The sequence below is a fragment of the Stenotrophomonas thermophila genome (assembly GCF_001499715.1).
Lineage (GTDB): Bacteria > Pseudomonadota > Gammaproteobacteria > Xanthomonadales > Xanthomonadaceae > Stenotrophomonas > Stenotrophomonas hibiscicola.
The window spans coordinates 169,888-224,834 of the sequence record NZ_CVIW01000001.1 but is presented as its reverse complement, the minus strand read 5'-3'; the positions used below and the strand labels follow the sequence as shown (position 1 = coordinate 224,834).

The 54,947-nt window shown below is 66.4% G+C and carries 54 protein-coding genes, 2 tRNA genes and 1 pseudogene (2 of these 57 only partly in view); 31 read left to right on the top strand and 26 right to left on the bottom strand.

Going from position 1 to position 54,947, the window contains the following annotated elements:
- Positions 1 to 299: the 5' portion of a lipocalin family protein gene (locus tag BN1263_RS01030; protein ID WP_058978917.1), read on the bottom strand. It extends 196 nt beyond the left edge of the window; the window shows 299 of its 495 coding nt (coding positions 1-299); it begins with the start codon at positions 297 to 299; its stop codon lies beyond the left edge, outside the window.
- 182 nt (positions 300 to 481) lie between these two features.
- Here BN1263_RS01030 and BN1263_RS01025 point away from each other — a divergent pair, with 182 nt between their 5' ends.
- Positions 482 to 730, top strand: coding sequence for a hypothetical protein (locus tag BN1263_RS01025; RefSeq protein ID WP_021201923.1), 249 nt, complete (start codon positions 482 to 484; stop codon positions 728 to 730).
- Between the two features lie 87 nt (positions 731 to 817).
- Entirely contained in the window at positions 818 to 3,247 is a 2,430-nt protein-coding gene (locus BN1263_RS01020; RefSeq protein ID WP_058978915.1) for a DUF3772 domain-containing protein, read from the top strand.
- 530 nt (positions 3,248 to 3,777) lie between these two features.
- On the opposite strand, the gene BN1263_RS01015 is transcribed toward BN1263_RS01020, so the two are convergent.
- Positions 3,778 to 5,883: a phosphoglycerol transferase I gene (locus tag BN1263_RS01015; RefSeq protein WP_058979298.1), complete on the bottom strand. Its 2,106-nt coding sequence runs from the start codon at positions 5,881 to 5,883 to the stop codon at positions 3,778 to 3,780.
- A 244-nt stretch (positions 5,884 to 6,127) separates the two neighbouring features.
- Positions 6,128 to 7,774: pseudogene (locus BN1263_RS01010) on the bottom strand (ABC1 kinase family protein); the annotation flags it as partial.
- A 207-nt stretch (positions 7,775 to 7,981) separates the two neighbouring features.
- Between BN1263_RS01010 and BN1263_RS01005 the strand changes: the two are divergent.
- Positions 7,982 to 8,908: a DUF808 domain-containing protein gene (locus BN1263_RS01005; RefSeq protein ID WP_058978913.1), complete on the top strand. Its 927-nt coding sequence runs from the start codon at positions 7,982 to 7,984 to the stop codon at positions 8,906 to 8,908.
- Positions 8,909 to 9,003: 95 nt separating this feature from the next.
- On the opposite strand, the gene BN1263_RS01000 is transcribed toward BN1263_RS01005, so the two are convergent.
- On the bottom strand, positions 9,004 to 10,539 hold the full coding sequence (locus BN1263_RS01000; protein ID WP_058978911.1) for a GGDEF domain-containing protein: 1,536 nt from the start codon (positions 10,537 to 10,539) through the stop codon (positions 9,004 to 9,006).
- Between the two features lie 105 nt (positions 10,540 to 10,644).
- On the opposite strand from BN1263_RS01000, the gene BN1263_RS00995 reads away from it, so the two are divergent.
- Both BN1263_RS00995 and BN1263_RS00990 read left to right on the top strand, forming a co-directional pair.
- The gene (locus tag BN1263_RS00995) at positions 10,645 to 11,280 is read left to right on the top strand and encodes a Rossmann-fold NAD(P)-binding domain-containing protein (protein ID WP_186008940.1); all 636 of its coding nucleotides are present in this window, start codon (positions 10,645 to 10,647) and stop codon (positions 11,278 to 11,280) included.
- A complete protein-coding gene (locus BN1263_RS00990) occupies positions 11,280 to 11,987 on the top strand; it encodes a helix-turn-helix transcriptional regulator (RefSeq protein WP_058978908.1) in 708 nt (235 codons plus the stop codon). Before BN1263_RS00995 ends, BN1263_RS00990 begins: the two co-directional genes overlap by 1 nt.
- 270 nt (positions 11,988 to 12,257) lie before the next feature.
- Here the strand turns inward: BN1263_RS00990 and BN1263_RS00985 are convergent, their stop codons facing one another.
- Positions 12,258 to 13,514 carry a S1 family peptidase gene (locus tag BN1263_RS00985; protein ID WP_260832884.1) on the bottom strand — a complete coding sequence of 419 codons (1,257 nt, stop codon included), beginning with the start codon at positions 13,512 to 13,514 and terminating at the stop codon, positions 12,258 to 12,260.
- A 339-nt stretch (positions 13,515 to 13,853) separates the two neighbouring features.
- Between BN1263_RS00985 and BN1263_RS00980 the strand changes: the two genes are divergently transcribed.
- Positions 13,854 to 14,240: a VOC family protein gene (locus tag BN1263_RS00980; RefSeq protein WP_049415490.1), complete on the top strand. Its 387-nt coding sequence runs from the start codon at positions 13,854 to 13,856 to the stop codon at positions 14,238 to 14,240.
- Between the two features lie 237 nt (positions 14,241 to 14,477).
- Here BN1263_RS00980 and BN1263_RS00975 read toward each other — a convergent pair whose 3' ends face one another.
- The 4 genes from BN1263_RS00975 to pdhA are packed head-to-tail and all read right to left on the bottom strand — an operon-like array spanning position 14,478 to position 18,369.
- Positions 14,478 to 15,875, bottom strand: coding sequence for a dihydrolipoamide acetyltransferase family protein (locus tag BN1263_RS00975; RefSeq protein WP_058978907.1), 1,398 nt, complete (start codon positions 15,873 to 15,875; stop codon positions 14,478 to 14,480).
- On the bottom strand, positions 15,872 to 16,225 hold the full coding sequence (locus tag BN1263_RS00970; protein WP_005411349.1) for an SH3 domain-containing protein: 354 nt from the start codon (positions 16,223 to 16,225) through the stop codon (positions 15,872 to 15,874). Before BN1263_RS00970 ends, BN1263_RS00975 begins: the two co-directional genes overlap by 4 nt.
- Before the next feature lies 1 nt (position 16,226).
- Positions 16,227 to 17,294, bottom strand: a complete 1,068-nt coding sequence (locus tag BN1263_RS00965; RefSeq protein ID WP_005414714.1) for an alpha-ketoacid dehydrogenase subunit beta — start codon at positions 17,292 to 17,294, stop codon at positions 16,227 to 16,229.
- Complete coding sequence (pdhA, locus tag BN1263_RS00960) at positions 17,287 to 18,369, bottom strand: pyruvate dehydrogenase (acetyl-transferring) E1 component subunit alpha (RefSeq protein WP_058978906.1); 1,083 nt, start codon at positions 18,367 to 18,369, stop codon at positions 17,287 to 17,289. The genes BN1263_RS00965 and pdhA overlap by 8 nt, the downstream gene beginning before the upstream one ends.
- Positions 18,370 to 18,704: 335 nt before the next feature.
- On the opposite strand from pdhA, the gene BN1263_RS00955 reads away from it, so the two are divergent.
- The 4 genes from BN1263_RS00955 to BN1263_RS00940 all read left to right on the top strand — a co-directional run bounded on the left by BN1263_RS00955 (position 18,705) and on the right by BN1263_RS00940 (position 23,253).
- Positions 18,705 to 19,580 (top strand): tryptophan 2,3-dioxygenase, encoded by an 876-nt coding sequence (locus BN1263_RS00955; protein ID WP_010482684.1) that lies wholly within the window; start codon positions 18,705 to 18,707, stop codon positions 19,578 to 19,580.
- Between the two features lie 181 nt (positions 19,581 to 19,761).
- Positions 19,762 to 21,261, top strand: a complete 1,500-nt coding sequence (locus BN1263_RS00950) for a peptide MFS transporter (RefSeq protein ID WP_005419890.1) — start codon at positions 19,762 to 19,764, stop codon at positions 21,259 to 21,261.
- 19 nt (positions 21,262 to 21,280) lie between these two features.
- Complete coding sequence (locus BN1263_RS00945; RefSeq protein WP_058978904.1) at positions 21,281 to 21,886, top strand: thioredoxin family protein; 606 nt, start codon at positions 21,281 to 21,283, stop codon at positions 21,884 to 21,886.
- Between the two features lie 227 nt (positions 21,887 to 22,113).
- Entirely contained in the window at positions 22,114 to 23,253 is a 1,140-nt protein-coding gene (locus BN1263_RS00940) for a hypothetical protein (RefSeq protein ID WP_058978902.1), read from the top strand.
- 81 nt (positions 23,254 to 23,334) lie between these two features.
- Here the strand turns inward: BN1263_RS00940 and BN1263_RS00935 are convergent, their stop codons facing one another.
- Positions 23,335 to 23,826 carry a MarR family winged helix-turn-helix transcriptional regulator gene (locus tag BN1263_RS00935; protein WP_026347199.1) on the bottom strand — a complete coding sequence of 164 codons (492 nt, stop codon included), beginning with the start codon at positions 23,824 to 23,826 and terminating at the stop codon, positions 23,335 to 23,337.
- Between the two features lie 129 nt (positions 23,827 to 23,955).
- On the opposite strand from BN1263_RS00935, the gene hppD reads away from it, so the two are divergent.
- The gene (hppD, locus tag BN1263_RS00930; protein WP_186008939.1) at positions 23,956 to 25,068 is read left to right on the top strand and encodes a 4-hydroxyphenylpyruvate dioxygenase; all 1,113 of its coding nucleotides are present in this window, start codon (positions 23,956 to 23,958) and stop codon (positions 25,066 to 25,068) included.
- Positions 25,069 to 25,153: 85 nt separating this feature from the next.
- Positions 25,154 to 26,461, top strand: coding sequence for a homogentisate 1,2-dioxygenase (gene hmgA, locus BN1263_RS00925; protein WP_058978900.1), 1,308 nt, complete (start codon positions 25,154 to 25,156; stop codon positions 26,459 to 26,461).
- A gap of 48 nt (positions 26,462 to 26,509) precedes the next feature.
- On the opposite strand, the gene BN1263_RS00920 is transcribed toward hmgA, so the two are convergent.
- Positions 26,510 to 27,049, bottom strand: coding sequence for a hypothetical protein (locus tag BN1263_RS00920; protein ID WP_058978898.1), 540 nt, complete (start codon positions 27,047 to 27,049; stop codon positions 26,510 to 26,512).
- Between the two features lie 125 nt (positions 27,050 to 27,174).
- Between BN1263_RS00920 and BN1263_RS00915 the strand changes: the two genes are divergently transcribed.
- Together BN1263_RS00915 and BN1263_RS00910 are read left to right on the top strand one after the other, a co-directional pair.
- A complete protein-coding gene (locus BN1263_RS00915) occupies positions 27,175 to 27,831 on the top strand; it encodes a hypothetical protein (protein WP_058978896.1) in 657 nt (218 codons plus the stop codon).
- Positions 27,832 to 27,903: 72 nt separating this feature from the next.
- Positions 27,904 to 28,869 (top strand): sodium:calcium antiporter, encoded by a 966-nt coding sequence (locus BN1263_RS00910; RefSeq protein ID WP_058978894.1) that lies wholly within the window; start codon positions 27,904 to 27,906, stop codon positions 28,867 to 28,869.
- A gap of 83 nt (positions 28,870 to 28,952) precedes the next feature.
- Here the strand turns inward: BN1263_RS00910 and BN1263_RS00905 are convergent, their stop codons facing one another.
- From BN1263_RS00905 to BN1263_RS00870, 8 genes are all read right to left on the bottom strand, one after another.
- Positions 28,953 to 29,342 carry a Na+/H+ antiporter subunit G gene (locus tag BN1263_RS00905; protein WP_012481450.1) on the bottom strand — a complete coding sequence of 130 codons (390 nt, stop codon included), beginning with the start codon at positions 29,340 to 29,342 and terminating at the stop codon, positions 28,953 to 28,955.
- Entirely contained in the window at positions 29,339 to 29,623 is a 285-nt protein-coding gene (locus BN1263_RS00900) for a K+/H+ antiporter subunit F (RefSeq protein WP_005411334.1), read from the bottom strand. The genes BN1263_RS00905 and BN1263_RS00900 overlap by 4 nt, the downstream gene beginning before the upstream one ends.
- On the bottom strand, positions 29,620 to 30,126 hold the full coding sequence (locus BN1263_RS00895) for a Na+/H+ antiporter subunit E (RefSeq protein WP_058978892.1): 507 nt from the start codon (positions 30,124 to 30,126) through the stop codon (positions 29,620 to 29,622). The genes BN1263_RS00900 and BN1263_RS00895 overlap by 4 nt, the downstream gene beginning before the upstream one ends.
- Positions 30,123 to 31,658 carry a monovalent cation/H+ antiporter subunit D gene (locus tag BN1263_RS00890; RefSeq protein ID WP_058978890.1) on the bottom strand — a complete coding sequence of 512 codons (1,536 nt, stop codon included), beginning with the start codon at positions 31,656 to 31,658 and terminating at the stop codon, positions 30,123 to 30,125. The genes BN1263_RS00895 and BN1263_RS00890 overlap by 4 nt, the downstream gene beginning before the upstream one ends.
- Entirely contained in the window at positions 31,655 to 32,047 is a 393-nt protein-coding gene (locus BN1263_RS00885; RefSeq protein WP_019661517.1) for a Na+/H+ antiporter subunit C, read from the bottom strand. Before BN1263_RS00885 ends, BN1263_RS00890 begins: the two co-directional genes overlap by 4 nt.
- Positions 32,047 to 34,875: a monovalent cation/H+ antiporter subunit A gene (locus BN1263_RS00880; protein WP_058978889.1), complete on the bottom strand. Its 2,829-nt coding sequence runs from the start codon at positions 34,873 to 34,875 to the stop codon at positions 32,047 to 32,049. The genes BN1263_RS00885 and BN1263_RS00880 overlap by 1 nt, the downstream gene beginning before the upstream one ends.
- Before the next feature lie 333 nt (positions 34,876 to 35,208).
- Complete coding sequence (locus BN1263_RS00875; RefSeq protein ID WP_005411329.1) at positions 35,209 to 35,694, bottom strand: Mpo1 family 2-hydroxy fatty acid dioxygenase; 486 nt, start codon at positions 35,692 to 35,694, stop codon at positions 35,209 to 35,211.
- A gap of 201 nt (positions 35,695 to 35,895) precedes the next feature.
- Complete coding sequence (locus BN1263_RS00870; RefSeq protein ID WP_058978887.1) at positions 35,896 to 36,822, bottom strand: phosphoribosylaminoimidazolesuccinocarboxamide synthase; 927 nt, start codon at positions 36,820 to 36,822, stop codon at positions 35,896 to 35,898.
- Positions 36,823 to 36,963: 141 nt separating this feature from the next.
- On the opposite strand from BN1263_RS00870, the gene BN1263_RS00865 reads away from it, so the two are divergent.
- From BN1263_RS00865 to BN1263_RS00820, 10 genes are all read left to right on the top strand, one after another.
- Positions 36,964 to 37,293, top strand: coding sequence for a J domain-containing protein (locus BN1263_RS00865; RefSeq protein WP_008265098.1), 330 nt, complete (start codon positions 36,964 to 36,966; stop codon positions 37,291 to 37,293).
- A gap of 57 nt (positions 37,294 to 37,350) precedes the next feature.
- Positions 37,351 to 38,028, top strand: coding sequence for a ribulose-phosphate 3-epimerase (rpe, locus tag BN1263_RS00860; RefSeq protein WP_058978885.1), 678 nt, complete (start codon positions 37,351 to 37,353; stop codon positions 38,026 to 38,028).
- A 12-nt stretch (positions 38,029 to 38,040) separates the two neighbouring features.
- A complete protein-coding gene (locus BN1263_RS00855; RefSeq protein WP_026347198.1) occupies positions 38,041 to 38,523 on the top strand; it encodes a GNAT family N-acetyltransferase in 483 nt (160 codons plus the stop codon).
- A 218-nt stretch (positions 38,524 to 38,741) separates the two neighbouring features.
- A complete protein-coding gene (yegS, locus tag BN1263_RS00850) occupies positions 38,742 to 39,680 on the top strand; it encodes a lipid kinase YegS (RefSeq protein WP_058978883.1) in 939 nt (312 codons plus the stop codon).
- Between the two features lie 303 nt (positions 39,681 to 39,983).
- Entirely contained in the window at positions 39,984 to 41,459 is a 1,476-nt protein-coding gene (gene trpE, locus BN1263_RS00845; RefSeq protein WP_058978881.1) for an anthranilate synthase component I, read from the top strand.
- Positions 41,460 to 41,526: 67 nt separating this feature from the next.
- Positions 41,527 to 42,306, top strand: a complete 780-nt coding sequence (locus tag BN1263_RS00840; RefSeq protein ID WP_021202668.1) for an SIMPL domain-containing protein — start codon at positions 41,527 to 41,529, stop codon at positions 42,304 to 42,306.
- Positions 42,307 to 42,308: 2 nt separating this feature from the next.
- A complete protein-coding gene (locus BN1263_RS00835; protein WP_019661509.1) occupies positions 42,309 to 42,896 on the top strand; it encodes an anthranilate synthase component II in 588 nt (195 codons plus the stop codon).
- 16 nt (positions 42,897 to 42,912) lie between these two features.
- A complete protein-coding gene (trpD, locus tag BN1263_RS00830; protein ID WP_058978880.1) occupies positions 42,913 to 43,944 on the top strand; it encodes an anthranilate phosphoribosyltransferase in 1,032 nt (343 codons plus the stop codon).
- 75 nt (positions 43,945 to 44,019) lie between these two features.
- Positions 44,020 to 44,814, top strand: a complete 795-nt coding sequence (gene trpC, locus BN1263_RS00825; protein ID WP_019661507.1) for an indole-3-glycerol phosphate synthase TrpC — start codon at positions 44,020 to 44,022, stop codon at positions 44,812 to 44,814.
- Positions 44,811 to 45,527 carry a haloacid dehalogenase-like hydrolase gene (locus tag BN1263_RS00820; RefSeq protein ID WP_021202670.1) on the top strand — a complete coding sequence of 239 codons (717 nt, stop codon included), beginning with the start codon at positions 44,811 to 44,813 and terminating at the stop codon, positions 45,525 to 45,527. The genes trpC and BN1263_RS00820 overlap by 4 nt, the downstream gene beginning before the upstream one ends.
- Before the next feature lie 189 nt (positions 45,528 to 45,716).
- On the opposite strand, the gene BN1263_RS00815 is transcribed toward BN1263_RS00820, so the two are convergent.
- Positions 45,717 to 46,478: a sulfite exporter TauE/SafE family protein gene (locus tag BN1263_RS00815; protein WP_058978877.1), complete on the bottom strand. Its 762-nt coding sequence runs from the start codon at positions 46,476 to 46,478 to the stop codon at positions 45,717 to 45,719.
- Between the two features lie 62 nt (positions 46,479 to 46,540).
- Positions 46,541 to 47,230 carry a cAMP-activated global transcriptional regulator CRP gene (gene crp / locus BN1263_RS00810; RefSeq protein ID WP_010482649.1) on the bottom strand — a complete coding sequence of 230 codons (690 nt, stop codon included), beginning with the start codon at positions 47,228 to 47,230 and terminating at the stop codon, positions 46,541 to 46,543.
- Between the two features lie 149 nt (positions 47,231 to 47,379).
- Between crp and speD the strand changes: the two genes are divergently transcribed.
- Positions 47,380 to 48,174: an adenosylmethionine decarboxylase gene (speD, locus tag BN1263_RS00805; RefSeq protein WP_019661504.1), complete on the top strand. Its 795-nt coding sequence runs from the start codon at positions 47,380 to 47,382 to the stop codon at positions 48,172 to 48,174.
- 167 nt (positions 48,175 to 48,341) lie between these two features.
- Positions 48,342 to 48,662 (top strand): DMT family transporter, encoded by a 321-nt coding sequence (locus tag BN1263_RS00800; RefSeq protein WP_005419816.1) that lies wholly within the window; start codon positions 48,342 to 48,344, stop codon positions 48,660 to 48,662.
- 83 nt (positions 48,663 to 48,745) lie between these two features.
- Here the strand turns inward: BN1263_RS00800 and coq7 are convergent, their stop codons facing one another.
- Entirely contained in the window at positions 48,746 to 49,390 is a 645-nt protein-coding gene (gene coq7 / locus BN1263_RS00795) for a 2-polyprenyl-3-methyl-6-methoxy-1,4-benzoquinone monooxygenase (protein ID WP_058978875.1), read from the bottom strand.
- Between the two features lie 198 nt (positions 49,391 to 49,588).
- Between coq7 and rplM the strand changes: the two genes are divergently transcribed.
- Positions 49,589 to 50,017 carry a 50S ribosomal protein L13 gene (gene rplM / locus BN1263_RS00790; protein ID WP_005414692.1) on the top strand — a complete coding sequence of 143 codons (429 nt, stop codon included), beginning with the start codon at positions 49,589 to 49,591 and terminating at the stop codon, positions 50,015 to 50,017.
- A gap of 2 nt (positions 50,018 to 50,019) precedes the next feature.
- Positions 50,020 to 50,412 carry a 30S ribosomal protein S9 gene (gene rpsI, locus BN1263_RS00785; RefSeq protein WP_019661502.1) on the top strand — a complete coding sequence of 131 codons (393 nt, stop codon included), beginning with the start codon at positions 50,020 to 50,022 and terminating at the stop codon, positions 50,410 to 50,412.
- Between the two features lie 282 nt (positions 50,413 to 50,694).
- Here rpsI and BN1263_RS00780 read toward each other — a convergent pair.
- Together BN1263_RS00780 and BN1263_RS00775 are read right to left on the bottom strand one after the other, a co-directional pair.
- A tRNA-Gln gene (locus BN1263_RS00780) sits at positions 50,695 to 50,769 on the bottom strand.
- Positions 50,770 to 50,824: 55 nt separating this feature from the next.
- Positions 50,825 to 50,901 (bottom strand) — tRNA-Met (locus BN1263_RS00775).
- Positions 50,902 to 51,022: 121 nt separating this feature from the next.
- Here BN1263_RS00775 and BN1263_RS00770 point away from each other — a divergent pair.
- The 3 genes from BN1263_RS00770 (at position 51,023) to bfr (ending at position 52,573) form a co-directional block, all read left to right on the top strand.
- The gene (locus BN1263_RS00770; RefSeq protein ID WP_019661501.1) at positions 51,023 to 51,643 is read left to right on the top strand and encodes an RNA pyrophosphohydrolase; all 621 of its coding nucleotides are present in this window, start codon (positions 51,023 to 51,025) and stop codon (positions 51,641 to 51,643) included.
- A gap of 108 nt (positions 51,644 to 51,751) precedes the next feature.
- Positions 51,752 to 51,961: a (2Fe-2S)-binding protein gene (locus BN1263_RS00765; protein ID WP_019661500.1), complete on the top strand. Its 210-nt coding sequence runs from the start codon at positions 51,752 to 51,754 to the stop codon at positions 51,959 to 51,961.
- A gap of 141 nt (positions 51,962 to 52,102) precedes the next feature.
- Positions 52,103 to 52,573 carry a bacterioferritin gene (bfr, locus tag BN1263_RS00760; protein ID WP_005414691.1) on the top strand — a complete coding sequence of 157 codons (471 nt, stop codon included), beginning with the start codon at positions 52,103 to 52,105 and terminating at the stop codon, positions 52,571 to 52,573.
- Between the two features lies 1 nt (position 52,574).
- Here the strand turns inward: bfr and BN1263_RS00755 are convergent, their stop codons facing one another.
- On the bottom strand, positions 52,575 to 54,806 hold the full coding sequence (locus BN1263_RS00755; protein WP_058978873.1) for an ATP-binding protein: 2,232 nt from the start codon (positions 54,804 to 54,806) through the stop codon (positions 52,575 to 52,577).
- Between the two features lies 1 nt (position 54,807).
- Positions 54,808 to 54,947 carry the final stretch of an EAL domain-containing protein gene (locus BN1263_RS00750; RefSeq protein WP_058978871.1) on the bottom strand. It continues 1,747 nt past the right edge of the window, so 140 of the gene's 1,887 nt are visible here — the last part of the coding sequence; the start codon falls outside the window, past its right edge — the gene reads right to left on this strand; it ends in the stop codon at positions 54,808 to 54,810.

The following is a 54,947-nucleotide window of genomic DNA, read 5'->3' as shown; positions in this document are numbered from 1 at the left end:
TAGTCGCCCTTGGCAAACGGCAGCCAGCGCAGGCCCTTGGGCAGGAAGCTGACTTCCAGGCGCGCGCTGTCGTTTTCGACGGCGCAGGCCTCGCCGGTTGCCTCTTCGATCTCGCCGTCCATGCGGCAGCGGTTGGTGACGCCGACGTTGCCGTTCTCGAGCAGGGTGTAGTGCGCCGACACGTCGGTGCAGCCTTCCGGCTCGTGGCGCATCGGCAGACGGGCGATCTCGTACCAGGTGCCCAGGTAGCGGGGCAGCTTGAGGTCGGCGACGGTCTTCAGCGGCGGGTGGTCGGTCATCGGCAGTGGTGGCAGTGGTGGGTCTCCACGATGCCGATGGGCTCGCCATGGGCGGGTGAAGCCGGGGCGATGGCCGTGTCCAGAACGTTCCGTCGCCGCTGCGACGTGCCTGTTGCCACCGGCCTGGCGGTATCCTGCCGCCAGCGCCGTGTTTTCCTGATCCAACCGAGGTGGAGGTGCCGATGTACCAGGTGATCCTGTTGAAGAGTGAATCCGCGTTCGCGCGCGAACAGTGGCCGCAGGTCGATGACCTGGTCGACTACGAGGGCGTGAGCTACAGCCTGCGTGCCGGCCCGCGCCAGCCGCTGCCGACCGACCACGACTGGTACCCGGTGGCGGTGTATGCGCCCGATGAGATTACCGAGGAAGAGTTCCAGGACTGGTATGCCCTGCAACAGCCGACGGTGGAAGAGTTGCGCCTGAAGTACTGACGCGCGACGCTGACGGGGCCGCCCATCCGCTGTTGACCGCCTGTGCCGTATAGTCGCGCGCAGGCGCGGTGGTCCGCGCGAACTGGTATGTCTGGCGTGTCTTCTTTCCTGCGATCGATCCGTGCACGGGGGCCCTGGCTGGCCCTGCTGCTGTGCACTGCCTTCCTGCTGTCCGCACCGGTGCTGGCACAGGATGAGGACCCCACGCCGAAGCAGCAGCTGGCGGATATCGATGCAAAGCTGAAGGAAGTCGACCGCAAGCGTGGTGATGCCGCGGCCATCGAAACACTGGCCATGCTGTCCGAGGATGCTTCGAAGGCCCGGCGTGACGCCGAGGCGCTGGAGAAGTCGCTGCAGCCGCAGCTGGACCGCCTCGACGAACAGCTGGCGCAGTTGGGCACGCCTGCCGAGGGCGCCACCGAGCCGCCCGAACTGGCGGCGCAACGGCGCACCCTCAACAAGCAGCGCGATGGGCTGGCCGCATCGGTGGCGCAGGCCAAGGCCAGTGCCGTGCGTGCCCAGCAGCTGGCAGCCGACATCGACCAGCAGCGCACTGCGCAACGCGCCGAAGACATGGGGAAGAAGGTCGCCTCGCCGTTGTCTCCGGCGCTGTGGAGCAAGGTGGCCGAGCGCCTGCCGATCGATATCGCACGCGTCGCGCCGTTGGCCGAGCAGGGGCGCGATACGTTTGTTGCTGGTGTCCGGGCCAATGGCTGGGGCACGCCGTTGCTGGGCCTGCTGGCCGCGCTGGTGATGATGTTCCCGCTGCGGCTGTGGCTGCGCAGGCTGGGGCGGCGCTTTGCGGCGTCCGAGCGTGCGCCGGACGGTCGCCTGCGGCGATCCGGACTGGCGATGTGGCTGCTGCTGGTGGGCACGCTGCTGCCCGGCTATGCCGTGGTGTTGCTGATGGCAGCGCTCGATGCGATCGATGCCATCGCGCCGCGTCTGCAGGTGGTGGCCGACGGCCTGGAGACGGCCACCTTCCGCGCCGCCTTCATTGCGGCGCTCAGCGCGTGCATGCTGGTACCCAAGCGTCCGTCGTGGCGGTTGCTGAATCTGGATGACACCGCCGCACTCAAGCTGCGCAAATACGCCTGGGGCGCGGCGGCGCTGGCCTGGCTGAGCACGGTGCTGGTGGCCCTCGACCAGGCTACGCGCACCAGCGACGTCACCACGGTGGCGTTGGACGGCCTGATTGCCCTGACCTACCTCGGCCTGATCATGGCCATGCTGGTGACCCTGGCGCGCCTGCATCGGCGGCAGACCGCCGAAGCCGAGGCCAAGCTGGAGGCACAGGCCGATGGCGTGGGTGCGGCAACGCCGGTGCGTCGCAGCAGCTGGCTGGTACTGGCACGCGTAGCGGGCAACGTCGCGGTGGTGGCCGCCATCGCCGCGACGTTGATGGGCTACCTGAATTTCGCCAAGTTCGTGAACCAGCAGCTGATTGGCGGCAGCATCGTGGTGCTGGCGGCGACCCTGCTGTTCAAGTTCGTCGATGACCTGAGCACGTGGATGCTCAACGCCGACAGCAAGGTCGGCCAGACCATCCTGCTCAGTACCGGCCTGAGCGTATCGCGGCTGGAACAGGCGGGCGTGCTGCTGTCGGCGGCGTTGCGCACCATCGTCGTACTGATCGCGCTGCTGGCGCTGGTGGCACCGTTCGGCAACATCGGCGCCGTGGTGGAGCGCTTCTCCTCGCTGTTCACCTCTGGATTCGACATTGGCGGAACCAAGCTGGAGCCGGTGCGCATCGTGCTGGCGGTGCTGGTGCTGCTGGCTGGCCTGGCCGTTACCCAGCTGGTACAGCGCTGGCTGACCGACACCTACCTGCCCAAGACCGAGCTGGACCTGGGCGCGCGCAATTCGGTGAGTACCGTTGCCCGCTATGTGGGCATCATCATCGCGGTGATCTGGGCGCTGTCGGCGATGGGCCTGCAGCTGAGCAAGCTGGCATTGCTGGTCAGCGCGCTGTCGGTGGGTATCGGTTTCGGCCTGCAGGTGATCACCCAGAACTTCGTCTCCGGCCTGATCCTGCTGGCCGAGCGGCCGGTGAAGATCGGCGACTGGGTGAAGCTGGGTGACCAGGAGGGCGACATCCGCCGCATCAGCCTGCGATCGACCGAGATTCAGGTGGGCGACAAGTCGACGTTGATCGTGCCCAACTCCGAGCTGGTCACCAAGACCGTGCGCAACATGACGATGGGCAACAACCAGGGCCGCATCCAGATCCAGTTCGCGGTGCCGCCCAGCACTGATGTCGGCAACCTGCGGCAGGCGCTGCTGGATGCGTATACCGCGCACGCCAACGTGTTGCAGCAGCCGACACCGACGGTTTACATCGACAGCATTGCCGGTGGCCAGATCACCATCAACAGTTTCGCGTACGTGGCCAGCCCGCGGCAGGTCTACGCCACCCGCAGCGATCTGTACTTCAGCCTGCTGCAGATCCTGGCGGAGCGGAACATCCCGCTGTCGACCCCGACCGACATCCACATCACCCGCGATCCGCAGGAGTAGGGGGTGTTCTGCAGGGCTGCGCCCTGCACCCGCGGTAGTGCCGGCCGCTGGCCGGCAACTTCAACAGCAACAGCAAAGGCTGGTTTCCTGAGGGATGGCGGGGTGGGTCCGGTTGCGGGGGACGCTGCAAGTACGTCCATGTAAGCTCGGTCGCCGCATCCATGCGGCTCACGCCCCCGCAACCGGACCCACCCCGCCTTCGACAGTTTTCCGCGATCTGTTGGAAATACTATTGGGGTCAGATCCGTTTTCCGTAGGAAAACGGATCTGACCCCATTTTGATTTTCGATATCTGACAGATTGTGTCGACCAAGGTCGACACCTACCGACAGCCGCAGGAATCTGTCAGAGGTGGGGGGGGGTCGGAGTGCGGGGTGTCAGCCGCATGGATGCGGCTGCCAAGCCTCCAGGGACGGATTTTCGGCGTCCCCGCACTCCGACACCGCCCCGCCATCCCACGGAATGCACGCTGTTGCTGTTGCCGTTGCCCCGGTTTGTAACGGGTGCAGGGCGCAGCCCTGCAAAGAACCCTACCCTCGCGGTCGGCTGCGCGACGGCACCAGTGCGAACGTATCCACTGCCAGCTTCTCGGCATGGTTCAACCACGCGCGGATCTCCAGATCATCCACTTCGTGGTCCAGCCCGAACGTCACGTTGATCTTGCCGTCGGCATCGGGCTGCACCCACTGCTGGGCCAGCACCACCTTGCGCTGCGACGACACTGCTTCGATCCAGAAGCCGCGATCCGGGCGCGTGCTCGCCACCAGCTGCAACATGTACTGGCCGGCACGCGTACGGCGTCCCTTCTGGGTGATCATGTGCGCCTGGCGCACGCTCGGGCGCGGGCCCTGGAGTGCATCCAGCGGTGCATCGACCGCGATGCCGCCGCGCAGGTCGTTGTCGCGGTACAGCTTGATGCCGTTGTCGCGGTTGACCAGCAGCGCGCACCAGTCACCGTCGGCCGAGCCGTCCTCGAACGCGGTGCAGCGGTCGACATAGGCCAGGGTGTTGTCCGGGTTGGCATCATCGAACTGGCGCGAGGTGTTTTCCAGGTACACCGACTTCAAACCCCAGTCCTTGTCGTACTCGAGCAGCACCGGTGGCTGCACGTGCTGCAGGCCGACCACCACCTGGTCGTCGCCGTCGATCTTCAGTTCACGCGTAGGTTCACCCAGCCACAGCGAACGGGCGAACGCCAGATACTGCGGGTAGTCGCGACCCTGGTCGCGTCGCGCGGCCACACTGGCGCTGGGCGCGCGTTGCGGGTCGATCAGCGAGCGACCGAAGCCCATCGTCTTCAGGTTCGGGTCCAGCAGGCTGAGCAGAGTCGCACCCGAATCCAGCGTGGTGCCGGCGTCGGCGCTGAGCTGCTGCGGCGCAATGCCATCGCCCAGGAACAGCAGCAGGTTCTCGCGCTTCTGCCGGGTCAGGATGTGGGTCAGATCGTTGGGCATCGCCAGGTGGTCGGAGGCGATCACGATCAGCGTGTCCTTGCCGTACGGGCTGGCCTGGATGCGTTCGACCAGCTGCGAGATCAGCCGGTCACTGCATTTGAGCGCGTTGAGCATGTTGATGTTGCCGTACCGGCTCTGGTAGCGCTCGCCCTTGCACGACACCGGCAGGTGGCCCGCCGGGTGGTGGGTGTCCATGGTGAGCGTGGTGAGCATGAACGGCGAGCCGGCGCGCGAGAGCTGTTCGAAGCGCTGGTAGGCGGTATCCAGCAGCACGTCGTCGTGCACGCCCCAGGCCGAGTAGTGGATGCGACCGATCTTTTTCTGCTGCTTGAACCAGGCGAGGTCATGCACTTCGTCAAAACCGTGGCTGGCCAGGAACTGGCCCTTGCCGGCGAACTGGCCGTTGGCCCCGCCCAGGTAATGGTTGGTATAGCCCTGCTGCTTCAGGTAGTCGCCCAGGCACACTGCCTTGGGCAGGAAGCTGCCCATCCGGTCCATGCTGTTTTCATCGCCCTGCGAGGTGGTCAGCGGCACGCCGCACATCGACGACACCAGGCCGGCGATGGTCCAGCCGCTGCCTTCGGCCGAGGCAAGGCCGCGCACGTCCAGCGACTTCGTGGCCAGGCGGTTGAGATTGGGCATCAGGCCCGGGAACACGTTCTCGTCCAGGTAGGTGCGCTCCAGGCTCTCGCCGTAGATCCAGACGATGTTGCGTGGGCGCTGCAGCGGCTGCGTCGGCACCTGGTATTCGGGGGCGATGCGGGCGAAGTCGACCGGGCGCAGCTGCTGGTACAGGCGTTGGCCGTCGCGGGCCAGCGGGCTGATCATGATCGTGGCCACCCACACGGCCGCGAAGCCCGCGAACAGCGCGCCACCGTGGCCGGGCCGGCGCCAGCGCTTCACCCGCGTGGCGAACAGCGGCAGCAGCGAGACCAGCGCCAGCACGATGAAGCCGGCGATGTAGCCCTTGAAGTCGGAGACACCGGCGCCTTCCATGTCGGCGCCGAGGTGGTAAAGGGTGGCAGCGTTGAGCCCATCACCGGACAGCTTGTCGATCAGCCACCATGCGCTGAGCATGAGCAGCAGCAGCGAGAACGCACTGGCCTTCCACCACACCCATTTCTCGGACGCGAGGAACAACCAGCACAGCAGCAACAACGACAGCAGCAGTATCCAGAGCATAGGCAGCTTCGGCAGTGACGGGGTGGTGGTGATGGACGTCGTACCGACGCGTGTCCATCCGACCGGCGCTGCCGCAAGCACATGCATGTGACAGGCCGATGACCCGATAGTGCATGCACGAACCTGACTGAAATGTTTGTTGAAATGACGCGCGCGTAATCGCGCTCAGAAGGTAAAACGAGCGTGAAAGGGGTAGCTGGATTGCATTAAAAACTGCATGAATACGGGTGTTTTTGTCGATGCGCTAGCGATGCCCGCGTTCTTCGCGTGCCCGCGCACGACGGTCGAACAGCAATGCACTGGTTACGATGCCAAGGCCGAGCACTACGCCGATGAACAACAGAATCAGGGCGATGAGCGGATAGCCGAACAGGTGCCAGCCGGTGTCGATCTTCATCATCATCGCGGCGGCCATGATCAATGCCGCGCTGATGATGCCGGCCGCCACGCGGTTGGCGATCTTCTGCAGGTTCTCCATCAGCCGCGATTCTTCCAGGCCCGTCACCTTCATCTGCAGACGGTTCTCGGCCAGCAGCGCCATGATGTCCGACAGCTTGCGCGGCCCATCGCGCAGCAGCTGCTGCAGCTCCATCGCCTCGCTGGCGATGTTGGCTGCGGACAGTGATTTTTTCAGGCGCGCACGCATCACATGCTGCAGCTGGCGCTCGACGATGCGGCGGGTATCCAGTTCGGGTGCCAGCAAGCGGCATACGGTTTCCAGGTTGAGCAGTGCCTTGCCGAGCAGGCTCAGTTCCGGCGGCGTGCGCAGGCCACAGGCGGTGGCGATGCGCACCATGTCCAGCACCACGCGGCCTTCGGAGAACGTGCCGCTGGCGGCGTAACGCGCGATCAACTGGCCGGTCTCGCGCAGATAACGTTCCTCGTCGAACGCCTCCAGCCGCGTGCTGATGCTGATCAGGTCGTCAGCCACTTCCTCGCCACGGCCATCGACCGCTGCGAACAGGATCTTCAGCAAGCGCTCGCGCAGGCGCGGCGGCATGTGCGCAACCATGCCCAGGTCGAAGATCGCCAGCCGTCCATCGGGCATCACCCGCAGGTTGCCGGGGTGCGGGTCGGCGTGGATCTCGCCGTGCACGAAGATCTGGTCCAGGTAGCCGCGGATCAGCGCGGCCGCCAGCGGGTCCATCGATTGTTCGGTGCGGCGCACATCGGGAATCGCATCCACGCGCACGCCGGTGGCCAGTTCCATCGTCAGCACGCGCTGGCTGCTGTAGTCCCACAGCGGCTGCGGTATCCACAGGCGGCGGAACGGCTTCAGGTGCCGGCCGAAACGGGCCAGGTTCTCGGCCTCGGCGTGGTAGTCCAGCTCCTGCATCAGGGTCTTGGCGAATTCGTTGAGCCAGTCGCGCAGACGCACGCGGCGGCCCACCTGGGTCAGGTGGTCGGCGGCCAGCGCGAAGCTGCGCAGCGCCTCCAGGTCCGAGCGAAGTTGTGCGGCCACTTCAGGCTTCTGCACCTTCACCGCCACCTGGCGTCCGTCGTGCAGCACGGCCCGATGCACCTGCGCGATCGATGCGCAGCCCAGCGGCTCGGGGTCGAACGCGGCAAACAGCTTGTTCACCCCTACGCCCAGCTCCTGCTCGATGATGGCGTGGATGCGCTCGACGGGAATCGGCGCTACCTTTTCCTGCATGCGCTCCAGCGCCGTGGCGAACTCTACCGGCACCATGTCCGGGCGCGTGGACAGCATCTGGCCCAGCTTGACGAAGGTTGGCCCCAGAGCTTCCAGATCGCTGACGAACTGTTCCGGGTTGCCGTCCGCGGGAACGTCGGCTGGATTGCCTGCGGCATCCAGGTTCATGCCCGAGAACACCCCTGAATGGCGATAGCGCATCAGCAGGCGCAGGATCTGGCTGCGCCGGTTCATACCTTTGACCAGCGGAGGATTGCCATTGGCGGTGGGCGGATTGCTCAAGCGGAACTCCCATGCGACGAAGACAGGTAGCGCCGGCCACGGGCCGGCAATGTCCGGATTCCGCAGTGTCGCCGGGGGGCGGTGGGCACGCGGTGAATCCGACGTCTTCCGCAGTCCACACCGGATCGGTCAGAATCCGCTCATTCCCTCTCTGGACTTCCCATGGCCGGTGCCAGCCTGTTCGCCCTGCTCGACGATATCGCCACCCTCCTCGACGATGTCTCGGTCCTGACCAAGGTCGCGGCGAAGAAAACCGCCGGCGTGCTGGGCGACGACCTGGCGCTGAACGCGCAGCAGGTCACCGGGGTCAACGCCAACCGTGAACTGCCGGTGGTGTGGGCGGTGGCCAAGGGCTCGCTGGTGAACAAGGTGATCCTGGTGCCGGCGGCATTGGCGATCAGCGCGCTGGAGGCCTGGCTGCACAGCCGCGGCTGGAACGTGCCGCTGATCGTGCCGTTGATGATGATCGGTGGTGCCTTCCTCTGTTTTGAAGGCGTGGAGAAGCTGGCGCATCGCTTCCTTCATTCCTCCGATGACGATGCCGAGCGCCAGGCCGAGCGGCGCAAGGCACTGGCCGATACCCAGGTGGACATGGTGGCGTGGGAGAAGGACAAGGTAAAAGGCGCGATCCGCACCGACTTCATCCTTTCGGCCGAGATCATCGTGCTGACGCTGGGGGTGGTCGCCACCGCATCGTTCACCAACCAGCTGGTCACGCTGGCCGTGGTTGCACTGGCAATGACGGTCTTCGTCTATGGGCTGGTGGCGGGCATCGTGAAGCTTGATGACGTCGGCCTGTACCTGTCGCGCAAGGGTGGGGCTTTGGCCGCCTTCGGTCGCGGCCTGGTGGCCTCGGCGCCGTGGCTGATGAAGTTCCTGTCGGTGGCCGGCACCATCGCCATGTTCCTGGTCGGTGGCGGCATCCTGGTGCACAACGTGCCGGCGCTGCACCACGCGGTGCAGGCGCTGGGCGGCGAGGGCCAGTGGGGCTGGCTGGTCAGTGCGGCGGGCAACATGGTGGTCGGCATCATCGCCGGCGCCATCGTGCTGGCAGCGGTGACCGGGTTCCAGAAGCTGCGCGGGAAATGATCTGTAGAGCCGAGCCCACGCACGGCTGCTCTACGGCGCTGCGCGCCGCCGCCCGAGCATGGGCTCGGGCGCTACAGCGTCTGCGCGCTGGATCATCAGCCCGCCTGCACCCGGTTCTTGCCTTGCCGCTTGGCCGCATACAGCGCGTCATCGGCGCGGCGCAGCAGGGTCTCGGTATCGTCGCCCGGCTGCCATTGCGCCAGCCCGGCGCTGAAGTGCACCGGCACGCGCCGGTCCTGCACGGTCAGCACGCGATGCGCCAGCGAACGCTGCAGGCGCTGCACGGTGGCCATGCTGTCGGCGCCCTGGGTTTCCGGCAGTACCAGAACGAACTCGTCGCCGCCCAACCGTGCGATGCCGTCGGTGGCGCGCAGCAGCAGCTTGCACACGGCCACCAGGTGCTGCAGCAAAGCATCGCCACCCGCGTGACCGTGCGCCTCGTTGGTCAGGTGGAAATCATCCAGATCGATCACCGCTACGCCCAGCGGTGAGTTGTTGCGCGCGGCACGCGCCAGTTCACGCTGCAGCAGTTCATCCAGGCCGCGGCGGTTCAGCGCCTGGGTCAGCGGATCGATGCGCGCCAGGTCACCGGCGGCACGCAGTTCCTGCTCCAGCTCGGCAATGCGCTGTTCGGCGCGTTCCACTGCCTGCCGTGCATTGGCCAGGTGATCGCGGGCCTGCGCGGCCTGCTGCTGCACCTTGCCGGTATCGCGCATCACCTCCTGCAGCAGCTGGTTGAGGTCGGCGATGCTGCGTGCCTTGCGCAGCTGCAGGGCGTAGCTGCCGATGCGGTCGTGGTATTCGCCGGTGCTGGTGGCCATGCCATCCATGCGCTCGATGAACTCGCCCATCAACCCGCGCATCGCCGCCTTCGAATCGTCGATGCCCTGGCGCAGCAGGCCCTGCTTGTAGATCACTTCGCGCAGTTCGGCACGGGTGCGCTCGACTGCCTCGGCTTCCAGCGGCCCGTCCAGTAGCTGGCGCACCGCCGCGATCTGGCCCTGCAGCCAGCTGCGGTCGTCCAGCAGCTCGCTCACGTTTTCCAACAGCAGCGCGAACAGCTCCAGCAGCAGCGCCTGCTGCTCCTGCCAGCTCTCGGCACGCACGCCGACCTGGTGCCCGAGTTCGCGCACGCCCTGTTCGATTGGTTCCAGGGCCGTGCCCGGCTGCCATTGGCGCAGGCGCAGGGCCAGCGCCTGCGCCTGCTCGCGCAGGTCCGGGTCGTGCTGCAGCAGGGCCACCACCGCACCGCCCAGCAGCAGCCGCAACTGCTCGGACAGGCGCAGGCTTTCCGGCTGCCCGTCCGGCGAATGCTGCTCGATGGTGCGGATGTACTTGTCGATCAGCTGCCGCATCGCGCGCCCATAGCGCGGCCAATCGGCGCTGGCCTGTGCGGACTGCAGGCGGTCGCCCATGTCGCCCAGTTCGCCGGGCAGGGTGGCCATGCCGTTGGCGAACGCCGCCAGCAGCGGTTCCGGCGCATCGGCGCCCGCGAACAGCTGCTGCAGCGCCACGCCACCGCCGCCCTGCAGCACCACGCGGTCACCCCGCCCGTCCACCACCGCGCGCACGCGTGCCGGCGGCCCAAGGGCGGTACCGGGGGCAGGGCGGTGGTCGGGCTGGTCCGTCATGGAGCGAATCCTGGGGCTGGCAGGGACTGGTTCCAGCATATCGGCGCGGCCGCCGAGGGCTTGAACGGCTAGGATGGGCGACAGGATGCCGCAGTGGAGGTGGTGATGCGCGTGATGTTGCTGGGGGCGACCGGCCTGGTCGGTGGGCTGACCCTGCGCAGGCTGCTGGACGACCCGCGCTGCGGCGCCGTGGTTGCCCCGACCCGCCGCCCGTTGGCTGTGGCCCACGCCAAGCTGGAGAATCCGGTGCTGGCCTTCGATGCGTTGCCAGCCGCAGCCGAGTGGGCGCGCGTGGACGCGGTCATCTGCGCGCTCGGCAGCACCATTGCCCAGGCCGGCAGCCGCGAGGCCTTCCATCGCATCGACCATGACTACCCGCTGGCGTTCGCCCGCCTGGCGCAGGCACGGGGGGCGCAGACCTATGTGCTGAATTCCGCAGCCGGTGCCAACCCGCAGTCGTCGATCTTCTACAGCCGGGTGAAGGGCGAGCTGGAGCGTGACCTGCGTGCGCAGGGCTTCAACTCGTTGACCCTGGTCCGCCCAGGGCTGATCGGGGGTGAGCGCAACGAGGTGCGTCGCGGCGAGCGTTTCGCATTGACGGTACTCGGCGCACTGGGGCCAGTACTGCCACGGGCGTGGCGGATCAATCCGGCCAGCGAAATTGCCAAGGCACTGGTCGAGGCCGCACTTGCCCCGCAACCGGGTGAACACGTGGTGGCATCGAGCGCGCTGGCCGGCTGATGTCGCGTGCGCTGCGTCTGACCCAGCTTCAACAGCTGCTGCGCCGCCATCGGCGGCCGGTGGCCGGGCAGGTGCTGGCCGAAGCGCTGGGCATCAGCCTGCGCACGCTGTATCGCGATATCGAGACCCTGCGCGAGCAAGGCGCCGACCTGCGTGGTGAGGCCGGCGTCGGCTACCAGCTGGCGCCGAGCGATACCCTGCCGCCGATGACCCTGCCGCCCGCCGAGATCGATGCACTGGTGCTTGGCCTGCGCTGGGTTGCGGCCCGCACCGAGCCGGCGCTGGCTGAGGCCGCGCGTGATGCTTTGGCGCGTATCGCGCATGTGCTGCCCGCAGCACGCCGGGAAGCCTTGCGTGATAGCGGCCTGCGCGTTGGCCCTTCGCGCGCTGCGGCCAAGGTACCTGCTGCACGCCTGCAGGCTGTGCGCGAAGCGGTGAGCGCGCAACAACGCCTGCAGTTCGGCTACCAGGATGCGCAGGGCCAACGTACCGAGCGCATTGTCTGGCCGTTCGCGCTGGGCTACTTCGATGAAGTGCCGATGCTGGCGGCGTGGTGCGAAGGCCGCGAGGACTTCCGCCATTTCCGCCTGGACCGCATCCGCCAGGTGCGCGTGCTGGAGGATCGCTACCTCGTGCCGCGCGCCACGCTGCTGCGGCGCTGGCAGAAGGCGCAGGGCATCGCGCCGGACTGGTTGGACCGCTCGTAACCACATCGAGGAATGGCGCTGTGCGTCAACGCGGTGGGCTTACACAGCTGGTGGGCTATGTGCCGGGGGAGGCCGGGGTGGTACAGGTAATCGTCGACTCTATGGCTTGGGTTACGAGGCCCGACGCATCTTCCAAGAATGTCCTGACTCTCGAAACTTGAGGTTCACCAAGTTCACTTGGTGTACAACCCCAAGTGAAGGTGATGGGGGATGGGATGTTCCTGTCGACTTTGGCGCGGCTACCGCTGCAGATCCATCCGGCAGGACAAGTCAAGATCTCGAGGTTGATATATACCGGAAACCTCGGATCCCACTGAAGTTCATCTTGGCAGTAACACTGGCGCCTGTTCCAGACACGTTCGGAACGCTGTCCAGCTGAAATGGCTTCGTCAAGGTAGCCACGCCCAGGGTGGACATCCTCTCTATGGGCATGAAGAAAAGGTCATTCGCCCAAGGAGAGCCGTCGTTTCCCCTGCCATGAACAAGGCCGTAGGCCGAGTTGCCGGCATAGACGGGGCCACCACTATCGCCGCCTTTGTTCATCACGGTTCCATCAAGGCTGACGACTTGGACGTAGGTGCCGGCTTCCCCATTCCAGTTGGCTGCGAACTCTGCGTCTTTGATGGATCCGCATGTGCGACCGGTCGTTACGCCGAACTTGCAGACCGTTGTGCCTGGTGTCATGTCGGCAAGTGATGCCTCATCGGTTATCGTCAGTTTTTCCCCATCGACAATGATTTCGTTCGACTGGGAGAAGATGACGCCGCCACGCTGCTGTGCACCCCACTGAACGTCGTAAGATCCTTTGTTGCGTTCACTCTTGAACAGAATGCGAGCGGTTGGATTGCGCTGATAATTGTCATTGTCACAGTGACCGGCAGTGGCCAAGCCTAGTTCGCGAGTTGCAGTTTCGACCACGTTGAAGCCGGCTGTGCAGAGCTGCTGCTGGTAGCCTTCCAGTCGCCGCCCGCCCGCTACGGTGTTTGTTGGCTCTATGAAACCTGTGGTCTCTTTTATGTGGATGAAGTCGGCGACAGAGAGAAGTTTGGAAAGTCTGGCGCGTACGGCATCGGGATCACGTACATATACCTCTACGATAGAGCTCTTCGTGTTTACCGTGGCTGCAAAATCAATGCCGGCCTTGACGAGCTGATCGGACACCTCCTCTTGGGTGGCGCGGAGAAGCTCGAGAGAACGTGGCGCGGTTTCTGCGACGTAGAGGCGGTCCTTGGTGTAAGCAGAAAGTTGGCGTGAGGCATCGCCGGTGAACCTCACCACGATCCTGAATTCAGGGGAGTGCTCGATGTAAAGGCCGGCGAACGTCTCCGGCTTCTCCCTCTGAAGCCGTGCGCTGAGTTTACCTGCGGCCCGTTCCGCATCCATTCGTTGCGCGGCTTCGAACGTGCCTATGTGCATGGTTTCCGCGTAGTGCTGTATTGCTACATCCTTGGGGGCGTCGTCCGCAAGGGCGGGAGAGGCGGTGAGGATGGCTGCCAACAACGGGAGATAACTGCGTGTTGTGGTCATGAACTTTCCTTTTCATGTGTATTACGTGAATTGGCGTTCCATCTGCATTTGACTCTAAATCACTTCTGTCTGTTGCAACTGGTAACTGAGTCTCCCTTTGATTGGTCCGAGCGAAGGTTCATCGCCGACGACTGCTCCCATCATGACTTGGCTTTGCGATATATCGCGAGATCACAGCGGGTCGCCTGTTTTTCCATCCGATGGCGGAAGTGCCCGAAATACGCGAGATGTTCGAACGACGAACGACTCTACCCGATCGATTTCATTCGCTTGATCTACTGACAGAATATGTCAGCAGGCGTGTTCCACCATGAACGCTCCCAACAACGGAGGTTCCCCATGTTCATACCCAGCACCCTGCTGCAGTACGTGCGCGACGTCGCCACCAGCGCCACGTTCTACAGCGGCATTCTCGGCAAGCCACCGGTCGAGCAGTCGCCCGGTTTCGCCCTGTTCCTGCTCGGCGATGGCGCCGCATTGTGCTTGTGGCAACGCGACGACGTGCAGCCGCCGGTGTCCGCGCAGGCCGGTGCCGCCGAACTGGCGATGGTGGTCGCCAACCCGGAGACCGTGCAGCAGATGCACGATGCGTGGCGCGGGCTCGGCGTGCGGATTCTGCTGGAACCGGTGACACTGGAATTCGGCCACACCTTCGTCGGTGCCGACCCTGATGGTCACCGCCTGCGTGTCTACAGTCGCGCCGAGGGTTTGGTCGCGCGCGATTGATCGCACGAATTCTGTAGAGCCGAGCCCATGCTCGGCCGCTTTTCAGTAGATCCACGCCATGCGTAGATGAAAGCATGAAGCAAGCCGAGCATGGGCTCGGCTCTACAGTGGAGCGGGCACAAAAAAACGCCGGGCAGTGCCCGGCGTTTCTCCAATTCATGTGCCAACCAAGGTTGGCACTCACCAGTCAGTTTCATGCGCCAACCAACGGTTGGCACCCACCGGTCAGGTGGCCGATCAGCTGGCCAGTGCCAGGTCGTCCATCATCGCGCGCAGGAAGCGGGCGGCTTCACCGCCAGTGGCTGCGCGGTGGTCGAAGGTGACCGACAGCGGGATCACCTTGTGCGCTTCCACGCCGCCCATCACCGGGGTCATCTGGTGGCGGGCACGGCCGGCACCGACGATGGCCACGCACGGCGGCACCACGACCGGGGTCGCGTAGCGGCCGGCGAACATGCCGAAGTTGGACAGCGAGATGGTGTAGCCACTCAGTTCCGAGGCGGCGATCGAACGCGATTCCACCTGCTCGCGCAGGCGATTGACGCCTTCGCGGATGCCGCGTGCATCGAGCATGTCGGCATTTCGCAGGGCCGGCACGAACAGGCCGTCGTCGGTGTCCACGGCGATGCCGATGTCCACCTGCGCGTGCAGGGTGCGGGTCAGTGCTTCGCCGTCGAACCAGGCGTTCATTGCCGGCACCTTCTGTGCGGCAACGACGATGGCGCGCACCAAGCGGGCGGTGACGTCGTTGCCCGGCAGCCAGGCGTGGATGTCGGCGTCGTCGTTCAGCGTGGTCGGCACGACCTTGCTGTGCGCATCGGCCATCACGCGGGCCATGTTGCGGCGCACGCCCTTCAGCGGTTCCGGCTGGCCCTTGGCGACCACGCCCGGCGGCTGGGTGCGCATCGGCTTGCCGGCGGCAGACAGCGGGGTGCGGGCTTCGCTCTGCACCGGGGCAGACACCTGCGCCGGGGACGGCGCGGCATACGCGGCGGCAGCGACCGGCGCCGGAGCAGCGCCGAGCTTGGCGGTGCCGTTGGCGGCGGCCTGCTTGACGTCGGCCATGGTGACCGCGCCATCGGTCCCGGTAGCGGTCACGCGGCTCAGGTCCACGCCCAGCTTGCGCGCCATCGCACGCACGGCCGGCACGGCCTTGACGCCACCGACGGCCAGCGCCTGTTCGGCATGCACGGCGTTGGAGCTCTGCATGGCGCCGACCACGGTACCGGCATCATCGCGCTCGGCCGCGGCGGGCTTGGCCTCCTCGGCGGCAACCGGAGCGGCCGCAGCCGGCAGCGGCGGGGGGGGCGGGGCGGCCGCCGGCGCCGCCGGTGCGGCGTGGCCATGGCTGTGGCCGGTGTCCTGGCCATCGGCGCGCTGCGGCAGGTTCGGGTCCAGTTCGAAGCTGGCCAGCACCGAGCCGGTCGGGATGATGTCGCCGGCCCCGCCGGACAGCTTCAGCACCTTGCCGGAGAACGGCGAGGGCACTTCCACCACGGCCTTGGCGGTCTCCATCGAGACCAGCGGCTCGTCCAGCTTGATCACATCGCCTTCCTTGACGAACCACTCGACGATGGTCGCGTCCGGCAGGCCTTCGCCCAGGTCGGGCAGGTTGAAGTTCTTGGTCTGGCTCATTTGCAGTTCTCTTCCAGCAGTTCCAGTTCGCGGGCCGGCAGCCAACCCGTCGCGCCATTGGCGCGCTCGGACCACCACCACCCGCCGTGTTCGTGATGAAGCTTCACCATCTCGCCGCTTTCCACATCCAGCTCGCGGGCGTCGTAGTCGCACAGCGCTTCGGCGCGACCCTCGTCCAGCAGCTGCAACCAGGCGATGGGCGCCCATCCAGCGCGCCCATCGTTGGTGCGTACCCAGGCAAACGCCGGCCATTCCTCGTCACGCACACCTACTTCGACGATCTGGCCGGTGTGGAACCGGAGCGGGTTGGGATACTGGCTGCGGTAAGCCCCCAGAAGGCGGGCCCGCATGTCAGCCGGCCGCCACCGCGCGCTTGGCCGCAGCCACGATCCGCTCAACGCTCGGCAGGTACTTCATTTCCAGGCGGAACAGCGGAATGTGGGTGTCGTAGCCAGTAACGCGCTCGACCGGGGCCAGCAGGTCGTAGATCGATTCCTCGGCCAGGCGCGCGGCGATCTCGGCGCCGAAGCCCGCGGTTTTCGGGGCCTCCTGCACGATCACGCAGCGGCCGGTCTTGGCCACCGATTCGGCGATGGTGGCGAAGTCCAGCGGACGCAGCGTGGCCACGTCGATGACTTCGGCACTGATGCCTTCGCCGGCCAGCTTGTCGGCCGCTTCCAGCGCTTCCTTCACCTGCGCACCCCAGGTCACCAGGGTCACGTCGGTGCCGTCGCGCAGCACGAAGCAGACGTCCAGCGGCAAGGCTTCGCCGTCGTTGACGACCACTTCCTTGTACTGGCGGTAGATGCGCTTGGGCTCCATGTAGATCACCGGATCCGGCTCGCGGATCGCGGCCAGCAGCAGGCCGTACGCACGCTGCGGCGACGACGGCAGCACCACGCGCAGGCCCGGCACGTTGGTGAAGATCGCCTCGTTGGCTTCGCTGTGGTGTTCCGGCGCGCGGATGCCACCGCCCCACGGCACGCGCAGCACCATCGGGCAGTGCAGGCGGCCACGCGTGCGGTAACGCAGGCGTGCGGCGTGGCAGACGATATGGTCGACCATCGGGTACATGAAGCCATCGAACTGGGCTTCGGCCACCGGCTTCATGCCTTGTGCGGCCAGGCCGATGGTCAGGCCGGCGATGGTGGTTTCGTCCAGCGGGGTGTCGAGGATGCGGTCCGAGCCGAAGCGCTGCTGCAGGCCGGCAGTAGCGCGGAACACGCCGCCGTTGACGCCCACGTCCTCGCCCAGCACCAGCACCGACGGATCGTGTTCCAGCTCCCAGGCCAGCGCCTGGGTGATGGCTTCGATGAGGGTGATCGGGGTGGTGGTCATGCTCTCTTCTCCGCGCGCGACCGCAGCGCTGTCGGCGGCGTTGGTGTGCGCGCCGGGCGCGCCGTTCTTGATCTCATCCATGGCGCTTCTCCAGGGCGATCGCCTGGGCACGCTGGGCCAGCAGGTCCGGCGGCGGATCGGCATACAGGAAGTCGAACATCGCCTCGACCGGCTGCACCGGCGTGTTGAGGTACAGGTTCACTTCCTCGTCCACGCGCTTGCCGCACTCGGCGACCCAGGCGGTCTCTTCGTCTTCGCTCCACACACCGGCGTTGATCAGGTACTTGCGCAGGCGCAGCATCGGCTCGCGCTGCCAGGCATCCTTCACTTCAGCGTCGTCGCGGTAGCGGCGCGCGTCATCGGCGGTGGTGTGGTCGGACAGGCGGTAGGTCATCAGTTCCAGCACGGTGCCGCCGTCGCCGGCCAGCGCACGTTCGCGCGCCTGCTCCATTGCCGCCAGCACCGCGATCAGGTCGTTGCCGTCCACCTGCAGGCAGTGCAGGCCACCGGCCAGGCCCTTCTGCGCCAGTGTTTCGGCACCGGTCTGGGCCGAACGCGGCACCGAGATGGCCCAACCGTTGTTGACGATGCACAGGATCAGCGGGAGCTTGTAGGCGCCGGCCGAATTTAGTGCTGCGTAGAAGTCGGTCTTGGAGCTGCCGCCGTCGCCGCACACCGCCACCGCGATCTGCGGTTCCTTGTTGAGCTTGAACTTCAGCGCCGCGCCTGCGGCATGCAGGCACTGGGTGGAGATCGGCACGCAGAACGGGAAGTCCTTGGCCGCGTTGCCGCCGTAATCGTTGCCGCGTTCGTCGCCGCCCCAGTACATCAGCACGTCGTGCGGGCGCACGCCACGCATGAACATCGCGCCATACTCGCGGTACGAAGGCGCGAACACGTCGTCCTTCTGCATCGCCGCGCCGATACCCACGTGCGCGGCTTCATGGCCCAGGCAGGCGGCATAGGTGCCCAGCTTGCCGGTGCGCTGCAGCGCGATGGATTTGCTGTCGAACGTGCGTACGAACAGCATCTGCTTGAACAGCGGCACCAGGACCTTGGGGTCGCGCAGCGACGCGGGCAGGTCGTCACGGACGAGCGCGCCGTCCGTGTCCAGGTACTGCAGGTATTCGATCTTGAATTCAGCGGCAACCGTCATTGCGTACTGCACCTTCGACAGAGAAGTTACAAATGATATGAATCGCCATGTTAAGGAACGCGTACGGAATAGCCTTCCTGCGCCGCAACACGGGGATTCCCCGTTTTACCCCTGCCGGCGGGTGGGGGGCCAATAACAACAACGTATTCAGTCGTTGCTGCAAAGCATCAGAATACGCCTCTGGCTGACCGCCAGTACAACGGCCTGGACGGTTCCACGCGCAGGCCCGGGATCGGCCGATGCTCCACGGCCAACCGCACGCTCCGGTATGGACCCGGCGGCTGCCAGCGCGGCGGCAACGCGCTACCCTTGCCGCCCCCGATCTGGTCCCGCCCATGTCCGTCGACAACAACCAACGCGATCTCGAAGCCGGCATCCACACCGACCTGCAGGGACGCCTGACCTACGGCGGCTACCTGCGGCTGGACCAGCTGCTCAGCGCGCAGCAGCCGCTGTCCAGCCCGCCGCACCATGACGAGATGCTCTTCATCATCCAGCACCAGACCTCGGAGCTGTGGCTGAAGCTGCTGGGCCATGAGCTGCGTGCCGCAATCGGCTTCCTGCAGCGCGATGAAGTCTGGCAGTGCCGCAAGGTGCTGGCGCGCAGCAAGCAGGTGCTGCGCCAGCTGACCGAGCAGTGGTCGGTGCTGGAAACGCTGACCCCGTCCGAGTACATGGGCTTCCGCGACGTGCTGGGCCCGTCTTCGGGCTTCCAGTCGCTGCAGTACCGCTACATCGAGTTCCTGCTGGGCAACAAGAACGCGCAGATGCTGCAGGTGTTCGAGCATGACCCGGCCGGGCAGGCGCAGCTGCGCACCGTGCTGGAGGCGCCGAGCCTGTACGAGGAGTTCCTGAAGTACCTGGCCCGCTTCGGCCATGCCGTGCCGGCGGTCTACGAGGCCCACGACTGGACCCAGCCGCACGTGGCTGACGACGCATTGCAGCCGGTCTTCGAACGCATCTACCAGGACACCGACCGCTACTGGCGCGAGTACGCGCTGTGCGAGGACCTGGTGGACCTGGAGACCGCCTTCCAGCTGTGGCGCTTCCGCCACATGCGCACGGTGATGCGGGTGATCGGCTTCAAGCGCGGCACCGGTGGCTCGTCCGGCGTGGGCTTCCTGGCCAAGGCACTGGAGCTGACCTTCTTCCCCGAGCTGTTCCAAGTGCGCACCAGCCTGCAGGCCGCGCCCCCGACAGCGCTGGGTTGATCCCCATTCAGCTTGGACCCCAGCCGGCGGCTGGATCGTTTCAGATGCAAGTTCAGGGAGCAGGCTGCCACCTGCCTCAAACGGCGTGTATTTGACGTGAACGCCAGAAGTCGGTGATCCTCGCGCGTTGCTTCAACTGCACAGCGGACGTGCTCGTCATCCACCGAACCAGGAAATCCGCATGAGCGTAAACGCCACTGCGAACACCCCAGAGCCGGCACTGCCGGACTTCAAGACCACGCTGGGCCACCCGCGCCCGCTGTGGATGCTGTTCATGACCGAGTTCTGGGAACGCTTTGCGTTCTACGGCATCCGCTGGGCGTTGGTGCTCTACATCGTTGCCCAGTTCTACAACGGCAGCGCTGCCGGTGAAGGCGACGCCAGCCGCATCTATGGCGCCTACCTGGCCTTGGTGTACGCCGCGGCGATCTTCGGTGGCTACGTGGCCGACCGGGTACTGGGCTACCAGCGCTCGATCCTGACCGGCGCGATCATCATGGCCGCCGGCCTGTTCATGATCTCGCTGCCGCAGGAGCACATCTTCAAGCTCGGCCTGGCCACGATCATCGTCGGCAACGGCCTGTTCAAGCCCAACATCTCGACCATGGTCGGCAAGCTGTACGGGCTGAAGGACGAGCGCCGCGATTCGGGCTTCACCATCTTCTACATGGGCATCAACATCGGCGCGATGATCGCCCCGGTGCTGACCGAGTACCTGGCCCGCAAGGTATTCGGTACCGATGCGATGCCGTCCTACAAGGTCGTGTTCATCGCCTCGGGCGTGGGCATGCTGATCTCGCTGGTGTGGTTCTACATCGGTCGTGCCGGCCTGAAGGGCATCGGTGCACCGCCGGCCGGCGCTGAAGGGTTCGGCCGCATCATCATGGTGCTGGCCGGTGCCGTGGTCGCCATCCCGGTCGCGTACTTCCTGCTGGCCACCGGCGCCACCGCGCTGGCCTGGATCCTGGGTGCGATGTTCACCGCGCTGGCCGTCCTGCTGCTGGTCGAGGGCATCCGCGAAGGCAAGGTGCAGCGCGACCGCGTGATCGCCATGCTGATCATCTTCGCCTTCAACGTGATGTTCTGGATGTTCTTCGAGCAGGCCGGCAGCTCGTTCACCTTCCTGGCCGAGAACATCGTCAACCGCCAGTTCGGCAGCTGGACCTTCCCGACCGCGTGGTTCCAGTCGGTCAACTCGGTGGCGATCATCACCCTGGCCCCGGTGATCGCCTGGATCTGGGTCGCCATGGGCCGCGCCAATCCGTCCATCCCGCGCAAGTTCGGCCTGGGCCTGCTGTTCAACGGCGCCGCCTTCGCGCTGCTGATGTTCGCCCTGTCGCAGATGGTGGTGGACGGCAAGATCCCGTTCTGGACCCTGTTCATGGTCTACGTCATCCAGTCGGTGGGTGAGCTGTGCCTGTCGCCGATCGGCCTGTCGATGGTGACCAAGCTGGCCCCGGTGCGCCTGGTCGGCTTCGGCATGGGCGGCTGGTTCCTGTCCACCGGCATCGGCAACAACCTGTCGGGCATCTTCGCTGGCGTGGTCAGTGGTGAAGGCGGCATGACGGTCGAGTCGGCCCTGAAGGGGTATACCTTCGGGTTCTGGGCCCTGATCGGCTCCGGCGTGGTGCTGTTCCTGATCGCCCCGCTGATCAACAAGCTGATGCACGGCGTCAAGTAATGATGAGAGGGTAGAAGGCATGCGTAGCAAGCTCGGTACTGCGGTAGTGGTGGTCTGTGCGGCGCTGATCGGCGCCTGTTCCCAACCGCAACCGCCTGCGACCGCCGAGCCCACGCAGCCCCTGGATACCCGACCCACCGAGCCACCGGTCGCTGATCCCAGCGAACCGGTGGCCTCGGGCAACACCCCGGTGGCGGCGGACATCGCCGCCATCGCCGGGCTCGGTGCGCAGTTCGACCCGGCCCGCAACCCCGCCGATGACCTGGCCACCGCCAAGGTGGAAGCCCAGCGGGGCAAGAAGCGCATCCTGCTGGAGATCGGCAACGCCGCCTGTGAGCGCTGCCGGGCGCTGGACGATGTGGTGGAAGGCAACGGCGACCTGCGTCGCTTCCGCGATGCCCACTACGTGTGGGTGAAGGTCAACGCCAGCGACGAGCAGCCCAACACCGCGTTCCTTGCCCAGTTCCCGGTGATGGAACGCGACTATCCGCATCTGCTGGTGCTGGACGCCGATGGTGGCCTGCTGGTGTCGCAGGCGACCGCTGAGCTGCGCAGGGGCGAGGCGTTCCAGCCTGCGCGCGTGACCGCGTTCCTCAAGCAGTGGGCACCCGACAAACCGGAATAGGGGAGTGCCGGCCGCTGGCCGGCATGCTCTGGTGGATGCCGACCGCTGACCGCCATCCCCGGTGGGTGCCGACCGTTGGTCGGCACAGAAGTGCATCCACGCATGGCGTGGATCTACTGTGGTTGCGGTCACATTCCCGGAATCGGCATCTCAATATCGCACCGCGCTCGCCGCTACCGGCAAGGACCTCAGTCGACATCCCGTCGATGCAACCTTCCGGAACGCCCATGCACAGCGACCACGCCGAACGATTGCCCGGACCCGCCAGTGAGCTGGCCGAGGGTGGAGCAGGCGAGGGCGTGACCCTGCCGCCGCAGGAGGCGCTGCTGGATGACACAGGAACCGGCGAGGCCACCGTCGACCTGGCACCGCCGCGCCATCGCCTGCCGCAGATCGCGCTGCCCGATAACGTGGTGCTGAAGGGTGCGGTGCAGAAACTGGTCGAGCAGAAATCGCGGCTCGATGCACTGGCCGCCGATGGCCAGCTGGCCGGGCTGCTGCCACCGGAGTGGCAGGGCCATGGCGTGCGCGCGATTGAACTGTCCACCTTCATCCAGGGCGTGCTGCCGTTCCTGCAACCCGGCGAACGTGGCGAAACCGCGCCGGCGCGCCTGCCGGTGCGCCATGTGCTGGGTGACGAGAGCCGCTGGGGCCTGGACGATGTCGCCGAACCGAAATCGCTGGCCTGGTACCTGGCTAGCGACGAACGCGCCACCGCCGGCAGCAAGGACGTGGCCGAGGCCTATCTGGTGGGTGCACTCGGCCTGGCGTGGATGCAGGAAGGGCGTAGCCGCCCCGGTTTCCTGCGCGCGATGGGCCAGGACAGCCTGGCGTCACGGGTGACCATGCTCGGCTACCCGCCGGCCAACGAACTGGCGCTGTACAGCGTCACCGCGCACGGCCAGTCGCAGATCTGGTGCGTGCATGGTCGCCGTCGCATGCGCCCGCTGGTGGCGCCGTGGCTGAGCGTGCCGCTGCTGACCGCGTATGGCGTGCCGGCGCCGGTCGCGTGGCCGTCCAGTTTCCCGCCTGTGGAGGCGGTGGCCGAGCTGTTGGCAACCGCACGGCAGGGGCGCGCGCTGCCGGAAGTGGATCTGGGCAAGGCCGTGGCGAAGATCGCCGAAGAGGCCGCATCCGAAGCCTGGCAACCGGTCAGCCTGCTGCAGCTCAATACCTGGTCACCGCGTTGGCATTTCTTCCTGGGCACCTTCGTCGGCCTGCCGTCGCTGCTGCTGGTGGCGGCGGCGCTGGCGCTGCCCGGTGCGGTCGAGGCGGCCACGGTTGCTGCATCACTTGGCTTCGCCGGTGGTGCCATCGCGGCGCTGGCGGTGCCGTGGATCCACGCGCGGCGCAAGCACCTGAGCTGAAAAAAGGGGACGGAGGGGATTAAGTCGTTTCAGGCACATCTGTGCTCATTACGACTTAATCCCCTCCGTCCCCTTTCTCTTTCAGACCCCTTCGCCCATCCGCTCCAGGCCGTCACCGGCCAGGCGCAGGATCAGCTTTTCCAGCAGCTGTTCCTCCTCCTCGCTCAGTACCGACATCAGCTTGCGGGTGATCTCGATCACCATCGGTGCGATGGTTTCGTACACCTCGAAGCCGGCCGCGGACAGCGCCAGCACCGAGCGGCGGCGGTCATCGCCGTGGGTCTCGCGCTTGATGAAGCCGCGCTCCAGCAGGCGGGCCACGGCGCGGCTGACCGCCACCTTGTCCATCGCCGTGCGGTCGGAGACCTCGCTGGCCGAGGAACCCGGGTACAGCGCCAGGATGGTGATGACCCGCCACTCGGGGATCGCCAGACCGTAACGATCGCCGTATAGCTTGGCGATGTTGCCGCTGACCCGGTTGGACAGCACGCTCAGCCGGTACGGCAGGAACTGTTCCAGGTCGAGCAGGACGTGCGAGGCACGCAGGCGGGTCGAGGCGGGATCGGGGCTCATGTTGCGGTGCACCTTGCTGGTGGTTTCAAGTGTAACTATAAGGGGTGGGTCCAGACCCTGCATTCTCGCCGGGTCCCTACCTGCCCGCACCTGGTTTGTACCGATGCGGTACCGATTCGGAGCCACGCCATGAATACCGCAGTCCCGACCGCCTCGCACCCCAACCCCGGCATGCAGGTCACCACCTTCGAGAACCCGATGGGCATCGACGGCTTCGAGTTCGTCGAATTCGCCGCCCCGGCCGGCCGTGGCCAGGAGCTGCACGAGTACTTCCGGAAGATGGGCTTCAGCGCGGTGCTCAAGCACAAGCAGCGTCCGATTACCGTCTATCGCCAGGGCGACGTCAACTTCCTGGTCAATGAAGACCCCGATTCGTTCGCCGCCGACTTCGCCGAAAAGCACGGTCCCTGCGCGTGCGGCTTCGCCATCCGCTTCAAGAAGCCGGGCCAGGAGGTCTACCAGACCGCGCTGGGCAACGGTGCCGAAGCCATCGCCTTCAAGCCGGACAGCAAGGCGGTCAGCGCCCCGGTCATCAAGGGCATCGGCGATTGCATGCTGTACCTGGTCGACCGCTACGGCGCGGCCGGCAGCATCTACGACGGCGACTACGAGCCGATCGCCGGCGCCGACCTGCACCCGGTCGGCTTCGGCCTGACCTTCATCGACCACCTGACCCACAACCTGTACTTCGGCAACATGCAGCAGTGGTCGGATTACTACGAGCGTCTGTTCAACTTCCGCGAGATCCGCTACTTCGACATCAAGGGCCTGAAGACCGGCCTGGTGTCCAAGGCGATGACCGCGCCCGATGGCATCGTGCGCATTCCGCTGAACGAATCTTCGGACCCGAAGAGCCAGATCAACGAGTACCTGGACGCGTACAAGGGCGAGGGCATCCAGCACATCGCCTGCTTCACCGAGAACATCTACGAGACCGTCGAAGCGATGCGCGCGCAGGGCGTGGACTTCCTGGATACGCCGGAGACCTACTTCGAGGTGATCGACCAGCGCGTGCCGAACCACGGTGAAGACGTGCCGCGCCTGGCCAAGAACAAGATCCTGATCGATGCCGATCCGGAAACCCACCAGCGCAAGCTGCTGCAGATCTTCACCCAGAACTGCATCGGCCCGATCTTCTTCGAGATCATCCAGCGCAAGGGCAACGAAGGCTTCGGCGAAGGCAACTTCACCGCGCTGTTCGAGAGCATCGAGCGCGACCAGATCCGCCGCGGCGTGCTGTAAGGTCTGCAGGCAATGTCGGCTTCCGGTCGACATTGCCTGTCCGAATGGTAGTGCCGGCCGCCGGCCGGCAATCTCTGGAGTTCCCATGTCCCCCGCCATCACCGCCCGCGGCTACCAGTCCGGCTTCGGCAACGAATTCGCCACCGAGGCCGTCGCCGGCGCGCTGCCGGTCGGGCAGAACTCACCGCAGAAGGTGGCCCACGGCCTGTACGCCGAACAGTTGACCGGCACCGCCTTCACCGCGCCGCGTGGCAGCAACCGCCGCAGCTGGCTGTACCGGATCCGCCCGGCGGTGACCCATGGCGAGTTCACCCCGTTCGCGCAGTCGCAGCTGCAGTGTGATTTCGGCGCTCAGCCGGCCTCGCCAAACCAGCTGCGCTGGAGCCCGCTGCCGCTGCCGGAGCTGCCGACAGATTTTGTCGAAGGCCTGTACACGATGGGTGGCAACGGCTCGCCCGATGCGCATGCCGGCGTGGGCATCCACCTATACGCTGCCAACCGCGACATGGTGGGCCGCTACTTCTACAACGCCGACGGCGAGATGCTGGTCGTGCCGCAGCTGGGCGCGCTGCGCCTGCTGACCGAGCTGGGCGTGATCGAGATCGAGCCGCAGCAGATCGCGGTGATCCCGCGCGGCGTGCGCTTCCGCGTTGAACTGCCCGATGGCCCGAGCCGTGGCTACATCTGCGAGAACTACGGTGCGCTGCTGAAGCTGCCCGACCTCGGCCCGATCGGATCCAACGGCCTGGCCAATCCGCGCGACTTCGAAACCCCGCACGCGGCGTTCGAGGATGTGGATGGCGACTTCGAACTGATCGCCAAGTTCGAGGGTCGCCTGTGGCGTGCACCGATCGACCATTCGCCGCTGGACGTGGTGGCCTGGCACGGCAATTACGCGCCGTACCGCTACGACCTGCGTCGCTTCAACACCATCGGTTCGGTCAGCTACGACCACCCGGATCCGTCGATCTTCCTGGTGCTGCATTCGCCCAGCGACACCCCGGGCACCAGCAACATGGACTTCGCGATCTTCCCGCCGCGCTGGCTGGTGGCGCAGAACACCTTCCGTCCGCCGTGGTTCCACCGCAACATCGCCAGCGAGTTCATGGGCCTGGTGCATGGCGCCTACGACGCCAAGGCCGAAGGCTTCGTGCCGGGCGGCGCGTCGCTGCACAACTGCATGAGCGGCCACGGCCCGGATGCACCGACCTTCGACAAGGCGTCCAATGCCGACCTTTCAAAGGCCGATGTGATCAAGGACACGATGGCCTTCATGTTCGAGACCCGCGCGGTGATCCGCCCGACCGCACAGGCACTGGCCGCAGGCCACCGCCAGGGCGACTACCAGCAGTGCTGGAACGGCCTGCGCAACAATTTCCGGTCGTCCCGCTAGCGTGGTGGGTGCCGACCGTTGGTCGGCACGATGCGCCGGAACCCGCGCTTACGCCACCTCGGCGAAGGCGTCGCAATGCTCCAGCGGCAACGCCTCCAGCAGGTGCTGGCGCACGCGCTGGCAATAGCCATCCGAAGTCAGCGCGGGCAGCAGCTGCATCGCCGACTGCAGCCGCTGCAGCACCTCATCCTCCGCACGCGCCTGCTGCAGATCGCGGAACAGCGCCGCTGCCTGCGGATGCCGCTGCATTTCCAGGATACCCAGCAGGTAGATGCGCGCTGCCACCAGCGAACGGCGACGTTCGACCGGCGTGGCGCTGGCGTTCGTTGGCACCTTCACCAGCGCCGCATTGGCCGGTTCGGCAGCGGTGTGAGGGGGTGCCGCCGCCGTTGCCGTGCCGGTCGCCAGATAGCCCGCCTGCACCAGCTGGATGACCATCGCCGGTGCTTCCTGGCCGAGCAGACCGGTCAGGTCGGCGACGGTACGCTGGCCGTCGCACAGGATCAGCAGCCGGCGCTGGCGCATGTCCAGCGGCGCGCGGTGGGCCTGCAGCGCGGTTCGGGCGAGATCGGTCTTGCGCGGTTGCATGGAAGGGACGGCCAGGTCGGTGCTCGCCGAGCCTGAACGAAGGCGATGAAACCGCGATGACAATGCAGCGCCTGCACACCGGATGGGTTAGCGTGCAGCCATCTTCGTGCCAGGGAACCGCACCGATGAAGCACCTCCCGATTGCTGGTCTGTTGCTCCTTTCGCTCACCGCCTGCAGTGCTGGCTCCGACAAGCAGGGGGCGGCCGGCAGCGGCAGCGACACCCCGGCGGAAACCGCCTCGGCGACCGGACCCGCGCAGTCGACGGATCCCGACCTGGCCGCCCGTCCAGCCAATGACCGTCGCGAGGACAGTCCCGCCCGCCTGGACGGCTTCGCTGGTGCGAAGCTGGGGGCCGGCATCGCCGAGGTCCGCAGCGGCTTCGGCACGCCGCTGCAGGGTCTGGGCACCGATGCGGCCGGCAAGCCGCTGCCGGCTGACGACGGCAACGACGGCTGCTACTTCCTGCGCCCGCAGGATGCCGAAGATCCGCGCCTGATGATCGAGGGCCGCAAGCTGGTGCGCTACGACGTGCGCAGTGCCGCCATCACCGCACCGGGCGGTGGCAAGGTCGGCATGACCCTGGGTGAGCTGCAGGTGCTGTACCCGGAGCGGGCCGATGTCGGCCCTGACAAGTACGACGAGAAGGCCCAGCACCTGCGCGTGCGCCCGGCGCAGGAGGGTGGTGCGGTCATCGACTTCGCGCTCGGCGCCGATGGTCGGGTCAGCGCCTGGCGCGTCGGCCAGACCCCGCAGGTCGATTACGCCGAAGGCTGTGGGTGATCCTTGATCCACCGCCCAGCCATGCGCTCGGGCCAAGCGTAGAATCGCGCCACCACTGCTGGGGAGTGCTCGATGATCGCCATTGCCATTGCCTGGTTCCTGCTCGGCCTGCTGCTGCTGGCGCTGGGCGGGGACTCCATCGTCAAGGCCGTGTCCGGCCTGGCCCAGCGTTTCGGGGCCAGCCCATTCACTGCCGGGCTGTTGCTGCTCGGGGTGACCACCTCCTTGCCGGAACTGGCAGTCAACGCGCGCGCGCTGGCGATGGGCCAACCGGAGCTGGCACTGGGCAACGCGGTGGGCAGCAGCATCGTCAACCTGGGCTTGACCCTGGCCGTGGCGGCCATGGCTGCGCCCCTGCTGCTGCGCGCGCGCCTGCAGACGGTGCTGTGGTGGTCGCTGCTGGCGGCGGGTGTGCTGCTGATCCTGTTCGGGCTTGATGGCGGCCTGGCACGTTGGGAGGGCGGCATACTGCTGGCCGGCTTCATCGTGGTGCAGGTCCTGCTGCTGCGCCGTGGTCGCAGCGAGAGCGCGGAGGTGCAGGTGGCCATCGCCGAGTCCGCACTGAGCCGCACCAGCCTGCCGTTGAACGTGCTGCGCGTGCTGATTGCCGCGTTGGCGCTGTACTGGGGCGCGCGCCTGGTGGTGGGCGCCGCCGCCGACTTTGGCGTCGCCCTGGGTTGGACGCCGCTGCTGGTCGGCCTGCTGCCGGTGGCGATCGGTACCGCACTGCCGGAGGTGGCCACCGCCATCGCCGCCGCGCGTCGCGGGCATGGCGACATGGTGCTGGGCCACGTGCTGGGTTCCAGCGTGGTCAACCTGCTGCTGGTGATCGGTGCGATGGCCGTGCTGCAGCCGCTGGCGCTGCCGGCCTCGTTCGTGCGCCTGGAACTGCCGGCGCTGCTGGCGTTCGCGCTGGTGCTGTACCCGATGCTGCGTGGCGACCTGAAGATCAGCCGCGGCGAAGGTGTGATCCTGCTGGTCGCGTTTGTCGGTTGGTTCGTGCTGGAACTGCTGCTGGTCGGCGCACCGGCGCTGTAGAGCCGAGCCCATGCTCGGCTGCTGTTCGTGCCGACCAGCGGTCGGCACCTACCGGGCGTCACATTGCCGGCCAGCGGCCGGCACTACCGGTTCTGCGTGGTTTCTTCTTCCCGCACCGGCTCCGGCGGTGGCAGCTGCTCCTCGGCGGCGCGTTCGTTGCCCGGCAGGGTGGGGCGGGTCTCCATCAGCAGCGACAGCGCGGCCTTGGCCATCATGTGCGCGCTGATCGGTGCGGTGATGAACAGGAACACGGTTATCAGCAGCTCGCGCGGCTGCGGGTCCTGGCCGAGGAAGATGTGGTAGCAGACCGAGCACACCAGCACGCAGCCCACGCCCAGCGTGCTGGCCTTGGTCGGCGCGTGCAGGCGCTTGAAGAAGGTCGACAGCTTCACCAGGCCCAGTGCGCCGACCAGGATGAAGAAGCAGCCGAACAGCAGCAGGATCGACAGGCCGATCTGGATGGCAGTGATCATTCGACGATGTCCCGGCGCAGCACGAACTTGCTCAGCACCACGGTGCTGCCGAAGCCAAGCATGGCGATGATCAGCGCCGCCTCGAAGTAGATCGGTGAATTGAGGTACATGCCGAACAGCATCAGCTCGGCGATCGCGGTCACCGACAGGGTGTCCAGTGCGAGGATGCGGTCGGGCACGGTCGGCCCGCGCAGCAGGCGCCAGGTGGCCAGCAGCATGGCCAGGCCGACCACGTGCATGCACACCACCAGGGTGGTCTGGATGACTTCAAAACCGGTCATGGGAAGATCTCCATCAACGGCGCCTCGTAACGGCGCTTGATCGTCTCGATCAGGTCCTGTGGGTCCTCCAGGTGCAGTACGTGCACCAGCAGGAACTTGCGGTCGTCGCTGAGCGCGGCCGAGACCGTGCCCGGGGTCAGCGTGATCATGCTGGTCAGCGCGGCGATGCCGTGGATGTTGGCGATGTCCAGCGGCAGCCAGATGAAGCCCGGGTGGATGTTCTTTTCCGGGCCCAGCACCTGCAGGGCGACGCGGATGTTGGACATCAGGATGTCCAACAGGGTTACGCACACCAGCCTGGGCAGCGGTCGCAGGGTGCCGATGCGCGCGAACTCGCGGTCCAGGCGCGCGGCGAACAGCGGCACCACCACGCCCAGCACCAGTCCCAGCACGGTCTGGCCGAGGGTGAAGCTGTCGGACATCAGCAGCCAGAACGCCACCACCATGATGCTGAGCATCGGCGAGGGAATCAGGCGACGGAACAGGGAGCGCTGGGCGGTCATGGCTGGCGGATCTCCGGCGTGGTCGCACGCAGTTGCTGCACGTACTCGCTGGGGTGCAGCAGCTGTGCGGCGGTGGCGTCGGTGTAGCGCATCAACGGTGCCGCGGCCAGGGTCATGCCGATGCCGTAGGCCAGCAGCAGGCAGGCGGCGTAGAGTTCTACCCGGCGCAGGGGAGCCTTGCGCGGCTTCGGTGCTTCTGGATCGACCGGCGGCACGCGCCAGAACAGGCGGATGCCGCCGCGGGTCAGGCCCATGATCACCAGCAGGCTGCTGACCAGCACGGCGGACCAGACCGGCCCGGTGTACTGCGCCGGCATGCCGGCCAGCAGCGCGGCCTTGGCCAGGAAGCCGGACAGTGGCGGCAGGCCGGCCACCGACACTGCCCCGATCAGGAACAGCACCGCTGGGGTTTCCTTGCCCGGCATCGGTGCCACCACTTCCTTGCGGTCGCTGGCACCGCCGCGACGACGGCGGATCAGGTCGGCGATCAGGAACAGCGCGGCGGCGACGAAGCTGCTGTGCGGCAGGTAGTACAGGCCCGCCGAGAGTACCTGCGGCGTGCCCACCGAGAAGGCGATGAACAGCGTGGCCGCCGACACGATCACCAGGTACGAGATCAGGACGCGCAGGCGGGTCGCGGCCAGTGCACCCAGGCCACCGAGCACCAGCGTCGCCACGCCGGCCCACAGCAGCCAGTCGCGGCCATAGCCGGCCATCGCGCCTGCGTCATCGCCGAACCACAGCATCTGGATGCGCAGCACCGAGTACAGGCCGACCTTGGTCATGATCGCGAACAGCGCAGCCACCGCTGCTGGCGCACGCGAATAGGCTTCCGGCAGCCACAGGTACAGCGGCATCAGCGCGGCCTTGGCGCAGAACACCAGCAGCAACAGGCCCATCGTCGCCTTCACCAGGGTCAGCTGTGCCGGCGGTACTTCGGCGATGCGCTGCGACAGCTCGGCCATGTTCAGCGAACCCAGCGTGGCGTACAGCAGGCCCAGCGCGATCAGGAACAGGGTCGAGGCGGTGACGTTGAACACCACGTAGTGCAGGCCGATGCGCATGCGCAGGCCGCGGCCACCGCTGAGCAGCAGGCCGTAGGAGGCGATCAGCATCACCTCGAAGAACACGAACAGGTTGAAGATGTCGCCGGTCAGGAACGCACCGTTGAGGCCGACCAGCTGGAACTGGAACAGCGCATGGAAGTGCGGTGCGCGGCGGTCCCAACCCGAGCAGGCGTGCAGCAGGCAGGGAATGGCCAGCAGCAGGGTGGTCAGCAGCATCCACGCCGACAGCCGGTCGGCCACCAGCGCGATGCCCAGCCGCGACGGCCAGTCGCCCAGCAGGTAGACATTGATGTCACCGCCCGCGGTCGACGCGAACAGCAGGCCCACCGCCAGCGCCAGCGCCGACAGCGCGGTCCACGCGACGGCGCGCTGCACCCTGGGGCCGTAGCGGCGATGTTCGACGAACAGCGACAGTGCAGCACCCAGCAGGGGAATCAGGATCGGCAGGATCACCAGGTGGTTCATGCGCGGTCCTCGCCCTGGCGCGGCGGCACGCGCTCATCGTGCAGGTCGTCATCCGGCTCGTGGGCGTCCACATGGTCGCTGTGGTTGTCGCTGCGGCTGCGCATGGCCAGCACGATGCTGACCGCGGTCATCGCGAAGGCGATCACGATCGCGGTCAGCACCAGCGCCTGTGGCAGCGGATCGGTGTAGTTGCCGAGGTGGCTGTCCACGCCCTCCTGCAGCACCGGCGCCTTGCCCAGCACCACGCGGCCACCGGCGAAGATCAGCAGGTTGGTGGCGTAGGACAGGAAGGTCATGCCGAGAATCACATCGAAGCTGCGCGCACGCAGCAGCAGGTAGATGCCGATGGCGGTCAGCACGCCGATCGCGGTGGCCAGGGCCAGTTCCATCAGTGCATCTCCCCGGTACGTGCCGAACGGCGTTGCAGGTCGATCTCGCCCTTGCGGGCAGTGCGGGTACGCGACGGCTTGATCGTGCCCATCATCGACAGCATCAGCATGGCGCCGCCGAACACCACCAGGTAGACGCCGATGTCGAAACCGATCGCACTGGCCAGCGGCACGTCGCCGATCAGCGGCAGGTGCAGATCGAGGTGGCCGCTGGTGAGGAACGGCACGCCGAACAGCATCGAGGCACTGCCGCTGAGCAGGGCGATCAGCAGGCCCATGCCGATGCAGCGGATGTAATCGAAGCCGAAGCGCGATTCCACCGACGTGGTGCCCTGGATCACGTACTGGATCAGCAGCGGCACCGCCAGCACCAGGCCGGCGATGAAGCCACCGCCCGGCGCGTTGTGGCCGCGCAGGAACAGGAAGATCGATACGGTCAGAGTCAGCGGGAACATGATCTGGGCCAGGTCGGCTGGTACAGGCAGCTTGATCGGAGGGCCGGGCATGATCTGCTCCGGTGCCATCCGCGTGCGCCGCAGCAGGGCATGCACCACCAGCGCGGCGATGCCGAACACGGTGATCTCGCCGAAGGTATCGAAGCCGCGGAAGTCGACCAGGATCACGTTGACCACGTTCTGGCCATAGGCCTCGGGCAGGGCACGGGCGAGCAGTTCGCCGGCCATGGTGTTCGGCGGCAGGGTCATCGCCGAATAGGCCAGCGCACCCAGCCCGGCGCCGGCGATGATCGCGATCACCGCATCGCGGCGCTTGCGCCAGCGCGGACGTTCCGGCCCGGACTGCGCCGGCAGGTAGTTCATGCCCAGCAGCATCAGCACCAGGGTGACCATCTCCACCAGCAGCTGGGTCAGGGCCAGGTCGGGTGCGGACAGGAACACGAAGGTCAGCGCCACCATCAGGCCGACGCCGCCGACCAGCAGCACCGCCAGCAGGCGCTGCTTGTAGATGCGCAGGGTGGCGACCGCACAGGCCATCATCACCAGCCAAAGCGCCCAGCCCAGCAAGGGAACCGGCTGCGGCGCGGTCCAGTTCGGCGAGGCCGGATTGGCCACGAACGGCGCGGCGGCGACCACGATCGCCACCAGCACCAGGCCCTGCAGCATGCGCTGCAGGCTGCCATTGGCGATGCCGTTGGTCAGGCGCATGGCCAGTGCGGACACGGCGTCCAGCTGTGCATGGAACACATTGCGGCCAGTGCTGACATTGGTCACGGCATGCAGGTTGATCAGCTTGCGCAGGCCGAAGTACAGCGCCACACCGCCGACCACGCCGATGGCGCTCATCGCCAGCGGCAGGTTGAAGCCGTGCCATACCGCCAGGCTGTACTCGGGCATGGCACTGCCGAGGATCGACGCCGCAGCGGCATGCAGCACCGGCGCCACGGTCAGTGCCGGGGCGATGCCTACTGCCACGCAGATCACCACCAGCAGTTCCACCGGTACCTTCATCCAGCGCGGCGGCTCATGCGGCACGCGGTCCAGGTCCTGCGGGCCGGGGCCGAAGAAGGTGTCGTGCACGAAGCGCAGGCTGTACGCCACCCCGAATACGCCAGCCAGCAACGCGGCGATCGACACCGCCGTGCGCATGATCCCCGGGCCTCCGGCCGTGATCGCCTCGGCAAACAGCATTTCCTTGGACAGGAAGCCGTTGAGCAGCGGGATGCCGGCCATCGCCAGCGAGGCAATGATCGCCAGCGCGCTGGTGAACGGCATCAGCCTGCGCAGGCCGCCCAGCTTGCGCATGTCGCGGGTGCCGGTTTCGTGGTCGATGATGCCGGCGGCCATGAACAGCGAGGCCTTGAAGGTGGCGTGGTTGAGGATGTGGAACACGCCGGCCACCACCGCCATCGGCGTGGACAGGCCGAACAGCAGGGTGATCAGGCCCAGGTGGGAAATGGTCGAGTACGCCAGCAGGCCTTTCAGGTCGTGCTGGAAGATCGCGTTCCAGGCACCGATCAGCAGGGTCAGCGCGCCGATGCCGCTGACCGTATAGAAGAACAGGTCGCTGCCGGCCAGCGCCGGATGCAGCCGCGCCAGCAGGAACACGCCGGCCTTCACCATGGTGGCCGAGTGCAGGTAGGCCGAGACCGGGGTCGGCGCCGCCATCGCGTGCGGCAGCCAGAAATGGAACGGGAACTGCGCGCTCTTGGTGAAGATGCCCGCCAGCACCAGGAACAGCGCGTACGGGTACAGCGCGCTGGCGCGGATCTGCTCGCCGGCCGCCAGCACCACGTCCAGGTCGAAGCTGCCGACGATGCGCCCGATCAGCAGTACGCCACCGAGCAGCGCAAGGCCGCCGCCGCCGGTGATCACCAGCGCCATGCGCGCGCCCTCGCGGGCGTCCTGGCGATGTGACCAGAAACCGATCAGCAGGAACGAGCTGATGCTGGTCATTTCCCAGAAGATCATCAGCAACAGCAGGTTGCCCGACAGCACCATGCCCAGCATGGCGCCCATGAACAGCAGCAGGTAGCAGTAGAAGCGGTGCGCGTTGTCCTGCTGGCTCAGGTAGTAGCGTGCATACAGCACCACCAGCGCACCGATGCCCAGCACCAGCCCGGCGAACATCCAGGCCAGCCCGTCCAGGCGCAGGGTGAAGTCCAGCCCGATCTGCGGCAGCCAGGGCACCAGGGTGCGGACCACCTGGCCATCGAGCACGGACGGCGTGAGCCAGCCGAGGATGGCCAGCCCGCCCAACGGCGCCAGCGCCGCCAGCCAGGCAGCAGTCGAGCGCGAACTACGGGGGAAGGCCGCAACAGCCGCTGCCATCAGGAACGGCAGGGCCAGCAGCAGGGGCAGGCTGGGGAGCATGCAGGGAATCCATGATTCACGAGCAGGTCAGGGAGGATAACAGGCTGCGAAATGTCGCTGAAACCCATCGAACAGCGATCAATTGCATGTAACGTCCGCTGATTCATATTTTCTGCGACGCAACATCGCGTTCCTGCGTCTTCTCCTCGCTTGCCCTCGGGGGACGCCCTACGCCCACGCAGGGAGACCGCAGGCCCTGTCTCACAGGGGCTGCCGACGACGGGCGGGAAGTGGGGAGCGGATCACCGGCGCAGGCTGGCAGGGCCGTCGTGGAGTGCGGGTGACGGAATCTGCCCGTTCAGGAAACGAGGGGCGCCGTCGGCCCTGGGCAGGTCAGTAGCGCCAGTCGAGCTTGCGGTAGAACTTGGCCATCACCCAGGCCGGGCCGATCAGCAGGTAGGTCAGGTCGGTCAGGAAGCTGGGCTTGCGGCCCTCGAACTTGTGGCCGATGAACTGCGCGATCCAGGCCACCACGAACACGCCCACCGCCAGCCAGAACAGGTTGTGCAGGCCGATTTCGGCCTCCAGCAGGCGGCACAGGCAGCCGAACACGAAGAACTGGATGAGCATGCCGATGCCCAGCGGGCGCGACAGTTTGTTGTAGAAGCACCAGGCGCTGAACATCGCGAACGCCGACCAGATGCCGTACTGGAACCAGGTGATCAGCGGCGGCAGGCACCAGAGCAGGGCCACCACCGACCACAGGATCGCCGGAACCGCCACCACGTGGATGCGCTGGTTGATCACATTGCGGTGGTCGTCGGAGTAGCTGGCGAAATAGCGGTCGATCGGCCGCGCAAGCTCGGTGGATGTCTGCATGCTGCGTTGCTTCCTCGGACAACGGTAGTGCCGGCCGCTGGCCGGCACTCCAGAGCATAGCCGAGTTCATGAGGTTGCCGGCCAGCGGCCGGCACTACCAGAGCCAGGCCATGCCTGGCTGCGGATTCGCCGAGGTTGCCGGCCAGCGGCGGGCACTACCCCTTCAGAGCGCCCCGCCTTTCCGGCCGGGGGCGCAGGGGATCAGTCGACGCTGATCCCGGCCAGGCGCTGCAGTGCCTCGGCGTACTTGGCGCGGGTGCGCTCGATGATCTCGGCCGGGATGGTCGGGCCCGGGGCGGTCTTGCCCCAGTCCAGCGTCTCCAGGTAATCGCGCACGAACTGCTTGTCGTAGCTCGGCGGGCTGGTGCCCACTTCGTACTCGTCGGCCGGCCAGTAGCGCGAGGAATCCGGCGTCAGCATCTCGTCCATGATGTACAGGCGGCCATCGGCGTCGGTACCGAACTCGAACTTGGTATCGGCCAGGAGGATGCCGCGCTCGCGGGCGTAATCGGCCGCGAACTTGTAGATGCGCAGGGTGGCGTCGCGCACGCGCTCGGCCAGGTCCGCACCGACCTGCTTCACCATCGCGTCGAAATCGATGTTCTCGTCGTGGTCGCCGACGGCGGCCTTGGTCGAGGGGGTGAAGATCGGCTCGGGCAGCTGCTCGGCCTGGCGCAGGCCGTCGGGCAGATCGATGCCGCTGACCTTGCCGGTGCGCTGGTAATCCTTCCAGCCGCTGCCGATCAGGTAGCCGCGGGCGATCGCTTCCACCGGCACCGGCTTCAGCTTGCGGGTGACCACCGCGCGCTTGGCATACAGGGCAGGGTCCACGCCTTCGGGCAGCACGCTGGCCACGTCGATGCCGGTCAGGTGGTTGGGCATCAGGTGCGCGGTCTTGGCGAACCAGAAGTTGGAGACCTGGCAGAGCATCTCGCCCTTGCCCGGGATCGGGTCGGGCAGGACCACGTCGAACGCCGACAGGCGATCGGTGGCCACCATCAGCAGGTACTCGCCCGGCGGGGTTCCGGCTGGCAGCCGCTCGCGCGGGATATCGAACACATCACGCACCTTGCCGCGATGGCGCAAGGGCAGGCCGGGGAGATCGGATTGCAACAGCGTGGTTGGCACGGGCACTCCTGGGGCGTTGTCGATACGGCTGCCCAGCGGACCCGGCGGGCCCGCGGACCAGCGGGCGGCCTAGTGTAAAGCGGTCCGGGCCCGCTGTGACGTAAAATGAGCATCCATTTCGCCGGTCGACCCTGGGGCGCCATGCGCTGGTACGGAAAACTGCTCGGTTTCATCGCCGGGGCCCTGCTGTTCCGGCCCAATCCGCTGTTCGGCGCGGTAGTCGGCCTGTTGATCGGCCATGCCTTTGATTCGGACTGGTTCCGCCTGAACAAGGAGAACCCGTACCGGGAGCTGGGGCTGACCTCCGAGGCCACCGATGCCGAGATCGAGCGCGCCTACCGAAAGCTGATCTCGCAGTACCACCCCGACAAGCTTGGCGGCGCCGCCCCCGAGCTGCAGCAGCAGGCCGAGCAGAAGTCGCGGCGGATCAATGCCGCCTACGACCGTATCAAGACCCTGCGCAAGCGCTGATCCGACAGTCCCGCCTGCGGGCGGGAGAATCCTTTCCCCGTTCCGAAGGCCCCGGCCATGTCCAACTGCCTCATCGCCCCGTCCATTCTCTCTGCCAACTTCGCCCGTCTCGGCGAGGAAGTCGACAACGTCCTCGCCGCCGGCGCGGACTGGGTCCACTTCGACGTGATGGACAACCACTACGTGCCGAACCTGACCATCGGCCCGATGGTCTGCCAGGCGCTGCGCAAGCACGGCGTGACCGCGCCGATCGACGTGCACCTGATGGTCGAGCCGGTGGACCGCATCATCCCGGACTTCGCCGAGGCCGGTGCCACCTACATCAGCTTCCACCCGGAGGCGAGCCGCCACGTGCACCGCACCATCCAGCTGATCCGCTCGCTGGGCTGCAAGCCGGGCATCGTGCTGAACCCGGCCACGCCAGTGGACATCCTCGACTGGGTGCTGGAGGACCTGGACCTGGTGCTGCTGATGTCGGTCAACCCGGGCTTCGGCGGCCAGGCCTTCATCCCCTCGGCGCTGGACAAGCTGAAGGTGGTGCGCAAGATGATCGATGCCAGCGGCAAGGACATCCGCCTGGAGATCGACGGTGGCGTGAAAGCCGACAACATCGGTGAGATCGCCGCCGCCGGCGCTGACACCTTCGTTGCCGGTTCGGCCATCTTCAACGCCAGGACCAGCTACCAGGACGTGATCGCGCAGATGCGCGCGAACGTTGCTGCGGCAAGGGGCTGAGCCATGGGTACGGTGGCCGTGTTGAACATCCGCCCGGCCACCGTGGCCGACGCTGGCCTGATCCTGCGCTTCATCCGCGAACTGGCCATCTACGAGAAGGCCGAGCATTCGGTGCAGACCGATGAGATCGGTATTGCCGAAAGCCTGTTCGGTGCCGATGCGACTGCCCGCGCGTTGATCTGCGAAGCCGACGGTGAGGCCATCGGCTATGCGGTGTATTTCTACAACTACTCCACCTGGCTGGGCCGCAAGGGCATCTATCTGGAGGACCTGTACATCAGCCCGGAGAAGCGCGGCGGCGGCGCCGGCAAGGCACTGCTGAAGTACATCGCCCGCCAGGCCGTGGCCGAAGGCTGCGGTCGTTTCGAATGGTCGGTGCTGGACTGGAACACCCCGGCCATCGAGTTCTACACCGCCGCCGGCGCAAAGCCGCAGGACGAGTGGACCGTGTACCGGCTGCAGGGCCAGGCGCTGCACGATTTCGCCAACGGTTGACGTGAAATCCACGCATGGCGTGGATCTACTGCGGCAAAAAAAGGCCACGCCAATCACTGGCGTGGCCTCGCTGCATGCGTGGGAGGCTGATCCTGCCTCCATCCGTCGTCCCTGCTATGGCCTTCCATTCTCCAGCAGCTGAATGACATCTGCGTGACATTCACCGCGGGCAAACAGCGCATTGCTAGCCTGTGCCACCGCATCCCTGGAAGCTCTGCATGACCACCCCGCGCTGGCGCCTGATCCTCAACGGCAAATCCGCCGGCAACGATGAGTTGCGCGACGCCGTCGGCCATTGGCGCGGACAGGGCGTGCAGCTGGAAGTGCGGGTGACCTGGGAGGACGGTGACGCCGAGCGCTATGTCGCCGAGGCGATCGATCATGGCGTGGATGTGATCGTGGCCGCCGGAGGCGATGGCACGCTCAGTGCGGTGGCCGAGACACTGGCGCATCGTGAGGAGCTGGCAGATGCGCTGCCCTCGCTGGCGCTGGTCCCGATGGGGACCGCCAACGATTTCGCGACTGCTGCCGGCATTCCCACTGAGCCGAAGGAGGCCTTCGCCTTGATCGGGCAGGCGACGCCGCACGCCATTGACCTGTTGCGCGTGGACGCCGATGGCACGCAATGGTGGTGCGCCAATCTCGCCAGCGGTGGCTTCGGCACGCAGGTGACGGTGGAGACTGATGCGGGCTTGAAGAAGATGCTGGGCGGGCTGGCCTATGTGATCACCGGTATCGCCAAGCTCGGTCGCATCGAGCCGATCAACGCGCGCCTGTCCGGCCCGGACTTCGCCTGGGAAGGCGACTTCATCGCCCTGGGCATCGGCAATGGTCGCCAGGCCGGTGGCGGCCAGCAACTGTGTCCGCAGGCATTGATCGATGATGGGCTGCTGGATGTGACCGTGCTTCCGGAACTGGAAGGGGAGGTCACCGCCACCCTCGGCCAGATGCTGAAGTCCGGCACCCAGGCTGCGCTGGAACAGCTGGCCACGCGTGCGCGGCTGCCGTGGCTGCAGGTGGAGTCCGAGCGCCCGTTGACCCTCAACCTGGACGGCGAGCCGGTACAGGCCCGCCAGTTCCGCATCGAGTGCGTGCCGGGCAGGGTGCGCATGCATCTTCCGGCTGGCTGCCCGTTGCTGGCTGGGAAGGGGAGGTAGAGTCGACTGTTAGTCGACTGCTCTTCGTTCCGACGGCGTAAAACCCCGCGCTACGCGCGCAAGTCGACTAACAGTCGACTCTACCGGTTCCCGCGCCGGTCCCCCACCGGTCCCCGCCATGAGCCCTGTGCTTTCCCGTGGTTCAGTTTCCCAGGGTTCCCCTGCCGTCCAAGCTGCGATACAGTCAAGGGGTGTCCAGCCTGACGACCCCGCATACCCTTTCTTCCGCACGCCGTTGGTGGCGATGGTGGCCCGTTGCCGTCGTCCGCCCCCATAACGCTGTGTCCCGGAAGGAAAGTCGTCTTGAACTCGCACGCTCAGTTTCAGCAGCAGGCCGCTGAAGGCCACACCCACATTCCCGTCGTCCGCGAAGTGCTGTCCGACCTGGACACGCCGCTTTCGGTCTATCTGAAGCTCGCCGACGGCCCCAATACCTACCTGTTTGAATCCGTCGAAGGCGGCGAGCGCTTTGGTCGTTACTCGATCATCGGCCTGCCGGCGCGCCGTGTGTACGCCTTCCACGGCCACACGCTGACCGTGCGCGAAGACGGCCAGGTGGTGGACACCCGCGAGGTGGCCGACCCGTTCGCCGAAGTCGAGGCGCTGCGCAGCGCCCACTCGGTGCCGAAGCTGGACGGCCTGCCGGGCTTCACCGGTGGCCTGGTCGGCTGGTTCGGTTTCGAGTGCATCGGCTACATCGAGCCGCGCCTGGCCCCGCCGGCCGGCCGCGATGAGCTGGGCACGCCGGACATCCTGCTGCTGGACTCCAACGAGCTGGCGGTGTTCGACAATCTGAAGGGCCGGCTGTACCTGATCGTGCACGCCGACCCGCGGGTCGAGGGCGCCTTCGAGCAGGCGCAGGCGCGCCTGGATGCACTGACTGCCAAGCTGCGTGCACCGGGCGCCGGTTATCCCGCACCGCTCAACAGCGACGTGCTGGACGAGTCCGACTTCGTCTCCGGTTTCACCCGCGAAGGGTTCGTCGATGCGGTCCAGCGCAGCAAGGAATACATCCGCGCCGGTGACATCTTCCAGGTGGTGCTCAGCCAGCGCCTGAGCGTGCCGTTCAAGGCGCGCCCGGTGGATGTGTACCGCGCGCTGCGTGCACTGAACCCGTCGCCGTACATGTACTTCCTGGATGTCGGCGACCTGCAGGTGGTCGGTTCATCGCCGGAAATCCTGGTACGCCTTCAGGACGGCGAAGTCACCGTGCGCCCGATCGCCGGCACCCGCCCGCGTGGCGCCACGCCCGAGCTGGACCTGGCGCTGGAAGCCGAGCTGCTGGCCGATCCGAAGGAGCGCGCCGAGCACCTGATGCTGATCGACCTCGGCCGCAACGATGCCGGCCGCGTCTCGAAGGCAGGTACCGTGGAGGTGGGCGAGCAGTTCGTGATCGAACGCTACAGCCACGTGATGCACATCGTCAGCGAAGTGACCGGGCAGCTGCAGCCGGGCCTGAGCTATGCCGACGTGCTGCGTGCCACCTTCCCGGCCGGCACGGTCAGCGGCGCGCCGAAGATCCGCGCGCTGGAAGTGATCCGCGAGCTGGAACCGATCAAGCGCAATGTCTACGCCGGCAGCATCGGCTACATCGGCTGGCACGGCGATGCCGATACCGCGATCGCGATCCGCACCGCGGTGATCAAGGACGGCCGCCTGTACGTGCAGGCCGGCGCCGGCATCGTCTACGACTCGGACCCGGACAAGGAATGGGATGAGACGATGAACAAGGGCCGCGCGCTGTTCCGCGCCGTCGCCCAGGCCGCCAAGGGCCTGTGATCCTCCCCGTGCCGTGGCCTGCGCCGCGGCACCTTCCGCTGTTCCCATTCAAGACAAGGAGTACCGCATGAAGCTGCTGAGCGCATTGCTGTGGTCGTCACTGCTGGCCACGATGGCCCCGTCTGCGTGGGCGCAGGCCAACACGATTCCCTCGCAGCCGCACCTGCTGGTGAAGGGGCAGGGCAGCCGCACGGTGATGCCGGACCGGTTCGGCCTGCAGTTGAACATCGAAGAGACCGACATGGACGCCGACGCCGCGCGCCGCCGCGTGCAGGACAACGTTGCCCGCGTGCTGGCACTGTTCAAGCAGCACAAGGCGGTGGACGGCAGCGTGCGTGCGGACAACCTGCGGATCGGCCCGGCCACGCGCTATGAGCAGAACCGGCAGGTCTTCATCGGTACCCGCGTATCGCGCCAGCTGCGTGCCAGCTTCGCCAGCGTGAAGGCGATGCAGGATGTTCTGGGGGCGTTGAAGGCCAACGAGAACGTACAGGTGAGCAGCCTGGCGCCGACCTATTCGGGCGAAGTGGCGCTGCGCCGCGAACTCAAGGGCGAGGCAGCGGCCCAGACCCGCGAGTCCGCGCAGGGCCTGGCCAAGGCCTATGGAACAAGAGTGCGTGGTCTGTACAGCATCTCCGATGTGGCGCCGGACTTCGCCTACGGCATCCGGGCCGGGCAATGGCCCCAGCAGGGCGAGGACGGCGGGGACCTCGACAGGATCTCGGTGACCGGCAGCTACGCGCCCGCCTCCGCGCCCGCGCCCGCTGAGCCCGAATCCATTGAAGCCGGCCCCATCACCTACACCGAAAACGTGTACGCCATTTTCCTGATAAGCGACGGAACCTGACCATGTTGTGGATGATCGACAACTACGACAGCTTCACCTACAACCTCGTGCAGTACCTGCAGACGCTGGGCGCCGAAGTGAAGGTGGTGCGCAACGATGTGATGAGCGTGGACGAGATCGCCGCGCAGAAGCCCGAGCGCATCGTCATTTCGCCCGGCCCGTGCACCCCCAACGAAGCGGGCGTTTCGCTGGAGCTGATCGAACGCCTGGGCCCGACCACGCCGATCCTCGGCGTGTGCCTGGGCCACCAGGGCATCGGCCAGGTCTACGGCGGCACCGTCATCCGCGCCGGCAACATCATGCACGGCAAGACCTCGCCGATCCGCCATGAGGGCAAGGGCGTGTTCGCCGGCCTGCCGGACCGCTACCAGGCCACCCGCTACCACTCGCTGGTGGTGGACAAGAACAGTCTGCCCGACTGCCTGGAAGTGACCGCCTGGACCGAGAACGAGGACGGCTCGATCGAAGAGATCATGGGCCTGCGCCACCGCCAGTTCCCGGTGGAAGGCGTCCAGTTCCATCCCGAATCCATCCTCACCGAACACGGCCACGCGCTGCTGCGCAATTTCCTCCAGCGCCCGGCGGCCTGATCCAAGGAGCATACCCATGAGCTTCTCCCCCCAGGAAGCCCTGCAACGCACCATCGAGCACCGCGAAATCTTCTTCGACGAAATGGTCGACCTGATGCGGCAGATCATGCGCGGCGATGTGTCTCCGATGATGACCGCCGCGATCCTCACCGGCCTGCGCGTGAAGAAGGAGACCGTGGACGAAATCGCCGCGGCGGCCACCGTGATGCGTGAATTCGCCCGGCCAGTGCCGGTGGCCGATACCTCCAACCTGGTTGATATCGTCGGTACCGGTGGCGATGGCTCGCACACCTTCAACATCTCCACATGTTCGATGTTCGTGGCCGCTGCCGCCGGTGCGCGCGTGGCCAAGCACGGCAACCGCAGCGTGTCGTCCAAGTCCGGCAGTGCCGATGCGCTGGAAGCGCTGGGCGCGGTGATCGAACTGCAGCCGGATCAGGTGGCCGCGGCCATCGAGCGGACCGGCATCGGCTTCATGTTTGCGCCGATCCATCATCCGTCGATGAAGGTGGTCGCGCCGGTACGCCGCGAGATGGGCGTGCGCACCATCTTCAACATCCTCGGCCCGCTGACCAATCCGGCCAGCGCGCCGTCTGTGCTGATGGGCGTGTTCCATCCCGATCTGGTGGGCATCCAGGCCCGCGTGCTGCGCGAACTGGGCACCGAGCGCGCGATGGTGGTCTGGGGCCGCGACAACATGGACGAGATCTCGCTGGGGGCGGGCACCCTGGTGGGCGAGCTGCGCGACGGCAAGGTCCGCGAGTACGAGATCCACCCGGAAGACTTCGGCATCGCCATGTCGGCCAGCCGCAACCTGCGCGTGGACGGCCCGGAACAGTCCATCCAGATGCTGCGCGCGGTGCTGGACAACGAGCCGGGCCCGGCGCTGGACATCGTGTCGCTCAATGCCGGTGCCGCCCTGTACGTTGCCGGCGTGGCCAGCGATATCGGCGATGGCCTGGCCCGTGCCCGTGCCGCCATCGCCAATGGCAGCGCCCGCCAGCGCCTGCAGCAGTATGTGGAAACCACCCGCGCGCTGGTTGCCTGAGCGCGCGGTTCAGCCTGACCCCGTCGATGGCCCGATAATGGCCGTCCTCACCGCCCCCGCACCGAACCGAAGACGATGAGCGACATCCTGCAGACGATCCTGGCCCGCAAGGCCGAAGAAGTGGCCCAGCGCCGCGCCCAGCGCCCGCTCGAGGAGCTTCAGGCCGCCGCGGCCAGCGCCCCGCCGGTACGCGGCTTCGTGCGCGCGCTGCAGGCGGCGGTGGCCAATGGCGACCCGGCGGTGATCGCCGAGGTGAAGAAGGCCAGCCCGTCCAAGGGTGTGATCCGCCCGGACTTCCGCCCGGCCGACATCGCCGTCAGCTACGAATTCGGCGGTGCCAGCTGCCTGTCGGTGCTGACCGACGTGGACTTCTTCCAGGGTGCCGACGCCTACCTGCAGCAGGCCCGCGAGGCCTGCACGCTGCCGGTGCTGCGCAAGGACTTCGTGATCGACGCCTACCAGGTGTACGAAGCGCGCGTGCTGGGCGCCGACTGCATCCTGCTGATCGTGGCCGCGCTGGACGACACCCAGCTGGCCACCTTGTCCGAACTGGCGCTGTCGCTGGGCATGGACGTGCTGGTGGAAGTGCACGACATCGACGAACTGGAGCGTGCGCTGCAGGTGCCGGCACCGATGATCGGCATCAACAACCGCAACCTGCGCACCTTCGAGGTGTCGCTGCAGACCACGCTGGACATGCAGCAGGCCGTGCCGCGCGACCGCCTGCTGGTCACCGAGAGTGGCATCCTGGGGCCGCAGGACGTGGCGCTGATGCGTGATGCCGGCATCCACGCGTTCCTGGTGGGCGAGGCCTTCATGCGCGTGGAAGAGCCGGGCGAGGGCCTGCGTCAGCTATTCTTCGCGGCATGAAAACGCACTATCCGACGCCGCGCGAGGATGCGCCGCTGGTGGTCTTCGACTTCGACCACACCCTCTACGACGGCGATTCGGGCACCCATCTGTTCGCCTCGCTGATCAAGCGCAACCCGTTGCGCATGCTGGCGGCGCTGCTGGTCACGCCGATCGCCGGGCCGATGGTGGCGCTGCTGCCGACCCGTCGTGCCGGCATTTCGGTCTACGTGTGGATCGGCAGCTTCGGCCTGCACCGTGCGCGCGATTTCAACAAGGTGATCGATGCCTATGTGCTGCGCAACGAGGCGCAGATGCGCGCCAAGCTGCTGCCGCAGGCGCTGGAGGTGTTCGCCGCGCACCGGGCCAAGGGCGACCGCGTGGTGGTTGCCACAGGTGCGCCGCCGGAGCTTGCACGCGCGATCCTGGCCTTCGTGGCCCATCAGGATGTGCCGGTGATCGGTACCGAGGTCGGCCCACGGCTGGGCGGCGTCGGTCCAACCCGTCACTGCCACAACGAAGAGAAAATGCGCATGCTGCGCGAGCGCGGCTACGGCGATATCGATATCGCCTACTCCGACAGCACCGCCGACCTGCCACTGCTGCTGGCGGCCAAGGCACCGGTGGTGGTGAACCCGAAGCCGGGCCGGGTGGCGTTCTTCCGCCGCGTGCTGCCCGCCGGCACCCGCATCCTCAACTGGGGCTGCGCTGACCGCGGCGGTGACAAGGCGTAGCCCGGGGTCAGATCCCCGTAGGGCCTCCGACCCCATCGCACGATGACGGATCTGCCGGCCAGCGGCCGGCACTACCCTTCTCCGTCCCGGCAGTGCCGGCCCTTCTCCGTCCGGCAGTGCCGGCCCTTCTCCGTCCGGTAGTGCCGGCCGTTCTCCGTCCGGTAGTGCCGGCCGCTGGCCGGCAAGCGCTCAGCGGCCCAGATGCCGGTATACCGCGTGCCCGATCTGGAACAGGCTGATGCCCAGCACCAGCACGCCCACGGCCACCAGCACCCAGCGTTCCTTCACCCGCTTGACCAGGATCGCCGCCACCGGCGCGGCCACCATGCCGCCGATCAGCAGGCCGGCTACGATCTGCAGGTGCTGTACCCCCATCGACAGCAGGAAGGTTGCTGACACCGTCAACGTGACCACGAACTCGGCTGCGTTGACCGTACCGATGGTGGTGCGCGCCTGGCCGCCGCGGGCGAGCAGGGTGGACGTGGCGATGGGCCCCCAGCCACCGCCGCCGCTGGCGTCGAGCAGGCCGGCGAAGAAGCCCAGCACCGGCACCCGGCGGATCTCGCCCTTGGGCATCCAGCGCCCAGCGGCGCGGGCCAGGATGATGATCGCCAGCACCAGCAGGTACAGGTAGATCAGTGGCCGGATGATCTCGCCCGGGAGCTGCGTGAGCACGTACGCGCCCAGGGCGCCGCCCACTGCGCCGGGCAGGGCCAGGCGCAGGAACAGGCGTTTATCGACATTGCCGGCGGCGAGGTGCGACACCCCCGAGGCGCCCGTGGTGAACACTTCAGCGGTGTGGATGCTGGCGCTGACCTGCGCCGGCGGCAGGCCCATGCTCAGCATCACCGACGAGGACACCAGGCCGAACGCCATGCCCAGCGCGCCGTCGACCAGCTGTGCGCCCAGGCCGATGAGGATGAACCACCAGAATTCGCTGCTCAGCTCCATGCACCGAGCCTAGCGCGCCAGGGAGTGGGGACCAAGGTCCGCACCCACCGGGTGCTCAACGGTCAACGGGTGCCGTACAGCACCACGGTCTTGCCGCGGGCATGCAGCAGGCCGTCGGTCTGCAGTTTCTTCAGCACGCGGCCGGCCATCTCGCGCGAGCAGCCGACCAGGCGCGCCAGCTCCTGGCGCGATACACGCAGCTGGCTGCCCTGCGGATGGCTCATCGCCTCCGGCTCCTGCGCCAGGTCGTGCAGGGTGCGCACGATTCGGTCGGTCACGTCCAGGAATGCCAGGCGGCTGGCCTTGCGGCTGGTGTCGAGCAGGCGCTTGGAAATCTGCTGGCCCAGCGCATACAGCAGGCGCGGGGCATCGGCCGACAGCGGGCCGAGGAACAGCTGATGCAGGCGCTCGTAGCTGATTTCAGCCAGCTCGCAGGCGGTGCGGGTCCGCAGGATCACCTCGCGGCGGTCCGATTCGACGAACAGGCCCATCTCGCCGACGAATTCGCCGGCACCGAAGTAGCCCAGCACCAGCTCGCGATCATCATCTTCCTCGGCCATGATCGAAACCGAGCCGCTGATGACGTAATACAGGGTTCCCGCCGGGTCCCCGGGCCGGAAGACGTCGGTACGGGTAGGGTATCGCCGCCTGTGGCTGTGCGCCAGGAAACGATCGATTGTGGCGATATCCAGGGCCAGTGGACTGCTAGCTAGGCGCACGGTTGACACGATAGGAGCGCTCCCTCTGCGCATGAACGGATTCACGGGGTCGATAGCGGAGCTTAACCAGCGCAATTGTTAAGGGCAAACAGTGTGCCAGATGTGAGCGCTCTTCACGTTCCCCCCGGGGGCAGTTTGCCCCATAATTCCCCCTTTCCCTTCTTACACAGGAATCGACCGCCGTGGTCAAGCCGTTGCCTCGCCTGAGGCTGCAGGGTTTCAACAACCTCACCAAGGCGCTGAGCTTCAACATCTATGACGTGTGTTACGCGCGCACCGAAGAGGAGCGTCAGCGTTACATTGAATACATCGATGAAGAGTACAACGCCGACAGGCTGACTCAGATCTTGACCGATGTCGCCGAGATCATCGGCGCCAACATCCTGAACGTGGCCCGCCAGGACTACGACCCGCAGGGTGCCTCGGTGACCATCCTGATCTCCGAAGAACCGGTGATCGACAAGAAGCTGGCCGGCAAGGAGCTGATCTCCGACGCCGTGGTCGCGCACATGGACAAGAGCCACATCACGGTCCATACCTACCCGGAGACCCATCCGCAGGAAGGTATCGCGACGTTCCGCGCGGACATCGACGTGGCCACCTGTGGCGTCATTTCCCCGCTGAAGGCCCTGAACTACCTGATCGAGAGCCTGGAATCGGACATCGTGATCATGGACTACCGCGTCCGTGGCTTCACCCGTGATGTGAAGGGCAAGAAGCACTTCATCGACCACAAGATCAACTCGATCCAGAACTTCCTGGCCAAGAACATCAAGTCGCGTTACGAGATGTTCGACGTCAACGTCTACCAGGAAAACATCTTCCACACGAAGATGCACCTGAAGGACTTCGACCTGGACCAGTACCTGTTCGAGGAAAAGGCCAGGAACCTGTCGTTCAAGGAGCGCATGAAGATCGAGGCGCTGCTCAAGCGCGAGATCGAAGAGTTGTTCCACGGCCGGAACCTGTCCGAGTAAGCCCCATGTGCGATGCCCGCAGGCATCGCCACCCAGGCGGGACGACCCGCCCCGTGGAACTGGCGTCGCACGCGCGATTGGCTCCATGGTGATGTACCGACCCACGGCCCGGTGTGAAAACACCGGGCCGTTTCGTTTTTTCCCCAAAAGGTAAGGAGCCCCCACCCATGCCCTGGATCTACCTGCTGCTGGCCGGCCTGTTCGAGATCGGTTTCGCCCTCGGAATGAAGTACTCGGAAGGCTTCAGCAAACCCTTGCCCACCGTTGCTACGGTGGTGTCCGCCCTGATCAGCCTGTACCTGATGAGCCAGGCGATGAAGAGCATCCCGGTCGGCACGGCCTATGCGATCTGGACCGGCATCGGTGCCATGGGCGTGGCGGTGCTGGGCATCTACCTGTTCAACGACAGCGCATCGCCGGCGCGCCTGGCCTGCGTGGGCCTGATCGTGGCCGGCGTGATCGGCCTGAAGCTGGTCTCGCCGAACTGATTGATGGCCCGACCAACGGTCGGGCCCCACCGTCGGCCCCCCGCACCTCCTGGTAGGCCCGCACCGTTGGTGCGGGCGACCCTTCAAATGCGGTAGGCGATGGTCTTCATCACCCTGGAGGCCAGTGCCATGGCGCCCGGAATCGGAAACGGAAGGCGGCGTGCGCCGGCCTGCTCGGCGTGCTCGGCATGGCGGGCCTCGTCCTCCTTCATCACCTGGATGACCGCGCGGCTGCGCAGATCGCCGGGCGGCAGATTGACCAGGTGCTCGTCCAGATGGGCTTCCACCTGGCGCTCGGTCTCGACCACGAAGCCCAGGTTCCATCCGTCGCCGCGCAGCCCGGCCAGGGTGCCGATCGTGTAGCTGCCGGCGTACCACAGCGGGTTGAACAGGCTGGGACGGCTGTCCAGTTCGGCCAGCCGGGTGGCACACCAGGCCAGATGGTCGGTCTCTTCCTGGGCCGCTTCCAGCAGATGTTCACGCGTGGCCGGGTCGCGGGCCACGGCGGCCTGGCCGAAATACAGGCCCTGCGCACAGACTTCGCCGACGTGGTTGATCCGCATCAGGCCGGCTGCATGGCGGCGCTCGGCGCTGCCCATGCCGGGCTCGTCGGTCTCCGCAGCCGGGTAGGGGCGGGCCGCCGGTGGATTGCCGAACACCGTGTCCAGAGCGCGCTGCGCCTCGGTCAGCAGGTGGTCCAGCGGGGTGGTCTGGCGGAGCACGGTCATGGCAGTACGCGGTGGGGCGGAAGTCCCCCCGATTCTCGCCCGGCCCTGCGTCCGTGCCAACCCGGCCTGACGGTCCACTTGCAAGTGGCTGGCAAGGCCAGTACAATCCCGCCTCTTGCGCTTCACCTTTTCACAACGCGTGGCAGAGTTCCGGCGAGCCTTTCGCCGCAATGAGCCCGACCTAACCTAGAGTTCTTCATGAGCACTTTCACTGCCAAGAACGAGACCGTCCAGCGCGACTGGTACCTCGTCGACGCCGAGGGCAAGACCCTGGGCCGTCTCGCCACCGAGCTGGCCCGCCGTCTGCGTGGCAAGCACAAGCCGGTCTACACCCCGCACGTTGATACCGGCGACTACCTGGTCGTCATCAATGCAGAAAAGATTGCCGTCACCGGCAAGAAGCTGCAGGACAAGATGTATCACCGTTTCACCGGTTACATCGGCAACCTGAAGACCGAGTCCCTGGCCCAGGCGCTGGAGCGCCACCCGGAGCGCGTGATCGAGATCGCCGTCAAGGGCATGCTGCCGAAGGGCCCGCTGGGTCGCCAGATGTACCGCAAGCTCAAGGTCTACGCCGGCACTGAGCATCCGCACGCCGCACAGCAGCCGCAGGTTCTGGATATCTAATCATGGCTATCACTCAAAACTACGGCACTGGCCGCCGCAAGTCCTCCACCGCTCGCGTGTTCCTGCGCAAGGGTTCGGGCAACATCACCGTCAATGGTCGTCCGCTGGACGAGTTCTTCGGCCGTGAGACCGCGCGCATGATCGTGCGCCAGCCGCTCGAGCTGACCAAGAACACCGAAAGCTTCGACATCCTGGTCACCGCCGCTGGCGGCGGCACCACCGGCCAGGCCGGTGCGATCCGTCTGGGTATCGCTCGTGCGCTGGTCGAGTACGACGAAAGCCTGAAGTCCGAGCTGCGCAAGGCTGGCTTCATGACCCGCGACGCCCGCGAAGTCGAGCGTAAGAAGGTCGGTCTGCACAAGGCCCGCCGCGCCACCCAGTTCTCCAAGCGCTGATCTGCTGCGCCTGGTTGGGCTCCTTCGGGGGCCCGCTGGATGGAAAAGCAAAAGCCCGGCTTCGGCCGGGCTTTTGTCGTCTTGGAGTCAGGCATTTCGTGGTTGCCGGCCAGCGGCCGGCACTACCCGTCTTTTTGCATGTCCGACCCCGGGCCTCTCTCTGGAGAAGAGCCCCCTTGTTGTTCAAGGGGGTGCGCCGACAGGCGCGGGGATAAGGTGGAATGCGTGACCAAATTAAAAGCAAAAGGCCAGATCTTTCGATCTGGCCTTTTGCTTTTAATTTGGCTGCCCCGGATGGATTCGAACCACCGAATGCCTGAGTCAGAGTCAGGTGCCTTACCGCTTGGCGACGGGGCAAAACGTGCAACGATTTTCTCACTTATCACGCTGAAAAACAACTTCATTTTCAGTGTGGTGGCTATGGGTGGACTCGAACCACCGACCCCAGCATTATGAGTGCTGTGCTCTAACCGGCTGAGCTACATAGCCTTGGTGAGCCCGCTATTCTGCGGATGTGTACCGTCCCTGTCAACACTTTTGTGCCGTGCTTGTGGGCCGACAGAGGGCGTGGGATAGTCCCGGGCAGTAGATTTTCTTAGGAGTCCGCATCGTGATCGATCCGGACGGCTATCGACCGAACGTCGGCATTGTGCTGATGCGGCAGGACGGCCAGGTGTTCTGGGCACGACGCGTGCGCCGGGATGGTTGGCAGTTCCCGCAAGGGGGCATGAACACCGATGAGACGCCCGTCGAGGCCATGTATCGTGAACTGCAGGAAGAAACCGGCCTGCTGCCTGAGCATGTGGAAGTGCTCGGGGCCACGCCCGGTTGGCTGCGCTACAAGCTGCCGGCGCGGGCCATCCGCCGCAACGAGCGGCAGGTCTGCATCGGCCAGAAGCAGGTCTGGTTCCTGCTGCGCCTGACCGGCGACGAATCCCATGTGAAGCTGGACCACACTGACTCGCCCGAGTTCGATCATTGGCGCTGGGTCGATTTCTGGTACCCGGTGGAGCATGTGGTGGTGTTCAAGCGCGGCGTCTATGCGCGCGCATTGCGTCATCTGGCGCCTTTGGCGCGCGGGGTCGCCGGGCAGGGCGTAACCGCCATGCCCAAGAGCGCCGCCGAGGCCTGGATGCCCGGCCACACGGCCGGCCACGACCGCCCGCGCAAGCGCCCGCGGACGCGCGGCTACTGGCCGAAGAAGGCCACGGGTGATGGCCCAGCCAGCTGACGGGCTGAACGGTATCGAGAATGGTTCAGGTCTCTGATTGACAACCATTCTCGTTTCCATTGGAATAGCCACCAGGCCGCTCCTGGCCTGTCAGCCCGGTTCCCGCCTGTGTACGTCTGCATCTGCAACGGAGTCACCGACCACCAGATCCGCGAAGCCGCCAGCCATGGTGTCAGCACGGTGGCCGAACTGACCATGCGGACCGGCTGTGGTGCGACCTGCGGTTCCTGCCTGGACATGGCCGCAGACCTCTTGGCCAAGGCGCGTGCGACCCACGATCTGCCGCTGCCGGTATTGGGCCTGGCCCAGGTTGCCTGATCGTTTCTTCGCGGCGCATTGATGCCGCGCTTTCGCATCCTTCACGCGCGGCCGCACAGGCCAATGCGCACGATTCGCGTTCCTTCACGGCCGCAGGCAAGGCGTTAAAGTGCCTGCGTTTTCAGCGTGCAGGAGCATCCCATGAAGGGCGACACCAAGGTCATCGAATTCCTCAACAAGGTCCTCTACAACGAGTTGACCGCGATCAACCAGTACTTCCTGCACGCCAAGATGCTGAAGAACTGGGGCATCAAGGAACTGGCCGAGCACGAGTACAAGGAATCGATCGACGAGATGAAGCATGCCGACATGCTCGCCGACCGCATCCTGTTCCTCGAAGGCCTGCCGAACTTCCAGGCGCTGGGCAAGCTGCGCATCGGCGAGAACCCGACCGAGATCCTGCAGTGCGACCTGTCGCTGGAGCGCGACGGCGTGGTCACCCTGCGCGAGGCCGTCGCCTATGCCGATTCGGTCGGCGACTATGTCAGCCGCCAGCTGTTCGTGAAGATTCTCGATTCGGAAGAAGAACACATCGACTGGCTGGAAACCCAGCTCGACCTGATCGAGCGCATCGGCGAGCCCAAGTACCTGCTGAGCAAGCTGGAAGAGTGAGTCAGCTGTCCTGGCCGGCACGATGCTGCGCCAGGTAGCCCGTCAGCGCCACACGTGCCCGGGCGAATTCGGCAACCAGCAGCGCGACCGCCACCGCGGGGCGCTGCAGGCTGCCACCACGGGCCTCGCGTTCGATGCGCTGCGCGACCGCCGACAGCGACAGGGCTCCCACGTTCGCACTCGACGATTTCAGGCTGTGCGCGACCGCCTGCAGGCGGGGCTCGTCGCCGCTCTGCGCGGCCTGCTGCAGCTGCTGCACCATCGCTGGCGCATCGTCAAGAAAGACCGACACGATCTGCATGGCGGCGTCGCCGATCACCGCGTGCAGTTCGTCCAGCACATCGCGGTCGAGTACCGGTTGTGGCTTGGAGCCCACTCGGCTGTCATCGTCCTGCAGAGCCGAGCCATGCTCGGCTGATGGAGCCCCGCTGCTGTTGGCCGTCAGGCGAGCCATGCTCGGCTCTGCAGAAGGCCGTGCAGGTGATGCGGCTTTACCGCCACCCCAGCGCTTCAACAGCGCATGCAGCGTGGCGCGGGCGATCGGCTTGGACAGGTAATCGTCCATGCCAGCCTGCAGGCAGCGCTCGCGGTCGCCGGCCATGGCATTGGCGGTCATCGCGATGATCGGCAGGCGCGCTCGCCCGGTTTCCGCTTCTTCCGCACGCCAGTGGCGCGTGGCGGCGTAGCCGTCCAGCACCGGCATCTGGCAATCCATCAGCACGATGTCCACGCCGCCTTCGCGAAGAGCGGCCAATGCCTGCTCGCCATCGACGGCGTTGCGCACCTCGCACTGGAATACGCGCAGCAGCTGCTCGGCCACCATCCGGTTGACCGTATTGTCTTCCACCAGCAGCACGCGCAGGTGCAGTGGCGGCAGCACCGGCGCGGGCACCCCATCTCCGGCACTGGAAAGCAGGGCGGCAGGACGGGCAGGCGTGACAGGTGCGGCCAGGAGTGCATGCAGTGCGGCATCGTCGAAGTGTGCGGGCAGCTGGCGCTGGCGCGGTCGTTGCGCTGGTGCGTCACCCTGCAGCCAGAGCACCTGCAGTGCGTCGTCGTCACCGCGCTCGGCCAGTGCCTGCTGCAGCATCGCCTCGCCGCTGCGCCGCGCGCGTGCATCGACCAGCAGCCACGCCGGTGCCGGTTGCCCGGGTTGCGGCGCGGTGCGCAGCTGTTCGACCACGGCGTCCAGCTGGCTCAGCATCTGCACCTGCAGCCCATGGTGGGCGGCGATGCGCTCGATGCGTTTCTGCAGCATTGCATCGGCACTGAACAGCAGCAGCGCTGCCGGCGCGCGGGCCATCGCCGGCAGGTCGCCGGGTACCTTCAGCAGCGGAATCTCGAACCAGAACGTAGCACCCTGGCCGGGCGTGGACTGCACGCCGATCTGCCCGTGCATCAGGTCGATGATGCGCCTGCAGATGGCCAGGCCCAGGCCGGTGCCGCCGTAGATGCGCGTGGTCGAGGCATCGGCCTGGCTGAAGGACTGGAACAGGCGTGCCTGCAGTGCCTCATCGATGCCGATGCCGGTGTCGATGATCTCGAAGCGCAGCTGGTGCTGGGCCGCGCCTTCGCCCAGCCGCTGCACGCGCAGCTGTACCTGGCCGCGCGCGGTGAACTTGATGGCATTGGCCAGAAGATTGCTCAGCACCTGGCGCAGGCGTACCGGGTCGCCGCGCACCGGCAGGCGCACCGACGGGTCAAGCTGCAGGGTCAGGGACAGGCCCTTGGCGTCGGCGGCGCGCTGCATCAGCTGCACCACGCCATCCAGCAGATCGCGCAGGTTGAAGCTGGTGATTTCCAGTTCCAGCGCCTGTGCTTCCAGCCGTGAGTAGTCGAGGATGTCATCGACGATGCGCAGCAGCTGCTGTGAACTGGCCGAAGCGGTGGCCAGCATCTGCCGCTGGTCCTCGCCCAGCGGCCCGTGCGCGATCAGCTCCAGCATCGGCAGGATGCCGTTGAGCGGGGTGCGGATCTCGTGGCTCATGGTGGCCAGGAACTCGCCCTTGGCCAGCACCGCTGCTTCGGCGGCCTGCTTGGCCTGCAGCAGCTGCTGTTCCAGCTGGCCCTGGCGTTCGGTGGTACGGCGCAGCTGGTCGCGTTCGGCGGCGAGCGCATCGTGTGCGCGTTGCAGCCGGGCCAGTGCACGGCTGCGTGCGCGCAGGCGCAGGCCCAACAGCAGCGCCACGGCGGCCGCGGCAAGGGCAACCAGCAGCACGCCCCACAGCGGCACGTCAGAGCACCGCGTTGTGGAAGTCGAAGTTCAGGTCGCTGCCGGCCGACTGCACCATGTTGCCCTGGATGTAATCGACGCCGCCGACCCACATCGCCGCGGCGGCCTGTGGGTCCTCGATCTGCTGCCCGATGATCTGCA

What these genes read in the sequence shown, in the direction of transcription:
- BN1263_RS00980 (WP_049415490.1), top strand. Translation starts at nt 13,854, where the DNA reads ATGTTCATACCCAGCACCCTGCTGCAGTACGTGCGCGACGTCGCCACC.
- BN1263_RS00895 (WP_058978892.1), bottom strand. Translation starts at nt 30,126, where the DNA reads ATGACCGCCCAGCGCTCCCTGTTCCGTCGCCTGATTCCCTCGCCGATG.
- BN1263_RS00935 (WP_026347199.1), bottom strand. Translation starts at nt 23,826, where the DNA reads ATGAGCCCCGATCCCGCCTCGACCCGCCTGCGTGCCTCGCACGTCCTG.
- BN1263_RS00865 (WP_008265098.1), top strand. Translation starts at nt 36,964, where the DNA reads ATGCGCTGGTACGGAAAACTGCTCGGTTTCATCGCCGGGGCCCTGCTG.
- BN1263_RS00800 (WP_005419816.1), top strand. Translation starts at nt 48,342, where the DNA reads ATGCCCTGGATCTACCTGCTGCTGGCCGGCCTGTTCGAGATCGGTTTC.
- BN1263_RS00965 (WP_005414714.1), bottom strand. Translation starts at nt 17,294, where the DNA reads ATGGATGAGATCAAGAACGGCGCGCCCGGCGCGCACACCAACGCCGCC.
- BN1263_RS00885 (WP_019661517.1), bottom strand. Translation starts at nt 32,047, where the DNA reads ATGGAACTGGCCCTGGCCACCGCGATCGGCGTGCTGACCGCCATCGGC.
- hppD (WP_186008939.1), top strand. Translation starts at nt 23,956, where the DNA reads ATGAATACCGCAGTCCCGACCGCCTCGCACCCCAACCCCGGCATGCAG.
- BN1263_RS00900 (WP_005411334.1), bottom strand. Translation starts at nt 29,623, where the DNA reads ATGACCGGTTTTGAAGTCATCCAGACCACCCTGGTGGTGTGCATGCAC.
- BN1263_RS00920 (WP_058978898.1), bottom strand. Translation starts at nt 27,049, where the DNA reads ATGCAACCGCGCAAGACCGATCTCGCCCGAACCGCGCTGCAGGCCCAC.
- BN1263_RS01025 (WP_021201923.1), top strand. Translation starts at nt 482, where the DNA reads ATGTACCAGGTGATCCTGTTGAAGAGTGAATCCGCGTTCGCGCGCGAA.
- BN1263_RS00985 (WP_260832884.1), bottom strand. Translation starts at nt 13,514, where the DNA reads ATGACCACAACACGCAGTTATCTCCCGTTGTTGGCAGCCATCCTCACC.
- BN1263_RS00975 (WP_058978907.1), bottom strand. Translation starts at nt 15,875, where the DNA reads ATGAGCCAGACCAAGAACTTCAACCTGCCCGACCTGGGCGAAGGCCTG.
- hmgA (WP_058978900.1), top strand. Translation starts at nt 25,154, where the DNA reads ATGTCCCCCGCCATCACCGCCCGCGGCTACCAGTCCGGCTTCGGCAAC.
- rpsI (WP_019661502.1), top strand. Translation starts at nt 50,020, where the DNA reads ATGGCTATCACTCAAAACTACGGCACTGGCCGCCGCAAGTCCTCCACC.
- BN1263_RS00990 (WP_058978908.1), top strand. Translation starts at nt 11,280, where the DNA reads ATGTCGCGTGCGCTGCGTCTGACCCAGCTTCAACAGCTGCTGCGCCGC.
- BN1263_RS00835 (WP_019661509.1), top strand. Translation starts at nt 42,309, where the DNA reads ATGTTGTGGATGATCGACAACTACGACAGCTTCACCTACAACCTCGTG.
- BN1263_RS00820 (WP_021202670.1), top strand. Translation starts at nt 44,811, where the DNA reads ATGAAAACGCACTATCCGACGCCGCGCGAGGATGCGCCGCTGGTGGTC.
- BN1263_RS00955 (WP_010482684.1), top strand. Translation starts at nt 18,705, where the DNA reads ATGTCCGTCGACAACAACCAACGCGATCTCGAAGCCGGCATCCACACC.
- BN1263_RS00940 (WP_058978902.1), top strand. Translation starts at nt 22,114, where the DNA reads ATGCACAGCGACCACGCCGAACGATTGCCCGGACCCGCCAGTGAGCTG.
- BN1263_RS00950 (WP_005419890.1), top strand. Translation starts at nt 19,762, where the DNA reads ATGAGCGTAAACGCCACTGCGAACACCCCAGAGCCGGCACTGCCGGAC.
- yegS (WP_058978883.1), top strand. Translation starts at nt 38,742, where the DNA reads ATGACCACCCCGCGCTGGCGCCTGATCCTCAACGGCAAATCCGCCGGC.
- BN1263_RS01015 (WP_058979298.1), bottom strand. Translation starts at nt 5,883, where the DNA reads ATGCTCTGGATACTGCTGCTGTCGTTGTTGCTGCTGTGCTGGTTGTTC.
- BN1263_RS00840 (WP_021202668.1), top strand. Translation starts at nt 41,527, where the DNA reads ATGAAGCTGCTGAGCGCATTGCTGTGGTCGTCACTGCTGGCCACGATG.
- BN1263_RS00915 (WP_058978896.1), top strand. Translation starts at nt 27,175, where the DNA reads ATGAAGCACCTCCCGATTGCTGGTCTGTTGCTCCTTTCGCTCACCGCC.
- bfr (WP_005414691.1), top strand. Translation starts at nt 52,103, where the DNA reads ATGAAGGGCGACACCAAGGTCATCGAATTCCTCAACAAGGTCCTCTAC.
- BN1263_RS00875 (WP_005411329.1), bottom strand. Translation starts at nt 35,694, where the DNA reads ATGCAGACATCCACCGAGCTTGCGCGGCCGATCGACCGCTATTTCGCC.
- BN1263_RS00905 (WP_012481450.1), bottom strand. Translation starts at nt 29,342, where the DNA reads ATGATCACTGCCATCCAGATCGGCCTGTCGATCCTGCTGCTGTTCGGC.
- crp (WP_010482649.1), bottom strand. Translation starts at nt 47,230, where the DNA reads ATGCGCAGAGGGAGCGCTCCTATCGTGTCAACCGTGCGCCTAGCTAGC.
- BN1263_RS00880 (WP_058978889.1), bottom strand. Translation starts at nt 34,875, where the DNA reads ATGCTCCCCAGCCTGCCCCTGCTGCTGGCCCTGCCGTTCCTGATGGCA.
- rplM (WP_005414692.1), top strand. Translation starts at nt 49,589, where the DNA reads ATGAGCACTTTCACTGCCAAGAACGAGACCGTCCAGCGCGACTGGTAC.
- pdhA (WP_058978906.1), bottom strand. Translation starts at nt 18,369, where the DNA reads ATGACGGTTGCCGCTGAATTCAAGATCGAATACCTGCAGTACCTGGAC.
- BN1263_RS00890 (WP_058978890.1), bottom strand. Translation starts at nt 31,658, where the DNA reads ATGAACCACCTGGTGATCCTGCCGATCCTGATTCCCCTGCTGGGTGCT.
- coq7 (WP_058978875.1), bottom strand. Translation starts at nt 49,390, where the DNA reads ATGACCGTGCTCCGCCAGACCACCCCGCTGGACCACCTGCTGACCGAG.
- rpe (WP_058978885.1), top strand. Translation starts at nt 37,351, where the DNA reads ATGTCCAACTGCCTCATCGCCCCGTCCATTCTCTCTGCCAACTTCGCC.
- BN1263_RS01020 (WP_058978915.1), top strand. Translation starts at nt 818, where the DNA reads ATGTCTGGCGTGTCTTCTTTCCTGCGATCGATCCGTGCACGGGGGCCC.
- BN1263_RS00970 (WP_005411349.1), bottom strand. Translation starts at nt 16,225, where the DNA reads ATGCGGGCCCGCCTTCTGGGGGCTTACCGCAGCCAGTATCCCAACCCG.
- BN1263_RS00815 (WP_058978877.1), bottom strand. Translation starts at nt 46,478, where the DNA reads ATGGAGCTGAGCAGCGAATTCTGGTGGTTCATCCTCATCGGCCTGGGC.
- BN1263_RS00945 (WP_058978904.1), top strand. Translation starts at nt 21,281, where the DNA reads ATGCGTAGCAAGCTCGGTACTGCGGTAGTGGTGGTCTGTGCGGCGCTG.
- BN1263_RS00910 (WP_058978894.1), top strand. Translation starts at nt 27,904, where the DNA reads ATGATCGCCATTGCCATTGCCTGGTTCCTGCTCGGCCTGCTGCTGCTG.
- BN1263_RS00995 (WP_186008940.1), top strand. Translation starts at nt 10,645, where the DNA reads ATGCGCGTGATGTTGCTGGGGGCGACCGGCCTGGTCGGTGGGCTGACC.
- trpC (WP_019661507.1), top strand. Translation starts at nt 44,020, where the DNA reads ATGAGCGACATCCTGCAGACGATCCTGGCCCGCAAGGCCGAAGAAGTG.
- BN1263_RS01000 (WP_058978911.1), bottom strand. Translation starts at nt 10,539, where the DNA reads ATGACGGACCAGCCCGACCACCGCCCTGCCCCCGGTACCGCCCTTGGG.
- trpD (WP_058978880.1), top strand. Translation starts at nt 42,913, where the DNA reads ATGAGCTTCTCCCCCCAGGAAGCCCTGCAACGCACCATCGAGCACCGC.
- BN1263_RS01005 (WP_058978913.1), top strand. Translation starts at nt 7,982, where the DNA reads ATGGCCGGTGCCAGCCTGTTCGCCCTGCTCGACGATATCGCCACCCTC.